Raw genomic sequence first — 54,289 nt, 5'->3', positions numbered from 1 at the left:
GAGCAGATCGAGACCTACGACGCCGAGCACCAGGCCTCCGGCACCGGCCACTCCGAGTACACCGGCGACATCACGATCGACACCACCGCCCAGAGCGGCGGCGGCTACACCCTCAAGGACTCGGTCCGCGGCCACGTCACCAAGGACGCCAACAACGTCGCGGCGAGCGCGCTCAAGGCCGGCTCCGGCACCGCGTTCACCAGCACCACCAACGTCTGGGGCGACGGGAAGAAGTTCTCCACCGACCGCTCCACCGCCGCCGTCGACGCCCACGCCAACACCGCCTGGACGTACGACTACTACAAGAACACCTTCGGCCGGAACGGCATCAAGAACGACGGCAAGGGCGCCACCGTCTTCGTCCACGTCGGCACCAACTGGGACAACGCCCAGTGGTCCGACAGCTGCTTCTGCATGATGACCGGCGACGGCGACGGCAGCACCGACCCCGAGCAGGTCGACCTCGACACCATGGGCCACGAGATGACCCACGGCGTCACCAGCGCCACCGCCAACCTGCGCTACAGCGGCGAGTCCGGCGGCCTCAACGAGTCCACCAGCGACATCTTCGGCACCATGGTGGAGTGGTACGCCAACAACAAGGTCGACACCCCCGACTACCTGTTCAGCGACCAGTCCACCCCGCCGTGGCTGCGCCGCTTCGACAAGCCCTCGCTCGACGGCCGGTCGGCGGACTGCTGGAGCAGCTCGGTCGGCAAGCTCGACGTGCACAACTCCTCGGGCGTCGGCAACCACTGGTTCTACCTGGCCAGCGAGGGCAGCGGCAGCAAGACCATCAACGGCTACACCTACAACAGCCCCACCTGCAACAACTCCACGGTGGCCGGCATCGGCAACCAGAAGGTCGCCAAGATCTGGTACCGCGCGCTGACCGTCTACATGACCTCCACCACCACCTACAAGGGCGCCCGCACCGCTTCCCTGAGCGCGGCCAAGGACCTGTACGGCCTCAACAGCACCGAGTACAAGGCCGTCGCGGCGGCCTGGAGCGGCGTCAACGTCAACTGACGCGCACGGTCCGGCGCGGCGGCCCAGGCGACCTGGGCCGCCGCGCCCCCGGACCTCGCGCCCCCGGACCCCGCTCAGCCGGACGGGGCGGGGGCGGTGCCGGTCAGCAGGGCCTCGCGGACGAGTTGGACGGGGTGCCAGGCGTGGCGCTCCGTCCCGTGGAAGATCTGCTGGCGGCAGGACGCGCCGGTGGCGACGATCACGGTGTCCTCGGGTTCGGCGTTGACGGCGGGGAAGAGCCGGTCGTTCCCCACCGTCATGGACACCTCGTAGTGCTCGCTCTCGAAACCGAAGGAGCCCGCCATCCCGCAGCAGCCGGCGTCCAGTTCGACCACCTCGACGCCGGGGATCCGGTTCAGCAGGGCGATGGTGGCGGCCGTACCGACCTCGGCCTTCTGGTGGCAGTGGCCGTGGTAGAGCAGTCGGCGACCGGCCGGCCAGGCCTCGGGGCTCAGGCGGAGGCGTCCGGCGTCGATCGCCTCGGTGAGCAGTTCCTCCACCTGCCGGACCCGGCCCGCGAGATCCTTGACCACCGGGTCGTCCGGGTGCAGGGCCAGGTGTTCGTCCCGCAGCGTCATCAGGCAGGACGGCTCGCAGCCGGTGACCGGTGAGTCCGGGGCCGCCGTCGCGGCGATGGCCCGGGCGAAGTCGGCCGACTGCCGCTTGGCGTCGTCCAGCAGTCCCTTGGACAGGCTCGCGCGACCGCAGCAGCCCTGCGCCGCCAGCCGGACCCGCCAGCCGGCCAGTTCCAGCAGTTCGACGGCGGCGCGGCCGATGGCCGGCTCGGTGAAGGTGGTGAAGGAGTCGGCCAGGAAGGTCACCTCACCGAGGGGGGCCGACGGGGCCGCGCCCTCGTGCTGCCGGAACCACCGCAGCAGGTTGTCCCGCGCGAAGGCCGGCAGCGGCCTGGCAGCGGTGATCCCCAACCTCCGTTCCAGCAGTCGGCGGACGAGCCGGCTGCGCCCCGGGAGGTTGGAGAGCGGCGCGGTGGCCGAGCCGAGCCGGTTGAGCAGGCGGATGGCGCCGAACACCCGGGATCTGAGCGGCACCCCGTGCAGGTCGTGGTGGTGGGAGAGGGTTTCGGCCTTGAGCGTGGCCATGTCGACGCCGAGCGGGCACTCGCTCTTGCACGCCTTGCACATCAGGCAGAGGTCGAGGATCCCGTGCAGGCGCTCGTCTCCCAGCGCCTGCCGGGGGTCCGGCTCGGAGAGCGCCTTCACCAGGGCGTTGGCGCGGCCGCGGGTGGAGTGCTCCTCCTCCCGGGTGGCCATGTAGGAGGGGCACATCGTGCCGGTGGCGCTCTTGCGGCACAGCCCGATGTTCATGCACCGGTCGGCCGCCCCGCGCATGCCGCCGAGGACCTCGAAGGCGAGCCGGGTGCGCAGTTCGGGCGCGGGCGGCAGGGCCCGGTCCCGCAGGTGGTCCGTCATCGCGGGGGCGTCGACGATCTTGCCGGGATTGAAGAGGTTCCGGGGGTCGAAGAGCCGCTTCGTACCGCGCATCGCCTCGTAGAGGTCCCGCCCGAAGAGCAGCGGATTGAACTCGCTGCGGGCCAGGCCGTCGCCGTGCTCGCTGGAGTTGACACCGCCGTACTCGGTGACCAGGTCCCGGATCTCCTCCGCGACCGCCCGCATGGTCGTCACCTGGGCGGGGTCGGTCAGGTCCACGAAGGGGCGGATGTGCAGGCAGCCGACCGAGCAGTGCCCGTAGAAGCCGGCCGACAGGCCGTGCCGGTCCAGCACCTCCTGGAAGCGGCGGGTGTAGTCGACGAGGTGGACCGGGTCGACGGCGGTGTCCTCGACGAAGGCGAGCGGACGGCGGGTGCCCTCGCCGGCGGCCATCAGCAGGCCCAGGCCGGCCGAGCGGACCTTGAGCAGGGCCTCCTGCTGCTTCGCGGTCACCGCGTGCAGGGTGTGGTAGCCGTGGCCGTGCCGGGCCCACCGGGCGGTGAGCCGCTGGAGCCGGCCGCGCAGTTCGCCCTCGTCGTCCCCGCTGAAGCTGACGAACAGCAGCGCCCCGGGATCGCCGGCCAGGATGCCGCCGAGCGGGGCGTACTCGATCTTCCGCCGGGAGAGTTCGAGGATCGTCCGGTCCATCAGCTCCACCGCGGCGGGTTCGCAGGCGAGGGCGTCCGCGGTCGCGTCGACGGCCCCGGCGACGGAGGTGAAGTGGCCGACGGCGATGACCGTGTGCGCGGGCCTGGGCACCAGGTCGACCAGGGCCCTGGTGGCGATGACGAGGGTGCCCTCCGAGCCGACGACGAACTTCGCGAGGTCGAAGGGGGCGTCCTCCGCGCCCTCGGCGCCCTCGCGGACGAGCCGTTCCAGGCGGTACCCGCCGGAGCGGCGCCAGAACTCCGGTGTTCCCTCGGCGATGGCCCGGGCGTTGGCCCGGACGATCCGCGGGAGTTCGCGGTAGACGGCACCTTCGAGGGTCGGCAGGGCGGCCCGCCGGCGGTGCTCCGCCGCGTCGACCGGGGCGAGGTGGGCCCGACTGGCGTCGGAGAGCACGACGTCGAGCTCCCGGACGTGGTCGATGGTCATCCCGTGGCGCAGCGACCCGCTGCCGCCCGAGTTGTTGCCGATCATGCCACCGATGGTGGCCCGGTTGGCGGTGGAGGTGTCGGGGCCGAACACCAGGCCCGACGGCGCCGCCGCGCGGTTCAGTTGGGCCTGGACGACGCCGGGTTCCACCAGGGCGGTACGGGCCTCGGGGTCCAGTTCCACGATGCGGTTCAGATGGCGGGACAGGTCCAGGACCAGCCCGGGCCCCACGGTCTGCCCCGCCAGGCTGGTGCCCGCGCCGCGCGGCACCAGCGGTACGCCGTGTTCGGCCGCCGCGGCGACCGCGGCCTGGACGTCGTCGGCGTGCCGGGGCAGGACCACGCCGACCGGGGTGATCGCGTACATGCTCGCGTCCCGGGAGTACAGGTGCCGGGTGTAGTCGTCGAAGCGGACCTCGCCGTCGAGGTCGCGGCGGAGCCGGTGCTCCAGCGCGCGGGTGTCGCCGTGGCGGGTGCCGCTCTCGGGTCGGGCGGCGCGCTCGGGGCCGCGGCCGGCCGTCGAGGCGTCGGAACTGCTCGCTGTCATGTCCGGTTGACTCCTGTGTCTGGGGGTGCCGGGGCGTTCACGGGCGGCGGAGCACGTCGAGCGCCGCACCGAGGCCGGCCGGGTCGATCGGCACCCCGGCGAGTTCCAGGCCCAGCTGCACCCCGGCGAGGGTGCCGATGAGGGTCAGGTCGTTGAGGTGGCCGAGGTGGCCGATCCGGAAGACCCGGCCGGCGAGCCTGCCCAGACCGGCGCCGAGCGACATGTCGAAGCGCTCCAGGACGAGTTCGCGGAACCGGTCGGCGTCGTGGCCCTCGGGCAGCAGGACCGCGGTGAGCGAGCCGGAGTACTCGCGTTCGTCCGCGCACAGGACCTCCAGGCCCCAGCCGTGGACGGCGGCCCGGGTGGCGGCGGCGTGCCGGGCGTGCCGGGCGTGGACGTTGTCGTGGCCCTCGGCGTCGAGGATCCGCAGGGCCTCGTCCAGGCCGTAGAGCAGGTTGATGGCGGGGGTGTAGGGGAAGGCGCCGTTCCGGTTCGCCTCGATGACCGGCGCCCAGCTCCAGAACGACTTGGGCAGCCCGGCGGTGCGCGAAGCGACCAGCGCCTTGCGGCTGACCGCGTTGAACCCCAGCCCGGGCGGCAGCATCAGGCCCTTCTGCGAGCCGGACACCGTGACGTCGACGCCCCACTCGTCGTGGCGGTAGTCGAGGCAGCCGAGCGAGGACACCGCGTCGACCAGCAGCAGCGCCGGGTGGCCCGCCCCGTCCAGGGCCCGGCGCAGTTCCGCGATCCGGCTGGTCACGCCGGTGGAGGTCTCGTTGTGGACGACGCACACCGCCTTGATCGTCCGGTCGGCGTCCTCGGCGAGTCGCTGCGCGAGCACCTCGGGATCGGCACCGTGGCGCCAGTCCCCGGGGACCAGGTCCACCTGGAGGCCGAGGTCCTGGGCCATCTCCCGCCAGAGCGCGGCGAACTGTCCGGTCTCGAAGCAGAGCACCCGGTCGCCGGGGCTGAGGGTGTTGACCAGGGCGGCCTCCCAGGCGCCGGTCCCCGAGGCGGGGTAGATCACGACCGGGCCCGAGGTGCCGAACACCGGCCCGATCGACTTGAGCAGACGCAGCGTCAGTGTCGCGAACTCGGGCCCCCGGTGGTCGGTCGTGGGCGCCGCGATCGCCCGCAGCACGGGGTCGGGGACGTTGGTGGGGCCCGGGATCTGGAGGAAGTGGCGGCCGGTACGGAAGGACATACGCGTCGAACCCCCTTAAGGGTTGTGCCGTCTGACGGCACGTCGTATCGTGGAGCGGCATAGTGGAGCGTAGGCGCCACCTTCGAAGGGGGTCAAGGATGCAGAACGTGCTCAACGCGCTGCGGGTACTGGAGGAGGTCGCCGCGCGCCAGCCGATCGGCGTCGCGGAGCTGGCGCGGGCCATGGACCTACCGAAGAGCTCCGTGCAGCGGGCGCTGCTCACCCTGCACACGGCGGGGTGGCTGCGCCAGGCCGGCGGGGCACCCACGCGGTGGCTGGTCACCGCCAAGGCGCTGCAGGTCGGCCGGCAGGCCACCGGCGAACTGGGCCTGCGCGACGCCGCCGTGCCGGTGATGGAGGAACTGCGCCGGCAGACCGGCGAAACGGTCCACCTGGCCGTGCCGGAGGGCGGCCGGGTGATCCTGGTGGAGCGGCTGGAGACCAGCCAGCCGGTGCGGATCGTCCTTCCGCTCGGGCAGGACCTGCCCGCCCACGCCTCCGCCAACGGCAAGGCGGTGCTCGCCGCGAGCCCCGCCGAGGCGCTGGAGAGCTATCTCGCCGAGGGGCTGGCCCGGTACACCGACACGACGATCGTCGAACCACGGCGGCTGCTGGACGAGTTGGCGGAGGTCCGGCGCCGGGGCTACGCGACCAACAGCGGCGAGTGGCGCTCCGACGTCTCGGCGGTCGCCGCGGCGGTCATCGGGGGCCTCGGGCTGCCGGTAGCGAGCATCAGCGTCAACGTCCCCGCCAGCCGGGCCACCGACGAGTCGCGGGCGGAGCACGGAGCCCTGGTCAACGCGGCGGCGAAGCGGCTCGGCGTCGTGCTCGGAGCGCGCGGGTGACGGCGAACTCGGCTTCCCCGAAGCCTTTCTGACGATGCGTCAGGATCGCCACTCCCGATCCTGAGCCCGCACCCCGCCCCCTTGACGGCGGTATCGGCACATCCCATGCTTGGCGCCTGATGGAACTCGGGTTCCATGATGCGAAAACGTGCGTGCGCCGATCGTCCGTACCCGGGTGGATCGAGCGTTCTCGCCGTCGCGGTCATCGCCGACTGGAGAAAGCGAGACCCACCCGTGTATCGCCAAGTCCCAGACCCGCTCGGACACCCCGCTCTCGCCGCCCTGCTCGCGGCGACCCCCCTCCTCGTCCTCCTGGTCCTGCTCGGCCTGGTGCGACTGAAATCGCACTGGGCCGCCCTCGCCGGGCTCGCCACCGCCTTCCTGATCGCCACCGCCGGCTACGGTATGCCGCTCGGCCAGGCCGCCGACGGCGCACTGGAGGGAGCCGCCTTCGGACTGTTCCCGATCGTGTGGATCATCCTCGGCGCGGTGTGGATCAACCGCCTCCAACGCGCCTCCGGACACTTCGACGTCATCGGAAGGACCTTCTCGTCCCTCTCCGGCGACATCCGGATCCAGGCCGTGCTGATCGCCTTCTGCTTCGGGGCGATGATCGAGTCCCTCTCGGGATTCGGCACCCCCATCGCGGTCACCTCGCTCATCCTGCTCGGCCTGGGACTGGACCCCCTGAAGGCCGCCGCCGTCGCGGCCTTCGCCAACACGGCGCCGGCGGCCTTCGGTTCGGTGGGCAATCCGATCCAGACCCTGGCCAAGGTCACCTCCCTCCCCGGGGCCGACCTCGGCGCCATGGTCGGCCGCCAGTCCGCCGTCATCGCGGCCCTGGTGCCGTTCGTCCTGCTGCTCCTCCTCGACGGGCGCCGGGGGCTCCGGGAGGTGTGGCCGGTGGCCCTGGCCGCCGGAACCGGCTTCGCCGTCGGCCAGTTCCTCTGCTCGAACTACCTCACCTACCAACTCACCGACCTGGTGGCCTCGCTCACCTCGCTCGCCTCGGTCATCGTGCTGCTCAGGATCCGGGCGCGACGGAACGGCCCCGCCGCCGAAACGCGGCCCCGCGTGGAGCGCGCCCCCCGCCGGGACACCCTGCTGGCCTTCCTCCCGTACGCGATCATCACCGCGCTGTTCGCCCTGGTGTCCTACGGCGGGCCCGTCGCCGGCTTCGTGAAGGACCAGGACGTCTCCTTCCCCTGGCCCGGGCTCCACGTGACCAGCCCGAGCGGCCGACCCGTGGCGGTCACCACCTTCGACTTCGGCTGGCTCGGCGCGGCCGGGACCCTGCTCCTCGCCACCGGCGTCCTGACCGCGCTCATCCTGCGGGTGCCGGTACGGCGGGCACTGCGCTGTTACCTGGACGCGCTGCACCAGATCCGCTGGGCGGCCCTGACCATCGCCTGCGTCCTCGCCCTCTCCTACCTGATGAACCTCTCCGGGATGGCCGTCTCCATCGGCACCTGGCTGGCGGGCCTCGGCGGTGCCTTCGCCCTGTTCTCCGGCTTCACCGGCTGGTTCGGCGTGGCCCTCACCGGATCCGACACCTCCTCCAACGCGCTCTTCGGTGCGATGCAGGTCTCCGCCGCCCAGCACATCGGACTGTCCCCCCTCCTGGCCGCCGCGACCACCAGCACCGGCGGCGTCCAGGGCAAGGCCGTCGCGATGCAGAACCTGGTCATCGCCGCCAGCGCGGTCGGGACGTACGGGCGGGAGGGGGAGGTCCTCCGCAAGATCATCGGCTGGAGCCTGGCCGTCCTGGCCGTCCTCTGCCTCCTCGCCTGGCTCCAGTCCACCCCGGTCCTCGGCTGGATGGTGCCGTGAACGAGTCGCCGCCGCGCCGACCGGGCCGGTCGGCGCGGTGGCCCGGCTCGGCGGATCGGCCCAGGCCAGGGGTCAGCCCAGGCCAGGGGTCAGCCCAGGCCAGGGGTCAGCCCAGCCAGGGGTCAGCCCAGGCGGCGGATCGGCTCGCCGGCCAGGTAGGCCGCGATGTCCTCGACCGCCTCGCCGTAGTAGCGGCGGTAGTTGTCGCGCGACACGTACCCCAGGTGCGGGGTGGCCAGCAGCCGGGGCGCGGTGCGCAGCGGGTGCTCGGCGGGCAGCGGCTCGACGTCGAAGACGTCCACGGCGGCGCCCGCGATCCGGCCCCCGGTGAGCGCGGCCAGCAGCGCGTCCTGGTCGACGATCGCCGCCCGGGAGGTGTTCACCAGGTACGCCTCGGGCTTCATCAGCGCGAGTTCGGCCTCGCCGAGCAGCCCCCGGGTGCGCTCGCCCAGGGCGAGGTGGATCGAGACGAAGTCGGCGCCGCTCAACAGCTCCTCCTTGCCGGCGGCCCGGCGCACGCCGACCTCGGCGGCCCGCTCGTCCGTGAGGTTCTGGCTCCAGGCCAGCACGTCCATGCCGAAGGCCAGTCCGACCCGGGCGACCAGGCCGCCGATCCTCCCCAGGCCCAGCAGCCCGAGCACCCGCCCGTGCAGGTCGGCGCCGACGGTGCTCTGCCAGGGACCGCCCTCGCGCAGCGCCGTGCTCTCCGGCACGATGCCGCGGGCCAGGCCGAGCAGCAGCGCCCAGGTCAGCTCGACCGGCGGGGTGGAGGAGCTGGCCGTCCCGCAGACCGTCACGCCGTGCGCCTCGGCGGCCGCGTAGTCGATCACCGAGTTCCGCATGCCCGAGGCGACCAGCAGCCTGAGCCTCGGCAGCCGGGCGAACAGCGAGGCCGGGAACGGCACCCGCTCGCGCAGGGTCACGACGAAGTCGAAGTCGGCCAGCACCGCGGCGAGTTCGTCCTCCGACCCGAAGTGCTCGGAGAAGGCGGTCACCGCCACCCGCTCGGAGACCGGCGACCAGTCGACGATGCTGGTGGCGACGCCCTGGAAGTCGTCGAGGACGGCGCAGCGAAGGGTCCGAAGTGTCATGCCCGCACTCTCCCAGACGCCGACCGGCGCCCGGCGTGCCAGGCCCGGTCCGAGCCGCGGGTCTGCGAGCTTGGCCCCGGGGGTGGACCACCGGCACCGGAGCACGGGGAGGCGCGCGATGGCCAAGCCCCGTCACGCCACGGCGGGCTGCCCGGTCGGCCTGGCCCTCGTCCCGGCGGCGAGCGCCAGGCCGAGCAGGCAGCCCGCCACCAGACCGGCGCCGTGGTTGTTCCGCAGCGCGCACAGGAACAGACCGGCCGCGGGGATGAGCAGCAGGTACCAGGTGCCCTTGAAGGTGAGGCCCAGGGTGTTCCCGCGCAGCAGGCAGGTGACGGCCAGGGCGCCGAGCAGGCCGCAGACGGCCACGGAGTCGCCGCCGCCGCGCGGCGACCAGCCGGCCAGGCTCACCACGTGGGCGAGGACGCCGCTGACGAGGAAGACGGCCAGGGTCCGCCACCACCCGAGGACCGACTCGGCGACGGCGCCGACCACGAGCAGGGCCGGCAGGTTCATCGCGATCTGCGTGATCCCGGAGGACTGCACCAGCAGGGCCGTCCCGGCCCGCCACCACTGCCCGTCGGACAGCGCTCCCGGCTGCCGCATCAGATCCTCGACCAGGGCGGGCACCGCGTACTGGAGCACGGCCATCACCGCCATCACCGCGAACAGTGTGAGGGTGGCGCGGGGCCGCCGCGCCAGGGCGGCCCGGACCACGGCGAGCACCTCGCCCGGCCCGGCGCCCGCCGGGGCTCCTGCTCCCGGGCCGGCTGCGGAGCCGACTCCCTGACCGACGTTGGAGCCGGCCAGTACCAGCGCCTGAAGTCCCACGCTGACCACCACGGCGGCGCTCGCGTACAACCCGATCTCGTGCGGCGACATCGCCGACCCCCATTCACCCGACCCTGGGCGCTCCCGCCCCGTCGACGCGCCCCATCATCCCGGTCGGGCGGGGCCCCGGACCAGGGAGGGTGATCATGGACTCGGCATGACGGTTGTCACAGTCCCGCCAGGTCCGCCGTCATCTCCGCCCCCGTGGATTCCCCGGGGATTCACACATTCCCGAATCGCTGGCGGTCGGGGCAGTGCAGTGGCGATCATGACGGCATGACCTCCGACACCACCCCCGCCGCCGTCACCGCTGCCGCCTCCGGCAGTTGGACGCTCGGCGACCGCACCGTCCACCGGATCGGCCTCGGCACGATGCGCCTGCCGCAGACCGGCCGGGCGCTCGTCCCCGACGCCGTACCGCGCGACCGCGAGCAGGCCGTCCGGGTGCTGCGGCGCGCCGTCGAACTGGGCGTCAACCACCTCGACACCGCCGCCTTCTACTTCTCCCCACTGCGCTCCGCCAACGAGCTGATCAACCGGGCGCTCGCGCCGTACGCCGACGACCTGGTGATCGCCACCAAGGTCGGCCCGGGCCGCGGGCTCGACGGCGAGTGGGTGGAGCACGCCCGCACCCCGGAGCGGCTGCGCGGCCAGGTCGAGGAGAACCTGCGCCAACTCGGCCGCGACCACCTCGACCTGGTGAACCTGCGGATCGTCGGCACCGACTCGATCGCCGAACGCTTCGGCGCCCTCGCCGAGTTGCGGCAGGCCGGGCTGATCCGCCACCTCGGCCTCTCCAACATCCACCCGCACCAGCTCGCCGAGGCACAGGCCGTGGCGCCCGTCGTGTGCGTGCAGAACCCGTACGGCATCGGCGCCTCGCCCGAACAGGACGCCGTGCTGCGGCTCTGCGGCGAGCAGGGCATCGCCTTCGTCCCGTTCTACGCGATCGCCGGAGCCGGGCGGGAGTCCGGCACGGGCGGAGCCGAACCCGCCCAGGTCCGGGCGGTGGCGCAGGCGCGCGGGGTCGGCCCGGCCCAGGTCCGCCTCGCCTGGACGCTCCACCAGGGCCCGCACGTCCTGGCCATCCCCGGCACCGGCGACCTGGCGCACCTGGAGGACAACATCGCCGCCGGGGCGCTGCGCCTCTCCCCGGAGGAGTTGGCACTGCTCCAGGAGGCGCACACGGGCTGATCCGGAACCGGGCAGGGCCGCGACGGCGTCGATCCGGGACGAACCCAGGATCACCGGCGAGCACGAGAGCACGCACGCCGACACGAACGAAGGAGTCCCGGAGCATGGCCGAGTCCGCCACCCGCTACCTCTACCTGACCCGCCACGGCGAGGCCGCGCCCGACGGCAGCGGGCTCACGGCCGACGGACGCCGACAGGCCGTCCTGCTCGGACGGCGGCTGGCGGACCGCCCCATCACAGCCGTGCACCACGGACCGCTGCCCCGGGCCGCGCAGAGCGCCCGGCTGATCGCCGAGCAGTTGGGCGGCGGGCGGCCGGGCGACGAGCCGTTGGGCGGCGGGCAGTTGGGCGGCGGCTGGCAGGCCGGCGCGGTCCCGACGGTCTGCGAGGAGGCCGGCGACTACGTGCCGTACGTCCCGGAGCGGCACGAACTGCCCGCCGACAGCGCCGACTACCTGCTGGACTTCCTCGCGCAGTCCACGGCGGAGGAGCGCGCCCGCGGCCCGGAGCTGGCGCGCCGGGCCGTCCAGCGGTTCACCGGTCCGGTGGCGGGCGGCGAGGACCGGCACGAACTGGTCGTCACCCACGCGTTCCTGATCGGCTGGCTGGTCCGGCACGCCCTCAGCGCCCCTGCCTGGCGCTGGCTCGGCCTCAACTCCTGCAACGCGGCGCTGACCGTCATCCGCTACACACCCGGCCGCCCCTCCTACGTGCTGCTCCACAACGACATGCGCCACCTGCCCGACGAGCTGTGCTGGACCGGCTTCCCGTCCGAGGCCCGGTGCTGAGGCCCGGCTTTGAGACGCGGTACTGAGGCCCGGTACTGAGGCCAGGCGCTGAGGCCCGTCGACAGGAATATGCAGACCGGTCTATTGTTTTCCGCATGGGAGTCAAGGGTGAGGAAACCCGGGCCCGGCTGATCGCCGGCACCCGGACGCTGATCGAGGCACAGGGCTACTTCGGGACCGGCCTCAACCAGATCGTGGCCGCGACGGGCGCACCGCGCGGCTCGCTCTACTTCCACTTCCCCGAGGGCAAGGACCAACTGGTCGCCGCCTCCCTAGTCCAGGCCGGACAGGAGGTCGAGGACCTGCTCGCCGCGCTGGCCGCCGAGGGCGCCGACAGCGGAGCGCTCACCGAGCGGCTCACCGAGGTCTTCGCCGAGCGACTGGCGGGCTCCGACTACACCAAGGGCTGCCCGATCGCGACCGTCGCCCTGGAGGTCGCCGGCACCAACGAGCCGCTGCGCGCCGTCTGCGCGGAGGTGTACGAGAGCTGGCAGCGCGTGCTGGCCGGCCGGCTGGAGGCCGAGGGCTTCCAGCCGGCCGAGGCCGCGACGGCGGCCGGGCAGGCACTGGCGCTGATGGAGGGCGCGGTCCTGCTCGCGTCGGTCCGGCGCAGCCGCGAGCCGCTGGACCACGCGCTGCACGCCGTCCGCCACCTGCTCGGCGCCAAGCCGGCCGCCCGCACCGCGTAGGGCGTCGCGGGGCGGAGCCGCCGCCGGCCGGTGCGCGGCTCCGCCCTTCCGACCCTCCCGATTCCTTGTGCCCGAATCTCCCGTGCCCGAAGTTTCCTCGCGCCCGAAAAATATGCAGACCGGTCTACAGATTCCAGCGTCAGGAGTTGCCCCATGCCGCCCCTCCCGCCATCGCCCCGCACCCTCGTCCTCGGCGCCACCGGCTTCCTCGGCCGCTGGCTCGTCCTCGAACTCCTCACCCGCGGCGAGCCCGTGGCCGCCGCCGTGCGCGGCCTCGGCCGCGACACCGAACTACGCCGCTGGCTGCGCACCCACGACGCCGACGACACCGCGCTGACCACCGTCGCCGCCGACCTCACCCGCCCCGGCCTCGGCCTCTCCCCCGAGGACGACGCCCGGCTCACCGAGGTCCGCGACGTCCACAACCTCGCCGCCCGCTACCAGTTCGGCCTCACCCGCGACCAGGCCGAACCCGCCAACGTCCACGGCGCACTGCACGCCCTCCACTGGTCCGCCACCCGGCCCCGGCTGCGCCGCCTGGTCCACCTCTCCGGCTACCGCGTCGGCCGCGACCCGCAGCCGCAGTACCCGCCCAGTCCCCGCGCCACCACCGCCGCCTACGCGCGCCTCGGCGCGTACGAGGCCTCCAAGCTGCTCGGCGACGCCGCCGTCCGGGTCACCGCACCCCGACTCGGCGTCCCGCTGACCACCGTCAACCCCAGCAGCGTCATCGGCCACTCGCGGACCGGCGAGGCCGGCCAGTACCTCGGCCTGGCCCAGCTCGTCCGCCAGTTGCACCGCGGCCGCCTGCCGCTGCTGCCCGGCACCCGCCGCACCTTCCTGCCCGTGGTCACCGTCGACCACCTGGCCCGCTTCCTCGCCGCCGTCCCCGCGCACGACAGCGCCACCACCCCCGCACCCGACGGCTCCGCCCTGATGGCCCACACCGTCCTCGACCCCGCCACCCCCGCGCTCCCGGACCTGATCACGCTCATCGCCGCCCACCTCGGCGTCCGCCCGCCCCGCGGCCTGGTCCCCGTCGCCATCGTCCGCCGCCTCCCCCGCGCCCTCACCGGCGCCGACCCGGAGACCCTCGGCTTCCTCTCCGAGGACCGCTACGACACCACCTCCGCCGACCGCCTCGCCACCGCCGCCGGCCTCGTCCACCCGCCCCTCGCCCCGGCCCTCCGGCGCTGGGCCGACCGGCTGGTCGCCGAGGACTTCGGCGCCCCGCCCCGGTGAACCACGGCGCGCCGTGCGGGTCCATGACGAGCGCGAAGCGGCCCGGCTGGCCGGTCGGCCGGCCAGCCGGTGGCGAACTGCCGCTGTCAGCCTTGGGGTGAGACTCCATCCGGAAGGCGCCCGTGAGCAGGATCCACCGTCAGCCCTCGTGCACCGGCAGGGTCCGGAGGAAGTCGTCGAGGAGCTCGTTGAAGGCGTCCGGGCGTTCCATGTTGGGGTAGTGGCCGGTGCCGTCAACCGTCGCCGTACGGCCGTCGGCGACGCTGCGGACGAGGCGTTCGGCCATGCCGAGGTGGTCGTCGGAGTCGATGCCGCCGTTGATGGCCAGCACCGGGACGCCGATCTTCGCCGCCCGCGCCCAGGTGTCGGTGACGGGCACCTGGTGGTCGGGTTCGGTGGGGGTGTGCTTGGCGAGGGTTCGCCGGGTCATGTCCTTCAACGTGCGCACGATGTCCGGGTCGACGTCGTCGAGGGTGCGGTGCGGGCCGGCCGCGAGCCGGGTGAACGCCGTGATCCAGCCTTCGAGGTCGCCCGCGGCCATGGCGCGGGCCTCCTCGGCCTCGATCTCGCCGAGCCACGGGTCCTTGAACTCGGGTTCGCTGGTGCCGACGCCGCTGACGACCAACGCCTCGACCACGTCCGGGTGTTCGAGCGCGGTGTCGACGGCGATGGCGCCGCCCATCGACAGCCCGACGAGGATCGCGGGGCCGGTGCCGAGGTGGCGCAGCAGGGCCGCGAGGTCGTCGGTGTGCCGGAACGGGCCGGTCGCGTTGGAGGATCCGCCGTGGCCGCGGGCGTCCGGCGCGATCACCCGGTAGTCGGCCGCGAAGGCGGCGATCTGGTCGCTCCACATGCGGTGGTCGAGCAGGCCGCCGTGCACCAGCACCAGGGGTCGGCCCGACCCGGTGTCACGGTAGGCGAGGTGGCTGCGGCCGTCGTCGAACGAGAACACGTCAGATGCGTCAGTCATGACAACCAAGTTGTCATCCCCCGCGAGGATTGGCAACCCAGGTGCCATGATGACGGGGTGACCGATACCGATGCCCCGCTCCCGCCCGACGTCCTCGCCCACCGGCTCATGGACGTGTTCGACCTGGTCGGCCCGCTGTACCGGCGGGTGCTCCGCAAGGTGGAACTCGCGGCTCCCATCGAGGGGCTGTCCGTCGGCGTGCGCGCCGTGCTGCTCCTGCTCGCGGAGCACGGGCCCATGACCGTCCCTCAGATGGGCCGCGCACAAGCGCTGAGCAGGCAGTTCGTGCAACGCATGGTCAACGACGCGGTAGCCCTGGACCTGGTCGAGATCACCCCGAACCCCGCCCACCAGCGGTCCTCGCTGATCCGGCTGACCGACCACGGCAGGGCCGCCGTCTCCGCCGCGAGCGCCCGCGAGCACGCCCTGCTCCGCCAGGTCGGCGGCGAGCTGACCGACGCCGACCTGACCGCCTGCGTACACGTCCTCACGCAGATGCTCGAACTCTTCGACAACGTCGACGTGAACTGACCCCCGTACCGCGTAGGCGCGGCCCGGACCGCAGGAGAGCGGCCTACCCGAAGACCAGGCTCGTCCAGCGGACGCCGGACCGGCCGTGCAGGTCGCCGCGTTCGGCGCGGTGGAGCAGTCGCAGGCCCCGGGCGGCGGCGAGCGCGACGGTCTCCTCGGGCGGGACGTCGAACATCCGGCGGCCCGGCGGGACGGGGCCGTGGCGCAGGGTCAGGGCGAGGCGCCCGCCCGGGGCCAGCAGCCGACCGAGGGCGGCCATCGCCAACGGCCGCTCGGCGGGGGCGAGATGCATCCAGACGGCGGTCAGCAGGACCAGGTCGAAGCGTTCGGCGCCGGCGCTCAGCCGCGGCAGCTCGGGCAGCGCGTCGGCGACCCAGCGCACGCCGGAGCCCACGTGCAACCGCTCGGCGACGGAACGGAGTTCGGCGGTCGGCTCGACGGCCACCACCGGATGGCCGAGGGCGGCGAGGGCGGCCGCGTCGCGCCCGGTGCCGGCCCCCACGTCGAGGACGGCGGCGGGCGGGGGCGGGTAGCTGTGCAGCAGGTCCGCGTGGACCTCGGCGAAGGTCACGCTCTCGTACTGGACGGCGAGTTCCTCCGCCGCCTCGGCGTAACCGGCGGTGCTCGAAAGCCCGTCCATCCCTTTCACGTCCTCCACCCCGTCCACCCCTTTCACGTCCTCCACCCCGCCCACCCCTTTCACGTCCTCCACCCCGCCCAACTCGTCCACCCCGATCATGCCTTCCGGTCCCGGACGACCACCGCGTCACCGGCCGCCGCCGCGTGGGCGAAGAAGTCCCGCAGCTCCCGCAGGTCGGCGACCACCCGGGACGCCCAGGTCTCGGACCACGGCGTCGGGTACCCGAGGCGCGCGACCGTCCGGGCCAGCACGGTGTCCTGCTGGCGCACGAGTTCGCCGAGCGCCGAGTCGCGCAGGAAGGTGAAGGCGTCCGCGACCTGCGCGGGGCTCAGCACCAGCGGATCGGTCTGCGCGGCGTCGGGTTCACGGCGCTCGCCGCCGTACACGGGCAGGCGGGCGGCCGGGTCGGGGTGCAGGCCGTTCTCGGTGAGGGCCAGTTCCATCAGCCGGGCGGTGCTCCGCACGCCCAGGAGGAGCCCGGCGGAGGCCAGCTGGTCGTAGCGGACGTCCTGCCGGTCGGGGACGAGCTCGCCGAGTTCCGCCGGCGAGCAGGTGTCGACCTCCTGGCCGGGCAGGCGGCGCCAGAAATGATCCACGCTCACCCGGACAGCGTAACGAAAGCGCGGCTCACGCCTCGCCGGGGTGCCAGAGGGGCCACTCCCAGGGGCGATCCGCCCAGTGGACGCGGACCGGATCGCGCGGGTCGAGGTCCGGGAAGAGCTGGCGGATCCGGGGCTCGAACTCCTCGGGGGCGAGCGGCTCCCAGCCGTGGCCCTCGAAGTGGACCAGGCGGTAGCGGCTGTCGGTCCGGAAGTCGGCCACCTCGACCAGGTGCTTGGACGTGCTGTTGGTCTCCATGCCCCCCAGCATGTGGCGCGGCGGCAATCGGCGCCCCTCCAGACCCCTCTTCCGGGTCATGTCCCGGCGTCGGCGCGCTCGTTGAGCACGGGGAAGGCATGACGGGGGATTCGGTGGGGGGTTCGGCGCTGGAAGGACGACAAGATGACTGGGCAGCCCACCGGAGGACAGTGGCAGTGGCCGCAGGACGCGTGGCAGCCACCCCCGGTACCCACCGGGTTCGCGCCGGCCCCCGTTCCGGCGCCCGCACCGGCGTCGCGGCGGTCGCGGAAGGTGTGGGCCGCCGCGACCGTCGGGACCGTCGCCGTCCTCGCCGCCGTCCTGGCGATGTGCGGGCCGGGGGCGGGAGACGAGCTGGACGTGGTGGCCCTGCCGCACGCCTCCCCCTCCGCGTCCGACCCGGCGGCTCCGGACCCGCCCGCGTTCTCCCCGCTCCCCACCACGCCCGCGCCGTCCCCGCTGCCGCCGCCCACGCCACAGGGCGCCGGACCGGCCCTGGCCACGGCCACGGCGGCGGCCGCGCCGAACGAGGACGAGCCGGCCGACGCGCAGCACGCGGCGACCGCGCACCCGAAGCCCGGCCGCACCGCGCACCCCTCGCCGTCGGCCCACGGCGCCTCCCCCGCCGGCGCCACCCCGGCGGCTCCGGCCTCCGGCACGGCGCTGCCCACCCTCGGCGCGGGCGGCATCTGCGACCAGGCCGAACGCGTCGGCCGCTGGCCCGCGGGCTCGGAGCAGGCCCGCCTCTGCCACAGCATCTACGGCTGAAAAAACGCCTGCGGCGGCCGCACCCGCACCCGCACGACGAGGGCGCCCCGCCGGACCGATCCGGCGGGGCGCCCCAGGCGGTGGAACCGCGCTACCCGGCCGCCTCCAGGATTCCCTTGTCCAGGCGCGGCGCCAGGACGCGGGCCAGGGTGTCGGTGATGTGGCCGGTGTCGCGGTACAGCACCACGCCTTCCAGCACCGCCGGGCAGTCCGGTCCGCTGCCGGGGCACAGCAGCGGGCCCAGGTCCAGGGTGCGGACGCCGTAGCGGGCGGCGAGGCCGCCGTCGAGCATCGGGTCCGACTCGAAGGCGGTGTCGCGCGGGAAGAAGCAGGCGTCCGAGCGGCCGTCGGATGCGGCGAGGCAGGTCGGGATGTCCTTGCCGGGCATCGGGGTGTCGCCGAGGTAGGCGAGCGGGGCGCCGACGGCGGCGAGGCGGTCCAGGGTGCGGGTCCAGCCCTGGGTGCGTTCCTCCTGGCTGCCGTAGCGGTTGAGGCCGGCCATCAGGACGAGGCGCGGCCTGGGCCCGGAGGTGAGCCGGGTGAGGGTGTTCTCGCGCCAGCGGTCGCACTCCTCGAAGGTGCGGCCGAGGACGTTGTTGCGCACGGTGAGGGTGGCGAGCGGGCAGCCGGGCTTGACCAGGACCTCCAGGGCCCAGTGCCGCTGCTCGGCCATCGCGAGTGCGGAGGATATCCACTGGCCGGCGTGCGAGTCGCCGAGCAGCACGATCCGGTCGGGGCTGTCCTCGGCGCCGAACAGGCAGCGCGGGCTGCTGTCCGCGTTCAGCGGGATCTCGCAGCCCTTGCCGGGCGGGAAGTCCTCCCGGGCGCGGGCCAGCGAGGGGGTCAGGCCGAGCACCCGCGCGCCGGGGGCGAGCAGGGTGGGGCCGGTCGGGGCCCCGGCCGGGGCGGCGGAGGGGGTGTCGGCGGTGCCGCCGAGGGCGCGGACCGTGCCGCCACCCAGGGTGAGGGCGGCGATCAGCGGGATGACGAGGGCACTTGCGCCGACCGCGAGGCCCCGGCGCGGCGCCGGGCTGCTGCCGTAGCGCAGCGGCTGCTCGACGAGCCGCATGGTGAGCCAGGCGGGCAGCGCGCTGGCTGCGGCGAGGGCGGCCAGGGTGGTCCAGGGCAGGGCGCCGTAGCGGGCCTGGGCGATGGTCAGCACCGGCCAGTGCCAGAGGTACCAGGCGTACGACAGGCGTCCGGCGGCGCGCAGCGGGCGGCTGTCGAGGAGGCGCCCGGCGTCGGTGGCGCCGAGCGCGCGGTGGGCGGGGCCGGCGAGCAGGACGGCGGCGGCGCCGAGGACGGGCACCAGCGCGGCGGTGCCGGGGAAGGGGGTGTTCCGGTCGTAGAGCAGGATCGACGCGAGGACGGAGGCGGCGCCGGCCCAGCCGAGCAGTCGCAGCGACCAGGCCGTCCCGCGCCGCTGCGTGCGGCCGGCCAGCGCGCCGGCGAGCAGCGCCGCGCACGCGCCGGCCGCGAACTCCCAGAGCCGGCTGCCGGTGGAGAAGTAGGCGAGCGGCGCCGAGGTCGCCGTCCACCGGACGCACAGCAGCAACGAGACCGCGCCGATGGCCGTGGTGGCCAGGGTGATCGCGACGGTGCGGCGGCGGCCGTGCAGGAAGCGGGCGAGGCCGAGCAGCAGAACGCCCCACAGCAGGTAGAACTGGTTCTCCACGCCGAGCGACCAGAAGTGCTGGAGCGGGCTCGGGGCGTGTTCGGCGGCCAGGTAGTCGGTCTGCTGGCCGACGAAGCGCCAGTTGACGAACTGTCCGGCGGAGGCCATCAGGTCGCGGGCGAGGTCGGTGCCGCGCAGCGGGTCGAGCAGCGCGCCACCGGCGACGGCGGTGGCGACCAGGACGGTGGCGGCGGCGGGCAGGATGCGGCGGGCGCGGCGGGCGGCGAAGTCCCACAGGCCGATCGGGCGGCCGAGCAGCAGTCCGGTGATGAGGAAGCCGGAGATGACGAAGAAGACGTCGACGCCGACGTAGCCGCCGGCGAAGCCGGGAACGGCGGCGTGGTAGGCGAGGACGGAGAGGACGGCGACGCCGCGCAGGCCCTCGATGTCGGGGCGGAAGCCGGTGCGCCGCTGGGCCTGCGGCGGTGCGACGGCTTCTGCGGAGGGGCGCCGCTCGGGCGCGGCCTGCCGGTCCATTCGGACGACGCCGGGCAGCAGCTCGGCCGAGGCGGTGGCGGCAGGAGAGGAAGGGGACGACGACGGTGGTGGTACGGCCGTTGACACGGCGGTGCTCCTCGCAGGGGCAGGCAGCGGGTGGTCGGGACCGCCGGGCCGATGGGGCGGCCGGGCGGCGCATCCGCGCCGGTGGGGCGACGCGCTGGGAAACGCGGTGGATCCGAACGAAGTTGATGGGTCGTCAGACATCGACTTTGACGTCAGGAGTTGATGGAGTGGAATCGACGAGCGGAGTTGACGGAGCGTCAGAAGATCAGCGGATCGGCCCAGCCGGAGGCCAGCAGCCCACAGAGCAGCAGCACGGCGGTGACGGCGACGGCCTCCGCGTGGCCGAATCCCAGGTCGGACCGGCGCCGCACGGGCGGGGCGACCTCTCCGACGGCGGCCCCGTTGCCACCGCGCAGGAGCGGCCACAGGGACCGGATCAGCGGGATCATGGTGTACGCGGTGAGCGCGAGCAGCGCGGTGAGCGCCCAGTAGGGCTGCCAGCCGTACAGCACGGCCGCGCGCACGAGTCCGGCGATGCCCGCGAGGACGACGAACCCCAGCCAGCCGACGCCGATCCGGGCGACCGCCTTGGCCAGTGAACTGCCGCCCGACACGGCGCCGGTGGGCACCCAGTCGGCACTGCGGCGGCGCAGCGCGTGCGCGATGGCGACCACGTGGCAGAGTCCGCCGAGGAGTTGGACCCGGGTGACCTCGAAGCGCCAGCGGGTGCGGGACATCGCGGGCAGCAGGACGAGCGAGACCCAGATCGGCGGCAGGAACGGCAGCACCTGCCACGGCTGGATCTCACCGGGGGCGAAGAACAGCATGATCAGGGCCGGCAGCGGGACGGCGAAGACGTTCACCGCGCTGGTGACGTAGCCGAGGATGCCGTTCCAGAAGCAGAGCCGGGCGGAGCGAGGGAGCGGTCCGCGGCGGAAGTCCGGGTCGCGGACGAGCGCCAGGGAGCCGAGGCACCAGCGGTACTGCTGGCTGATGAAGGCCGGGAGGCCGGTGGGCGACATGCCCTTGGCGACCAGGGCGGGCACGTACCGGGTGGTCCACCCGGCGCGGGCGAGCGAGAGGCCGGTGTAGAGGTCCTCGCTGTGGTCGATCTCGGCGAAGCCGCCGACGCGCATGAGTGCGGCGCGGCGGTAGAGGGCGTTGGTGCCGCAGCAGACGGTGCCGTCCTGCGCGTCCCGGGAGGGCTGGATCCAGCGGTAGAAGATCTCCTGGGTGGCTCCCGCGGCGCGTTCGAGCCAGGACATGTCGGCGTCCGTGTCGAAGCACTGCGGGCTCTGCACGATGCCGACCTCGGGGTTGTCGAGGTAGGGCACCAGGTGGTGCAGGAAGTCGGGGCGGGGGCAGAAGTCGGCGTCCAGGACGGCGACGATCTCGCCGTTGCCCTCGGCCAGGCCGTGGTTGAGGTTGCCGGCCTTCTTGAACCGGCCGCGGTCGGGGCGGGCCCGGTACTGGAAGCCGTAGGACTCGGCGAGTTCGCGCACCTCGGGGCGGGCGGCGTCGTCGAGGACGATGACGGTCAGCGCGCCGGCCCACTGGACGGCGGCGGTGTGGCGGTAGGCGTTCTCCAGGACGGCCAGCGGCTCGCCGGCGGTCGGCAGCAGCAGGTCGACGCTCGGGTGGCGGGCGGGCTGCCAGGCGCGCATCAGCAGGTCGTGCGAGTCGCGGGTGTAGCGGCGGGCGCGCTGGCCGTCGGTGAGCGAGAGCAGCCAGGTGGCCGCGTTGAGCACGGTGAGCACCAGGAAGGGCCAGAGCAGCGGCCGGCTGAGGGCGAACAGGCCGAGGGTGGCGGTGGCTCCCGCGTAGGAGAGGGTGGCGCAGAGCAGCACCCAGCGGCGCTGCGGGCCGAAGTACCAGTAGAGCTCCTCGTCGTCGGGCGGGCTGGGCAGGCGGAGGTCGGGGTCCGCGGGGATCCGGCGCGGGCCGGCCTCGGGCGCGGGCATGGCGGTGCCATGGAGTACGGGCATGCGGAAGTGGCCCCCCTGGGCATGGGACGGAACGTGGCCGTTCGCCCTCAGCCTCTCACATTGGCCTAGACCAATCATGAACGAGGTATGACATCTCCGCATCGCCCCTGGTCAGTGACTTGACATGGCATCACGTACCGACGAACCGTCAAGCGATCATGGATTCGACCCCGAGCACCGCCGGCCCGCACCCCGTCGGTCAGGCCTCCTCCAGCGACCCGTTCAGCGCCTTCGTCAGCTCCTTCGTCAGCTTCTCGAACCGCAGATCAGGGCGCAGCGGGACACCGAAACGCTCGTCGCCGTACGGGAACGGGGTGAAGACCCCGGTCCGGCGGAAGCCGCGCCGCTCGTACCACGCGATCAGGTCGGCGCGCTGCTCGATCACGGTCATCTCCAGCTCGCCCACGCCCCACTCCTCGCCGGCCAGCCGCTCGGCCTCGGCGAGCACGGCCCGGCCGAGGCCGCCGCCCTGGAGCCCGGGGCGCACCGAGAACATGCCGAAGTACGCGCGGTCCCCGCGGTGCTCCAGCTGGCAGCAGGCGACCAACTGGCCGTCCCGCTCGGCGACCAGCAGCACCCCGTCGGAGCGGCCGATGACCTCGGCGACGCCCTCGGCGTCGGTGCGCTGGCCCTCCAGCAGGTCCGCCTCGGTGGTCCAGCCGGCCCGGCTGGCGTCGCCGCGGTAGGCGGACTCGACCAGCTCGACCAGCGCCGGTACGTCGGCGAGGGTGGCGGGGCGGAAGGCGGGCTGCCCGGTGGGCCGGGCGTGGCTGGGGATGGTCTCGGACATGGCGGGTCCTCATTCTGCGTGCGGTGGAACCGCCCGCCGCTCGTGCCTGCGGCGTGGCGCGGGCCGTCCCTGGTGACCGGCCTGCGGGCATCGTGCCACAGCCCGCGAACCGGCCCCGAGACCCGGGACCTGCGGCGACGGCCCCCACAGGCCCGGCCGACGGGGCGCGGGCCCGGCCGCCGTCCACCCCGGGCACAGTTCCGCCGGCTCCGCCGTCGCGGCCTACGCGCCGCGCCCCGGCGTCAGCGGATGACGGGCAGGACCGCCGTGGTGCCGCGACCGGCCGCCCCCTCGATGAAGGCCACCGGGTCGGCGACCTCGGCGAGCAGGGTGCGGGTGAAGTGCAGGGCGCCGTCGGACGGCGGCGGGCCACCGATCGCCGCGATCAGGTCGAGCAGGTGGACGGTCGCCTCCATCAGCGCCACCTCGCCGAGCGCGCCGACCGTCACCGAGCCGAGCAGCGGGTGGGCCACCGCGGCGGTGGGCGACAGGTCGGCGATGCCGGCCAGGGCCGCCGGGCCCTCGGCCCCGAACCGGGCGACCAGCTCGGCCGGTTCGGCCGCCGCGGCGGTCTGCTTCGCCGCCTCGGCGACCTGCTCGGCGGCGGTGTGCGCGATCCCGCCCGGCCGGTTGTAGGCCCGCAGGATGCCGACCCCGGTGGCCACCTCGGCTGGGCCGTCCACCAGGGCCCCGCGCAGCCCGGCGAACATCTCCGGCACCGGCGCCACGTGCGCGTACAGATCCCGGACGGTCCAGCCGGGCAACCGGGTGGCGAGCCCCCACGACGCCTCGTCCAGGGCCGCGCCGCGTTCCGCCCAGGAGGCCCAGGCCTCGGTCAGCAGGGCGGGAACATCGTCGGTCTGACGCGTCATCGGTCCTCCTCGGAGCACATGGCAACTGAGTTGTCATCCTACCGGCCGCCGGCCGAGGACGTCCGGAAAGTCGAGGACTGGCCGGTCGGCCCGGCGGATCAGATCCGGGCGCCGAGCATCCGCAGCACCAACTCGCCGTAGCGACCACCGAGTTCATCCGGCGTCTCGGTGGAGCGGTCGGTGAACCAGCGGGAGACGTCGATGCCCAGCGAGGTGACCGCGCGGGCCGCCGTCCGAACCTCGGACACCTGGAAGACACCGGCCCTCACGCCCGCCTCGATCAGCGCGCTGACCTCGCGCTCGATGTCCAGCCGCAGCGCCGCGACCACCGCGTAGGCGTCCTCGGGCAGCGCGTGCAGTTCGTAGTTGACCACCCGGCCGACCGTACGGGCCCGGGCGTGCCAGGCGGTGAACTCCTCGACCAGCCGGCGCATCCGGTCCACCGGGCCGCCCTCGCCGGACGCCGCCGCCCGGACCAGCTCCAGCGTGGCCGCGTGCCCGGCCTGGCTGATCTCCGCCAGCAGCGCGGCCTTGGACTGGTAGTGGATGTACAGCGCCGCCGGGCTCATCCCGGCGGCGGTGGCGATGTCCCGGGTGGTGGTGGCGTGGAAACCGCGCTCCGCGAAGGATTCGACGGCCGCCTGGAGCAGCCGGTACGCCGCCTCGGGGCGGGAGTCGGCGCCGCCGGGCAGGGTGCGCCAGAGGTCGGCGATGGGCGTGCTGGTCATGGCGCCATCCTCCCAGAGAACTCGTACACACATTCCCGCCGCCCGGTCGACGGACTGTTGACAGGCTCCCGCACCGACACCATGCTGAGCAAGCGCTTAGTCAGCCGATGGGCCGGCACACCCGCCGACCAGGCACCCCCGCCGAACCGGCGTCTCCGTCCACCCGGCACCCCCGTCGAACGTTCCGTGCGAAAGGCAGGACCCTCCGTGGCGCACTCCTTCAAGGGCCGGGTGGCCGTCGTCACCGGATCGAGCCGGGGCATCGGCCTCGGCATCGCACGCGAGCTGGTCGCCCGCGGCGCCAAGGTCTGCCTGACCGCCCGCAACCCCGAGCCGCTCGCCGAGGCCGTCCACGACCTGGGCGGGCCGGAGAACGCCATCGCCGTCGCCGGGAAGACCGACGACCCGGTCCACCAGGAGGAGGCCGTCGCCCGCACCCTGGAGGCCTTCGGCCGGCTCGACCACCTGGTCAACAACACCGGCATCAACCCCCTCTACGGCCCGGTCCTCGACACCGACGAGGCCGCCGCCGCCAAGATCCTCGCCGTCAACGTGCTGGCCCCGCTGGCCTGGACCCGCCGCGCGCACGCCGCCTGGATGGGCGAGCACGGCGGCTCGGTGGTCAACGTGGCCTCCGTCGCGGGCATCCGCTCCTCGCTCGGGATCGGCATGTACGGGGTCAGCAAGGCCGCACTGATCCGGCTCACCACCGAACTCGCCGCCGAGCTGGGCGGCCAGGGCATCCGGGTCAACGCCGTCGCCCCCGCCGTGGTCAAGACCAGGTTCGCCGAGGCCCTGTACGAGGGCCGGGAGGATCAGGTCGCCGCCGCCTACCCGCTCGGCCGGCTCGGCGTGCCCGAGGACGTCGCGGGCGCGGTCGCCTTCCTGCTCTCCGCGGACGCCGCCTGGATCACCGGCCAGACCCTGGTCGTCGACGGCGGCGTCACCCTCGGCGGCGGCCTGTGAGCGGCGCGGCGGACGCGGAGGCAGAGGGCCAGGAGGCCCCGGCAACGGACACAGCGGACACGGACGCTCCGGCGACGGACTTCGCCGGCCAGGGCGTGGTCGTGACCGGCGGCGGGCGCGGCATCGGCGCCGCCCTGGCCCGGGCCTTCGCCGCGGCCGGCGCCCGGGTGGTGGTCAACGACCTGGACGCCGGCGCCGCCCGCGCCGTCGCCGGGGACTGCGGCGGCACCGCCGCCCCCGGGGACGCCGCCTCCCCAGAGGGGCTGGCCGCCCTGGTCGGGCAGGCCCGGGCCGCGCTCGGCGAGATCGACGTGTGGTGCGCCAACGCGGGCGTCGCCCCGGTCGGCGGGGCCGACGCGCCCGCCGCGGCCTGGGCGAGCGCCTGGGAGGTCAACGTCCTCGCCCACGTCCGGGCCGCCGACCTGCTGCTCCCCCGCTGGCTGGAGCGCGGCGGCGGTCGCTTCCTCGCCACGGTCTCCGCCGCCGGGCTGCTCACCATGTTGGGATCGGCCCCGTACGCGGTCACGAAGCACGGCGCGCTCGCCTTCGCCGAATGGCTCTCCGCGACGTACCGCCACCGCGGCGTCCGGGTGCACGCGCTCTGCCCGCAGGGCGTGCGCACCGACATGCTCGCCTCGACCGGCGCGGTCGGCGAGGCCCTGCTCGCGCCCACCGCGCTGGACCCGGAGGACGTCGCCGAGGCGGCGCTGGCCGGGCTGCGCGAGGGCCGCTTCCTGATCCTGCCGCACCCCGAGGTCGCCGAGTACTACCGGGTCCGGGCCACCGAACCGGACCGCTGGATCAACGGGATGAACCGGCTCCAGCAGGGGCTGGAGAGGAGCGAGGCGCTGTGAGGGCCTGGCAGGTGGAGCGGCTCGGCGAGCCGGGCGAGGTGATGCGGCTGGCCGAGGAGGTGCCGCGGCCGGTGGCCGGGCCGGGGCAGCTGCTGGTCCGGGTGCGGGCCGCGGCGGTCAACTTCCCGGACGCGCTGATGGTGCGCGGCCAGTACCAGGTCCGCCCGCCGCTGCCGTTCACGCCCGGCGTGGAGCTGTGCGGCGAGGTGGCGGACGGCGCGCGGCGGGGCGAGCGGCTGATCGGCAACCCGGTGCTGCCGCACGGCGCCTTCGCCGAGTACGCGCTGCTGGACGCGGCCGCCGCCTTCCCCGCTCCCGGGGCGCTGGACGACGCCGAGGCGGCCGCGCTGCACATCGGCTACCAGACCGCGTGGTTCGCCCTGCACCGCCGGGCCCGACTGGCGACCGGCGAGACGCTGCTGGTGCACGCGGCGGCGGGCGGCGTGGGCAGCGCGGCGGTCCAGCTGGGCCGGGCCGCCGGGGCCCGGGTGGTCGCCGTGGTCGGCGGCCCCGCCAAGGCGCAGGCGGCCCGGGCGCTCGGCGCCGACCTGGTGGTGGACCGGACGGCCGGGGACTTCGTCGCCGCCGTCAAGGAGTTCACCGGCGGGCGCGGCGCGGACGTGGTCTTCGACCCGGTCGGCGGGGACGCCTACACCGGCTCCGCCAAGTGCGTCGCCTTCGAGGGCCGGATCGTGGTGGTCGGCTTCGCCGCCGGCCGGATTCCGGCGCCGGCGCTCAACCACGCGCTGGTGAAGAACTACGCCATCCTCGGCCTGCACTGGGGCCTCTACAACACCCACGACCCGCAGGCCGTCCGCGCCGCCCACGACGAACTGACCCGCCTCGCCGCCCAAGGGGTGGTCCGCCCCCTGGTGAGCGCCCGGGTGCCGCTCACCGGGGCCGCCGACGCCGTCCAGCTCGTCGCCGACGGGCGCAGCACCGGCCGGATCGCCGTCCTCGGAGACTGACGGCAGGCTCGACGGGAGCGCGGTGCGGTGGTCGGCGGATGTTGCCCTACCGCGCGTACTCCATCTCCGGGAAGCGCGCCGAGGGCCCGTCCAGCAGGTGGTCGTCGTGTCCGCGCAGCCAGCGGTCGAGGAAGGACGCGACGTAGGAGCGGGTGGCGAGCACCGCCCGGTCGGGGCGGATGTCGCCGACGTCGGCGCTCAGCCGCTCCGGGGTGATCGCGCCCTGCCGGGCGAGCTGGGGCAGCAGGGACTGCGCGTCGGTGTAGGAGCCGTGCCGGGAGCCGTTCAGCGTGACGTCGGCGTGCCAGCCGGTGCTGTGCTGCCAGAGGGCGTCCCAGCCGGGCTGCCGGTGGTGGTCCCCGGAGTCCTCGTTGCGGGTGCCCATCAGCAGGAACGGGCGGTCCAGGCCGTCCTGGGCGACGCTGGGCAGGTACACCCCGGTGTGACCGTCGGGGCCGGGGAAGTGCAGTTGGCCGTCCAGGTTGACGCCGGCCGCGATGCGCGGGTCGTCGTGCATGGCCTGGAGGGCGGTGAAGCCGCCCGCCGAGTGGCCGACCATGCCGATCCGGTCGAGGTCCAGCGAGGCGGCGAGACCGGCCGGCAGCCGTGGGTCCAGGCGCAGACCGCCGAGTTCGTCCAGTACGAAGCGGGTGTCGTCGACCCTGGTCCGCATCGACTTGCGCAGCACCGCGCCGATGTCCAGGCCGGGCTGTCCGACCAGCGCGGGGAACACGGAGGTGGCCAGCTCCCCGTCGGGGAAGGCGACTTCGGAGGCCTCGTAGGTGTGGTCCAGCGTGACCACGACGTAGCCGCGCGAGGCCAGGTCCTCGACCAGCCCGGTGCCCCAGGTGCGCGGGTCGCCGAGGCCGGCCGAGTACAGCACCACCGGACGCGGGCCGCCGGGCAGGGCGGGGGCGTCGGTCCGGGCGTGGGTGCGGATGCCCGCCCAGTCGGTGCGGCCGGGCGTGGCGCCGTAGTTCGCCTGGCCGATGCTGCCCTCGGTGCCGAAGTGTTCGCCGGCGGCGGGCGCCATGTACCGGGCGCGGTCGGCGCCGGTGGCCGGGCGGGCGGTCGGGTACCAGAGGCTGATCATCAGCTCGCGGCGCTGCCCAGGCTTCCAGGGGTCCTCCCGCCCGGCGTCGGTCAGGTGCAGCGTGGTGGTGCCGATCGGGTACGGCCCGGTGGGCTCCGGCAGCCAGGCCCGGGCCTGCCGCTCGCCGCCGCCGTCCGCCCCGGGCGCCGGTGCTGCCGCCACCACCCCGGGGGCGCCGACCACTCCGAGCACCGCCGTCGCCGCCAGCAGTACCGCCGCCGCGGCCCGTCCCCGCCCGCCCATGATGTCTCTCCTCGTCCCCGTCGACCTGCCGGCCTTCTGATCTGCCGACCTGCTGATCAGGACAGTACGGGCGGGGGCGGGCCGCAGCCGTCATACCCAGGAGCCAACCCGCCCCTGAGTACTCCGGTATGACACCCCTACGGGTGCCGCCGCAGCTCCCGCCGGGCCAGCGAGCGCTTGTGCACCTCGTCCGGGCCGTCGGCCAGCCGCAGGGTGCGGTTGCCGGCCCAGAGCTGCGCGAGCGGGGTGTCCTGGCTGACGCCCGCGGCGCCGTGCGCCTGGACGGCCTTGTCGAGGATCCACTCGACGGTGCGCGGGGTGGCGATCTTGATCGCCTGGATCTCGGTGTGCGCGCCCCGGTTGCCGACGGTGTCCATCAGCCAGGCGGTCTTGAGCACCAGCAACCTCAACTGCTCGATCCTGACCCGGGATTCGGCGATCCAGTCCTGCACCACGCCCTGCTCGGCGAGCGGCCGGCCGAAGGCGACCCGCCCGTTCACCCGGCGGCACATCAGCTCCAGGGCGCGCTCGGCGATGCCGATCGCGCGCATGCAGTGGTGGATCCGGCCGGGGCCGAGCCGGGCCTGGGCGATGGCGAAGCCCGCGCCCTCCTCCCCGATCAGGTTCCCGACCGGGACGCGGACGTCCTCGAACAACACCTCGGCGTGGCCGCCGTGGTCCGCGTCGTCGTAGCCGAAGACCGTCATGCCGCGCCTGACGGTGACGCCGGGGGTGTCGCGCGGGACGAGCACCATGCTCTGCCGGCGGTGCGGTTCGGCGGCCGGGTCGGTCTTGCCCATCACGATGAGGATCCGGCACTGCGGGTTCATCGCCCCGGTGATGTACCACTTGCGGCCGTTGACGACGTACTCGTCGCCGTCGCGCTCGATCCGGGTGGCGATGTTGGTGGCGTCCGAGGAGGCGACCTCGGGCTCGGTCATCGCGAAGGCGGAGCGGATCTCGGCGTCCAGCAGCGGGCGCAGCCAGCGCTCGCGCTGCTCGGCGGTGCCGAACTGGGCGAGCAGTTCCATGTTGCCGGTGTCGGGGGCCGCGCAGTTGAGCGCGGGCGGAGCCAAGTGCGGGCTGCGGCCGGTGATTTCGGCGAGCGGCGCGTACTGGAGGTTGGTCAGGCCGGCGCCGCCCTCCCCGGGGAGGAAGAGGTTCCACAGGCCCTGTTTGCGCGCCTCGGCCTGGAGTTCGGCGACCACGGGCGGGATGCTCCAGGCCTCGCGGGCCGGGTCGGCGAGCTGCTGCGCGAGGGCCGCCTCCGCCGGGTGCACGTGCTGGTCCATGAAGGCCAGCAGCTGCTCGCGGAGTTCGTCGGTGCGGGCGTCGTAGGCGAAGTCCATCGGTCAGTGCTCCTTGAGGGTGCTCAGGCCGTACCGGGCGAGGATCGGGGCCATCTCGCCGGCCCGCTCGAAGCCCGCGCCGAGGGTGCGGCCCTGCTGGTAGCGGTAGTGGATGCCCTCGGCGACGACGGCGAGCTTGAAGGAGGCGAAGGCGACGTACCAGTCCAGGTCGGCGGCCTGGCGGCCGGTCAACTCTGCGTAGTACGCGACCAGTTCGTCCGGCTTCGGGAAGCCGGGGGCGGTCGCGGCGGAGGGGATGATGCCGCCGCCGACGCCGGCGACCTCGGTGTACATCACCAGCAGGCCGACATCGGTGAGCGGGTCGCCGAGGGTGGACATCTCCCAGTCCAGCACGGCGGTGATCGCGTCACCGTCGCCGACCAGCACGTTGTCCAGCCGGTAGTCGCCGTGCACCAGGGCGGGCGCCGGGGAGATCGGCCGCCGCTCGGCGAGCAGGGCGTGCAACCGCTCCACGTCGGGCAGTTCGCGGCTGCGGGAGTTCGCCAACTGGGTGGACCAGCGCCTCAGTTGGCGCTCCAGGTAGCCGTCGGGGCGGCCGAAGTCCACGAGGCCGACGTCGGCCGGGTCGATCCGGTGCAGGGCGGCGAGGGTGTCGACCAGCCGTCGGCCGAGGGCGTGGACCCGCTGCTCGCCGAGGGCGGCGAACGGGGCACGGGCCCGGTGCGCGAGGCCGGGGACGAACTCCATCAGGTACCAGGGGGCGCCGAGCACCTCCGTGCCGGGATCGAGCAGCAGGGTGCGGGGGACGGGCACGTCGGTGTCGCGCAGGGCGGTCATGACGCGGTACTCGCGGCCCATGTCGTGCGCGGTGGCCAGGACGTGTCCGAGCGGCGGGCGGCGCAGCACCCAGCGGTCGGTGCCGTCGGTGAGGACGTAGGTGAGGTTGGAGCGGCCGCCCTCGATGAGGTCGGCCCGCAGCGGGCCCTGGACGAGCCCGGGCAGCTCGCGGTCCAGGTAGGCGCGGAGGCGGGCGAGGTCCAGCCCGGGCGGCTCGGCGGGGGTCTCGGGCATCGGGCAGCTCCTCGGGGTGTGGCCTCGTTGACTAAGCGCTTGCTTAGCATTCAGCCGGACGCCGCCCGCTGTCAATGCCACCCCGCACGCCACGAGCCCTGGAAAGCGCCCTGGGGCCTCTGGGACCACGAGCGCCACGAACACATCCGCGCGCCCGGCTCCTCGAACCGGATCAGGCGCTTCTGCACCATCGCCGCCGAGGCATTCCAGCGGCACCTGGCCTCCGCCACCCCATAACCCAGCGCCCCGCGCCGCAACTGCTCCGCCGGACCGCCACAATGGCGCCATGAGGATGATCCACACCCTGGCCGGCGCCCTGCTGCTCCTGCTCATCGTCGGCAGCATCCTGCGCACGCTGGTCGTCCCGCGCGGGCTGTACTCGGCGCTGGTGCAGCGCCTCTGGCGGGTGCTGCGGACCGTGCTCCGGCTCTACGCGACTCCGTTCCGCGGCTACTACGCGCAGGACCGGGCCCTGACCTGGCTGGCACCGCTGATCCTGCTCGGCATGCTCGGGGTGTGGCTCAGCGGCATGCTGCTCGCCTACACCCTGCTGCTGCACGGCACGTCCGAGCTCAGCTGGTCGGTGGCCATCCGGGAGGCCGGATCCAGCCTCTTCACCCTCGGCTACGCCAGCGGCGAGCGCCTGCAACTCTCGGCGATCGACTTCATGGCCGCCGCCAGCGGGCCGCTGGTGATCGCCCTCCAGATCGCCTACCTGCCCACCCTCTACGCCGCCTACCAGCGGCGGGAGACCGAGGTGACGCTCCTCCAGTCCCGGGCCGGCGAGCCCGCCTGGGGCCCGGAGCTGCTGGCCCGGCAGTCCCTCGTCGACACCGAGACCGCGCTCCCCCAGCTCTACCGGGACTGGGAACGGCTGGCCGCCGACATCGGCGAGAGCCACTCCAACTACCCGGTGCTGCTGTCCTTCCGCTCCCCGCAGCCGAACCGCAGCTGGGTGGTCGGCCTGATCGCGGTGCTCGACGCGGCCGCCCTCCACCTGGCGCTCTGCCCGCGCTCGGCCCCGCCCGAGGCCCGCCTGGTGCTGCGCGCGGGCTTCACCGCGCTGCGCGACATCGGCCGCTCCGTGCGGATCGACTTCGACCCGGACCCGGACCCGGACGTCCCGATCCGCCTGACCTACACCGAGTACATCGGCGCCGTCGCCATGATCACGTCCGCCGGTTTCCCCCGCGAGCGCCCGGTCGACGAGGCCTGGCAGCACTTCCACGGCTGGCGCGTCAACTACGAGGCGCTGGCCTACGAACTCGCCCGCCGCGGCGACGCCGTCCCCGCCCTGTGGACCGGGCCGCGCGACTTCCACGCCCCCGTCATCCCTCCGGCCCGCCCCACCGACCGCCGCCCGGGCCCGACCAACCCCACCCTGCCGCCGGTCTGACCTCCGTCGACGGGCGTCAGACCGCGACCGGTGCGCCCGTGGCCAGGGAGTGGTCGGCGCCGGCCAGGATTTCGACCACGCGCAGGCCGAACTCCGCGTCGCAGGGGTGCGGTTGGCCGGTGGCGGCCGAGGCCTGGAGGGCGTCCAGGGCGCGGTGCAGGGCGGCGGCCGGGCCCTCGCCGCGCTCGGGCAGGTGGGCGATGCCGTGCTCGCCGCGCAGTTCCAGGCCGGCGCCACCGGCGCCGACCGGCGCGGTCAGGCTCAGCGCCAGGGTGCTGGAGGCGCCGTCGGCGTGCCGCAGCACCAGGTGGACGGTGTCCAACGGGCCGGCCACCGCCGTGACCTGCGTCGCGTCGCCGAGCACCGGCAGCAGCACCGACAGCGCGTGCGGGCCGACGTCCCACAGCGCGCCCTTCTCCTCGCGCCACGGCGAGGCCGCGTACGGGCTGGTGCTGCCGGGGGCGAACACCGAGCCGAGCCAGTCCGAGCGGCCGGTGAACCAGCCGCCCAGCGCCGCCTGCTGCTCGATCCACGGGATCTGCTCCCCGCCGAAGCGGACGGTGAAGAAGACCACGGAGGCGACCCCGTGGGCCCGGACGGCCTCGGCCACGGCCTGCGCGTCCGGCACGGTCAGCGCGATCGGCTTGTCCAGCAGCAGGTGGCAGCCCGCCTCGGCGGCCCGAACCGCGAGGCCCGCCTGCACGGTCGGCGGCAGCGCGATCGAGACCGCGTCCACCTCGGCGAGCAACTGGTCGAGGTCCGCGTACCCGGGGACGCCGTACGCCCCGCCGAGGGCCGTGGCCGCCTCGGGCCGGCGGGCCCAGACGCCGGTGAACTCCAGCCCGGGGTGCTCGGCGAGGACGGGTGCGTGCACCCGCTCCGCCCAGGGGCCGGCGCCCAGCAGTCCGATCCGCACGATGTCTCCGTTCCTCCGTGGTACTTGAAAAGGTTCAGCCCTGTACGCGGGCCAGCGTGAAGCCGTCGTAGCCCTTGCTGCCGACCGTCTGCACCGACGTGGCGGTGACCCTCGGCTCGGCGGCGATCAGGTCGTGCAGGGCCCGGGTGCCGACCACGGCCGGGTCGGTGCTGTCCGCGTCGGCGACGGCGCCGCCGCGCACCACGTTGTCGACGATGATCAGCGAGCCCGGCCTGGTCAGCTGGAGCGCCCGCCGGAAGTACTCGGGGTTGCTGGGCTTGTCCGCGTCGATGAAGACCAGGTCGAAGGGCTCCACGCCCTGCTCCACCAGCGCGGCCAGCGAGTCGGCGGCCCGGCCGAGCCGCACCTCGGCGACCTTCTCCAGCCCTGCGCGCGCGATGTTTCCCCGGGCGACCTCGGCGTGCTTCGGGTCGATCTCCAGGGTGATCAGGGTGCCGTCCGCGGGCAGCGCCCGGGCGAGCCAGATCGCGCTGTACCCGCCGAGCGTGCCGACCTCCAGGATCCGCCGCGCGCCCTGGGTCAGCGCCAGCAGGTGCAGCAGCTTGCCCTGGTTGGGGGCGACGGCGATCTTCGGCAGCCCGGCCGCGTCGGCGGCGGCGGCCGCGGCGGCCAGCGCCGGGTCGTGCCCCACCAGCTGCTCGGAGAAGTACGCGTCCACGGCATCCCACGTCGACTGGGTCATCGGGCCCTCCAGTTGTGCATGATCGGCAGGTACCCGCCGATGCTACTCCGGGGGCCCGACAGCCCCGCCGTGCTCAGTGCAGACGCCTCGTCACTCCGCTTACTCCGCTTACTCCGCGACGGGCGCCTTGGCGACGGGCGCCTTGGCGGCGCTCGCCGCGGCGGCCGCCTCCTCCGCCTCGATCTTGGCGTGGGTCTTGGCGGCCCGGCGCTTCATGAACCAGGCCGAGGCGCCGCCGATCAGCACCGCCGCGGCCAGGCCCGCCCAGGAGAACCGGGACAGCCAGGGCTCGATGCTCTTGCCGACCTTGTAGACCAGCAGTGTCGTGCCGCCGGCCCAGACGATGCCGCCGAGCACGTTGGCGATCAGGAACTTCCAGTACGGCATCTTCAGCGCGCCGGCGAGCGGCCCGGCGAAGATGCGCAGCAGGGCGATGAAGCGGCCGAAGAAGACCGCCCACATCCCCCACTTCTGGAAGGAGCGCTCGGCGGTCGCCAGGTGGGACGGCCCGAAGTGCTTGGGGAACTTCCGTCCGAGCTTCTCGAACAGCGGCTTGCCGCCCTTGCGGCCGATCGAGTAGCCGATCGAGTCGCCGATGATCGCCCCGAGGATCGCGACCACCGCGATCCACTCCGGGCTCACCACACCCTTGACCGCCATCAGGGTGGCCGTGACCAGCGCGATCTCGCCGGGCAGTGGGATGCCCAGCGACTCCAGCCCGATGATCAGGCCGACCAGGGCGTACACCGCGGTCGGTGGGACGCTCTCGATCCAGGCGTCGATGTGCAAGGCCAGTACCTCCGTGGCAGGTCGGAGCCGGCGCGGCCCTCAGCGGTGCCGCACGCCGGTTCCGGCAGTTGTCCGATGGCGGCAACGCGGCCGCTTCCCCATAAGGGCAGCCTAACGTGCCGGGCGGCCTGTCCCCCCGGCCGATCACCCGTGGTTACGACGTGCGGTGGTGCCCCATGGTTCCCGCGTGACCAGCCGTTCTTCAAGATCCGGCAAAGCGAAGTGCGACCACGGACGGCCGCGCGTTCACCCGGCGCACGAGCGGCAGCAGGGCGCGGAGCAGGCCCCGCCCGCCCTCCGGGTACACCTCGCGCACGTCGGTCACCGCCGGGTGCGCGGTGGCCAGCTTGCCGCGCTCGTCCGCGTCCATGCCGAACGGCATCGGCGGGGCCTGGTAGTGCCGGGTCCGCAGCTTGCCCTGGACGGTCCGGGCGCTGAACCAGCGCGGCACCGCGTCCAGCACCATCGACCCGCCGGGGAACCGCTCGGCGCAGGCCGCGATCAGTGCCCGCACCTCCTCCGGCCGCAGGTACATCAGCAGGCCCTCGGCGCAGATCATCACCCCGTGGGCCGGATCCACCTCGTCCATCCAGCCCGGGTCGGTGACCGGGCAGGCGAGGATCCGGCGCCGCTCGTCCGGCGGCAGCAGCCGCTCCCGCAGCGCGGCCGTCTCCGGCAGGTCCACCGACAGCCAGTCCGCCCGGCCGTTGTCGACCCGCCACGCCTGGGTCTCCAGGCCGTCCCCGAGGCCGACCACGGTGCCGCGCGGGTACCGGGTCAGGAAGTCCGCCACCTCACGGTCGAAGCAGGCCGCCCGCAGCGCCTGCAACTGGCTGACCAGCGCGCCCTCCCCGAAGCGCTCCGCGAACGGGAAGTCGATCCGGTCGACCAGCTCGACCGCCTTCGGGTCCTCCAGCACCGTGTCCGGCCGACGCGCCTCCACCGCGCGGTGCCACAGCGTCCACAACGCCGTCTCCGGCACCTCCGCCAACTCCGGCCGCTCCCCGCCGTTCATCGCTCACTCCTTCGGATGTGCTCCGCGCTGGACCTGCTCCGCGCCGGACGTGTTCCGCGCTCGGCGTGCTCCACGCTCGACGTGCTCCACGCTCCGGCCCGAACCCGCCGATTCTGACACCCCGGACGCGGGGACGCTCGGGCCGCCGCGCCGCTCAGCCGATGCTGAACGCGCCGTCCGGCGGGGGCGGGGAGTCGGTGGCGTCGGCGTCCGTGACCGGGGCGGTGCGGCCGACCAGGGCGGCCAGGTCGGCGCCGTCGGTGAGGCGGGCCGGGAAGATGTCGCCGGCCAGCAGCCGGGTGAGCTCGGCGGCCGGGAGCGGCGCCGTCGAACCGGCGAGCAGGATGTTGCCGTACCGGCGGCCGCGCAGCACCGGGGCCTCGGCGACCAGGCAGGTGTACGGGAACACCGCGCCGACCGTCGCGGCCTGGGCCCGGGCGAAGGCCAGCGGCGGGCCGTCGGCCAGGTTGGCGGCGTAGCAGCCGCCGGGGCGCAGGGCGGCGGCGGCCAGCCGCAGGAACTCCACCGAGGTGAGGTGGGCGGGGGTGCGCGAGCCGTGGAAGACGTCCGCGATGACCAGGTCCCGGCTGCCGGGCGGGGTCTCGGCGAGGGCGGCGCGGGCGTCGCCGACGGTCGCGGTGATGTCCGCGCCGGGCCCCTGCCAGGGCAGGTGCTCGGCGACCAGGTCGAGCAGCGGCCCGTCCACCTCGACCACCCGCTGGCGCGAGCCGGGGCGGGTGGCGGCGAGGTAGCGGGGCAGGGTGAGCGCGCCGCCGCCGAGGTGCAGCACGTCCAACGGCTGCCCGGCGGGGGCGAGGGCGTCGGCGAGGTGGCCGAGCCGCCGGGTGTACTCGAACTCCAGGTGGGTCGGGTCGGCGAGGTCGACGTAGGACTGCGGGGTGCCGTCCAGGGTGAGCAGCCAGCCGCCGTCCCGGTCGAGGTCCGGCATGAGCTTGGCGAAGCCGAGGTCGGTGTGGCGCCCGACCGGCACCGGCTCGTCCGTCACCGGCTCGTCCGTCACGCGCTCTCCCCCACGGCCTGGGCGTCCACCGGCCGGACGTCCGCCAGTCGGACGTCGAGGTAGGCGGCGAGCCAGCGGTCCAGTTCGGCGAAGGCCTGGGTGCGGGCGGCCTCGCCCGAGAGCACCAGGTCGTGCATGCCGCCCTCGATCCGGACGATGGTGACGTGCCGGCCCAGTCGCGGGCCCTGGCCGGCGATGTCGTCGGCGCGCAGCACGGCGTCCGCGTGGTGCAGGGCGTTGTGCCACTTGGTGGTCGCGATCGACTTGGTCGACGCCATCAGCAGCACCGGCACGTCGATCCCGAGCCCGTGCCGCAGCTGCCGGTGGCCCTGGTGGATGGCGGCCAGCCAGCCCGCGTACAGCGGGAAGCCCTCGGCGGGCTTGAGGGCGAGGTCGAAGTCCCACTCGCCCCGGTGGTCCTTGTGCAGGCTGTGCGTGTAGTGCGGGTTGAGCGTCGACGGCAGCACGCGGGTGGGCGCCAGTCGGCCGATCGCGGTGACGGCCGGGCCGCCGACGGTCCGCACGGCGGGCGCGGCCGGCATCGACAGGAACGGGCTGTTCAGGAACAGCCCCTCCACCAGGCCGCGCCCCGAGCGCCGCCCCGCCCACAGCGCGCCGATCAGCCCGCCGGTGGAGTGCCCGTTCAGCAGCAGCCTCCGGTGCCCGTCCACCTCGCGGATGATCCGCACCGCCTCGTCGATCTCCTCGTCGTACTCGGCGAGGTCGCGCACGAAGTTCGGCGACTGGTGCGGGCGCAGGGAGCGGCCGTACTTGCGCAGGTCCAGGGCGTAGAAGGAGAACCCGAGCGCGGCGAAGTGGTCGGCGAGGTTGGTCTGGAAGAAGTAGTCGTTGTACCCGTGGATGTACAGCACGGCCCGCTCCGCCCCCGGCACCAGACGGCGCACCAGCGTCGCGCAGACCTCCCCCTCGGCGTCCGGCCGCAGCGTCAGCTCGGCCGTCTCGTAGGGGGCACCCAGGATGTCTTCCCGAAACTCCATCTGCGCCGCACCCGTCCTCATGCTCGACCTGCCGTCCGTCGCAGGTGCTCTTGATCCAGGACCCCGACAATACCGGCCGGTAGCCCGGGGCTGCCTGTCGGGCGGCGCTCTGCGGGGCACCGGTGCGACCCGGCCGTCCGCGCCTCCTGATCGCTCCCCGTGCGCCTGCTGTGCGCCGGTGGTCATGTGGAACGCTACCCGGACAGATCCAACTCCGGTTGTCACGCAGGCGAGTTGAGGAGAACACATGCCGCAGGCCGGCCACACCGATCCGTCGCTGTACCGTTCGGCCGCCGAGGCGATCGCCGCGCCACCGGAGACGCTGGCGTACGTCGCCGGGTTCGACCGGGCCGGGGAGCGGCCGGACGCACTGCTCACCGTGGACACCGATCCGGCCTCGGCGAGCTACGGGAAGGTCCTCAACTTCGCCGAACTTCCGACACTGGGCGACGAGTTGCACCACTTCGGCTGGAACGCCTGCTCCAGCGCACTGGCGCACGCCTGCCACGAGAACCCCGAGCGGCGCTACCTCCTCCTCCCGGGCCTGCGCTCCTCGCGGCTGCACGTGATGGACACCCGGCCCGACCCCGTCCGGCCGCGCCTCGTCAAGACCGTCGAGGCGGCGGAACTCGCCGCCAAGGCCGGCTACTCGCGCCCGCACACCCTGCACTGCGGACCGGACGGGGTGTTCCTGTCCTGCCTGGGCAGCGGGGACGGGAACGACGGGCCCGGCGGGGTGGCGCTGCTGGACCACACCACCTTCGAGGTGCTGCGCGCCTGGGAGACGGAGCGCGGGCCGCAGCACTTCGCGTACGACGTCTGGTGGCACCTGGGGACGAACGTGGGGGTGACCAGCGAGTGGGGCACGCCCTGGATGGTGGAGGGCGGGGTCGTCCCGGAGCTGCTGCTGGGCCGCAAGTACGGGCACGCGCTGCACTTCTGGGAGCTGGACTCGGGGCGGCACCTGCAACGGGTCGACCTCGGCGACCAGTACCAGATGGTGCTGGAGCTGCGCCCGGCGCACGATCCGCAGGCGGAGTGGGGCTTCGCCGGGGTGGTGACCAACGTCGAGGACCTGTCCGCCTCGGTCTGGCTCTGGTACCGGGAGGGCCCGGCGTTCACCGCGCGCAAGGTGATCGAGATCCCCGCCGAGCCCGCCAAGACGGAGGACCTGCCGCCCGCGCTGCAACCGTTCGGCGCGGTGCCGCCGCTGATCACGGACATCAACCTGTCGGTGGACGACCGCTGGCTGTACGTGTCCGCGTGGGGCACCGGCGAACTGTTCCAGTACGACGTGTCGGATCCGTTCCACCCCAGACTCGCCGACTCGGTGCGGCTGGGCGGGGTCGTCGCCCGCACCCCGCACCCGGCCGCGCCGGGACGCCCACTGAGCGGCGCCCCGCAGATGGTCGAGATCAGCCGGGACGGGCGCTGGCTCTACCTCACCAACTCCCTCTACGGCGCCTGGGACGACCAGTTCTACCCGGACGGCATCGAGCCGTGGATCGTCAAGCTGGACGCCGACACCGAGGCGGGCGGGTTGAGCGTCGACGAGCGCTTCTTCCCGCACGGCGCCGACTTCCGGGGTCTACGGGTGCACCAGACCCACCTCGCGGGCGGCGACGCCTCCTCGGACTCCTACTGCTACCGGTAGGACGTCCAGCGGCCCGTACGGCCTACCGGTAGGACGTACCACTACCGGTAGGCCGTACGGCTAGCGGGCGAGCGCCTGGTCGTAGCGGACCTGGGCCAGGGGCAGCCCGGCGGCGAGCAGTTCGGAGCGGACGGAGGCGACCATGCCGGCCGGGCCGCTGACGCAGGCGAGGTGCTCGCGCCAGTCCCCGGTGCCCGCGACGGCGTCGGCGAGCCGGCCTGCGGTGACCGGGGTGAGCGCCAGCCAGGGCTTGTGCAGGCCGAGTTCGGAGAGCGCGGACCAGTCGTAGAGGTCGCCGCGGTCCCGGGCACCGACGAACAGGTGGACGCGGCGGCCGCGCGGGCGCCGGGCGGCCTGCTGCTCGACGATGGCCTTCATCGGGGCCAGGCCGGTGCCGCCGGCGACCAGCAGCAGGTCGCGGGTGTCGTCCTCGGGCAGCAGCCCGCCGCGCGGCGGGCCGAGGCGCAGCCGGTCGCCGACGGCGGTGCGTTCGACGAGGGCCGCGCTGACCCCGTCCGGCCCGGTGCGCCGGACGTGGAACTCCAACTCGTTGTCGGTGCGCGGCGCGCAGCCCATCGAGTACTGCCGCCAGGTGTGCGGGAGCGTCGGGTGCTCGACCGTGCCGTACTGTCCGGCCCGGTACGGGTAGGGCTCGCCGGTGCGCACGCGCAGGACGGCGAGGTCGGGGCGGCGGCGCTCGTGGCCGGTCACCACGGCGTGCCAGTACGGGGGTTCGGTGAGCGCGGAGTCGGCGCCGGCCGTCATCGCCGCGACGGCGAAGCGCAGCATCCGGACCCAGGCCGCTTCCATCTCCTCGGTCCACCGGGCGGCCGCCCGGTGCCGGATCGCCGCGCACAGGGCCTCCTCGAAGGCCTCGTAGTGGACCGGCCGGACGCCCAGTTTGCGGTGGTCGCGCCCGAGTTGGCGCAGGGTCGAGGCCAGTTCGGCCGGGTGGTGGAGGTGGTCCACCAGATGGCGGAGGATCCGCTCCAGGTGGGCCTGCTGGAACTCCATCGAGGCGGGGAAGAGCGGACGCAGGTAGGGGCGGCGGCGGAACATCACCGCGTAGAGGTGGTCGATCAGTTCGGAGAGCGGTTCGAGCAGGCCGAGGTCGCGCCGGATCAGCCGTTGGTCGGCGGCGCCGCCGTACGCGCCGACGCCGACGCCGGCCGGATCTGGACCGAACGGCGAGGCGGGGGTGAGGAGTTGGCGGCGGAGCCGCATCGCGTGGTGGCGGGCGATCAGCCGGTCGTACTCGGCGGTGGTGCCGCTGGTGGTGTTTCCGCTGGTGGTGGTGTCCATGACCCGTCCAGTCAATCGCCGCCCGGTTACCGGCGAGAAGGGCCGATGGCCCCGATCGGACCCGGGACCATCGACCCCTTGACGGGAAGACCCGGCGGGAGGGCCCGGCGGGGAGGCCTCGCGGAAGGGCCCGACAGGGAGGCCGGGCAGGGAGGCCCCGCGTCGCTACCGGGCGGGATCGGCCGGGGTCGCCTCGGCGGGCTCGGGGTGGAACTCGGTGGCCGCCCAACTGGCCAGCAGGCGCAGGGATTCGGCGGAGCTGGAGCCGGGCTCGGCGTGGTAGGTGACGAGCACCTGGTCGACGTCCCCGGCCGGGCGCAGCGTCTCGTACTGGAGGTTGAGCCGGCCGACCACCGGGTGGTGCAGCCGCTTGGTGCCGTGGCCCTTGTCCTGGATGCTGTGGGTGGCCCAGAGGCGGCGGAAGTCGGCGCTCTTGAGGGAGAGTTCACCGATCAGCGAGGCGAGCCTGGGGTCGTCCGGATCCCGTCCGGCGTCCAGCCGCAGCATGCCGACGACGTCGGTCGCCTTGCCGTCCCAGTCCTCGTAGAGCTCGTGGGAGGCCGGTTCGAGGAAGAGCTGCCAGGCCATGTTGCGCCGCTCGGGCGGCATCGCGGCGAAGTCGCCGAGCAGGGCGGTGCCGAGCCGGTTCCAGCCGATGATGTCCAGGCGCCTGCCGAGGACGTACGCGGGCACGCAGTCCATCGCGTCCAGGAGCTGCTGGAGCGCGGGCCGGACCCGCTGCGGGCGGGCGGCGGCCCGGCCGGGGCGACGGCGGGCGGGCCTGGTGAGCCGGCCGAGGTGCTCGCGCTCGGCGGGGCTGAGCCGCAGCACGCGGGCGATGGCGTCCAGGACGGCGGCGGAGACGCTCTCGCCGTGGCCCTGTTCGAGCCGGGTGTAGTAGGCGGTGCTGACTCCGGCGAGCAGGGCCAGCTCCTCGCGGCGCAGGCCGGGCACCCGCCGCCGGGTGGTGCTGTCCGGCAGGCCCACGTCCTCGGGCCGCAGCCGGGCGCGGCGGGATCGGAGGAACTCGCTGAGTTCGGTGCGCTGGTCCATGTCTGCAGTATGCGGGGGATCCGGGCGGCGGGGGCGGGGGGAAGGGTGATACCGCCGTGCGTACGTTCCGTGGTCGTACGTCCGGGGTCCCTAGGCGTGGCGTACGTACGAAAGGCTCTGGTCTGGCTGGTCGCGCCGCACCGACGCAGGCTGGAAGCATGACGAACTCGACGAACGCAACGACGACGAGCACCACCGAGGGCACCACCCGCACGGTCGCCGCCTACGCCGCGGCGCGGCCCGACTCCCCGCTGGAGAAGACCACCGTCACCCGCAGGGCGGTGGGCGAGCACGACATCGTGATCGACATCAAGTTCTGCGGCATCTGCCACTCCGACATCCACCAGGTCGGCGAGGACTGGGGCACCGGCATCTTCCCGATGGTCCCGGGCCACGAGATCGCGGGCGTGGTCACCGAGGTCGGCCCGGGCGTCACCCGTTGGCAGGCCGGCGACCGGGTCGGAGTCGGCTGCATCGTCGACTCCTGCCGGGAGTGCGACAACTGCCGGGCCGGCCTCCAGCAGTACTGCACCGGCCAGGGCGGCACCGTCTTCACCTACAACAGCGTCGGCCACGACGGCCTGCCGACCTACGGCGGCTACTCCTCGAAGCTGGTCGTCGACGAGGCGTACGCGCTGCGCATCCCCGACAACCTGCCGCTGGACGCCGCCGCGCCGCTGCTGTGCGCCGGCATCACGCTGTACTCGCCGCTCGCGCACTGGGGCGCCGGGCCGGGCAGGAAGGTCGCGATCGTGGGCCTCGGCGGGCTCGGCCACATGGGCGTGAAGCTCGCCCACGCCATGGGCGCGGAGGTCACCGTGCTCAGCCAGTCGCTGCGCAAGCGCGAGGACGGGCTGAAGCTCGGCGCCGACCACTACCGGGCCACCTCCGACCCGGCCACCTTCACCGAGCTCGCGGGCACCTTCGACCTGATCGTCAACACGGTCTCCGCCGACCTCGACCTGAGCGCCTACCTCGGCCTGCTGCGCACCGACGGCACCATGGTGCAGGTCGGCGCGCCGGAGAAGCCGGTCACGGTGAACGCGCACGCGCTGCTCTCCGGCCGCCGTTCGCTGGCCGGTTCGATGATCGGCGGGCTGCCGGCCACCCAGGAGATGCTGGACTTCTGCGGCGAGCACGGCATCACCGCGGAGATCGAGCTGATCCGCGCCGAGCAGGTCAACGAGGCCTACCAGCGGGTGCTGGCCGGCGACGTCCGGTTCCGCTTCGTGATCGACGCCGCGACGATCTGACCGTCACGGCCCGACCCCGCACTCCCCCGTGCCCCGACGCCCCGCCCCCTGGTGCTCTCCCATCACCAGGGGGCGGGCGCCGTCGGGGCGCCTCGGGCTAGACCCCGGCCGGGTCGGCCCCGGCCCCGGCCGTGCCCGCTCGGGACGACCGGCGTTCCTGGCGCCGGTCCTCCCGCCGCTGCCGCCCCCGGCGCAGCGGCTGATCGGGCAGCCAGCCGAAGGTGAGGCAGGCGCCCACCAGTCCGAGCAGCATCCCGATCACGAAGCCGCCCAGGTTGGAGGTGAGCCAGCTCGCCAGCGCGGCGAGCACGGCGAGGACGGAGTAGAACAGCCGCTGGGCCGGGTTGAACAGGATCAGCAGGCCGCACAGCACCATCACCGCCGGCACCAGGTAGCCCGCCAGCCCCTGCATCCCGATGTGCAGGACGACGGGCAGCGGGGCACGCAGGGTGAACAGGATCTCGGCGCCGCCGAACAGCACCAGCAGCCCGCCCCAGAACGGCCGCTGGCCCCGCCAGTCGCGTTTGACCGGTCGGGTGGTGGCGGGAGCGGGGGCGGGAGCCGTCCCCACGGCCCCCTCCGCGACGCCCTCGCCGGAACCGGCCGGCTCCGGTACGGACTCCGTCATGGTCAGCAGCCCTGGGAGCTGAAGCTCAGCCGCAGGTTGGGCAGTTTGAACCCGACGGCGGTGCTCGCGTAGTTGTGCTGCTTGAGGTGCGTCAGCACGACGGTGTCGGCCTGCTGCCCGAAGACGCCCGGGTTGCCCTTGCCCGCGTTGCCGGCCTTGGTGTAGGTGCTGGCGTCGCCGCCGATCTCGATGTTGGTGAACTCCGCGTCACCGGACAGCATGTCGGAGTCGGTGGTGAGGTCGGTGGCGGAGACGGGGGTGCCGGCGTCGCCGGCGTGGATCACCAGGTTGACGCCACCGAGGTCCACGCTCTGACACAGGTTGGTGATCTCGGCCTTCTTGATCGCCGAGACCGCGACCAGCACCTGACCGCCGGTGGAGCCCTGGTTGGGGCTGTCGGGGATCATCGAGTCCAGGCTGCCGAACTGGGCGAAGCCCTTGCCGTCGAGCTTGTCCGCGGTGATCGTGAACGGCATGCCGCTGATGGAGAACTGGGCGGCGAGTACGCCCTGGGCGGTGAGGGCCATCAGGACGGCGCCCGCCGCGACGGCCGGAACGGCCATCCAGGCGCTGCGCTTGAGCCGTACCCGCCCTCTCCTGGTGCCGGTCGGCGTCTCCGGGGTCTCGGCCGCGGCGGCGGCGTCCTCGGACATGGCCATGTGTGCTCCCTGTTGGGTGGGTGGGATGTGCAGGCACTGGCACGGTGCCCTGGCGCGGACAGCGTTCCACGGCCCGACCGGGCCGCCCGCCCCTCGGCAGCGGGGCGGGCACGGTCAGGCCGCGCTTTGAGTAACTGGGAAGCTACTGCCCGGTAGTGGCCGGGTCAATACGGGTGCACGAAGGATCTTCACCGATCGGCAACCCGAGCCGGACGGCCGCCTGCGCCGGGCCGAGGAAGGGCGCGAGGCAGAACATGCTCAACACCGGCAGGAGTTCCGGAAGTTGAACCGTCCGACCGGAGTCGATCCGCCGGTAGAGCGCGCTGTAGACCCCGCCCACCACGGCATCCACCAGCTCCACAACCCGCACACCGCCCAGCGGTTGGGGCACCTCGGCGAAGAACGCCCGGAACCGGGTGAGGAGTTGGTCCCGCTCGCGGCGGCCGGCCGGTCCGACCGCCTCGATCTCGATCACCGCCATGGTCGCGAAGGCCGGTGTCCCCGCCAGCAGATGGAGCATCGCGCCGAGCGCCTGCCGGATCCCGGCGCACCAGTCGGACTCCGCCGCGAAGGCCGCCGCCATCCGCCGGAGCACCACCCCGGTGCCGTGCCGGTGCGCGGCCAGGAAGGCGTCCTCCTTGCCGCTGAACAGCTCGTAGAAGACCGGCCTGGTCACCCCGGCCGCGCGGCAGATGTCGCTGACCGTGGCGTGCTGGTAGCCGCGCGCGGCCACCGTCTGGACCAGTCCGTCGAGCAGCCGCTCGCGCTGGGTCGCGGCCACCACGCCCGGGGGCAGCCGGCTCGGGCCGCGCTTGATGGACCGGGCTGGGTCACGACCGGCCCGCGCGCCCGGCAGCAGGATCACGTCGGCACTTCGGAGGTGTTTCCGTTCCATCACCAACTCCTGTTACCTGTATTGACATTGACGCAACATCGGGTTTACAACACTGACAGGTTTCCAACCGGTGGGCGACCCTGTCACCACCGGACGACCTCCAGGGGCTCCGGCGGCCCCGGGCGAGCAGCCCGGGCCACGGGACCACGAGCGGACGCAGGCCCGCGGCGGTGGCAGCCGCCGACGTGCACTCCTGCACTCGCAGCGCACGTCCGCACCTTCACACCGCTGTGCCGTACGAGCGGGCCCGTGGCGCCGGGCCCGCCGCACCACGGCCCCGCGAAGCCCCCGGCACGCCATGCCCACGCACCTCCCCCGCCGTGCACGCCACCACACCCGCACCGCGGGCCACCCCCACCCGTCTCCGCACGGAGAGAGGTCACCCTCATGCGCTTTCGCCGCACGCTCGGTACCGCGGCCCTCGCCGCCCTCGCCTTCACCTGCGCCGCCGTCGCACCCGCCCAGGCCGACGGCTCCGCGGTGCTGACCACCGGCAGCAGCAGCGGCCCGGACGTCGCCGTCGGCGACGTCCTCACCGCCAGTCTGGTCTCGGGCACCACCGCCACCTTCTACAGCAGCGCCAGCGGAACGAGCGGCATCAGCTGTGCCAACTCGGCCTTCTCCGCCACCGTGACGGCCAACCCGGCCGCCCCCGGCAGCGCGGTCGAGCAGCTCAACACCCAGACCTTCGGCTCCTGCTCCTCCAACGTCCTCGGCGTCACCGGCGTCAAGAGCATCACCGTCAACAACCTGCCGTTCACCAACACCGTCGGCGACGGCCCCGGCAACCCGGTCGCCCTCACCCCCGGCGCGGCCGGCGCGATGAAGACCACGGTCGTGCTCAGCACCATCCTCGGCAGCGTCAACTGCGTCTACCAGACCACCACCGGCATCTCCGGCACCACCTCGAACACCGGCAACACCATCGGCTTCACCTCCCAGCCGTTCAACCTGGTCTCCGGCTCGGGCCTGTGCTTCTCGACCGGCTACTTCAGCGCCACCTACGGCCCGGTCACCGACACCTCGGTGGCGGGCAGCCCGCTCATCTTCGTCAACTGACGACCCGAGGGGCCTTCGCCGACTGACGTCCGGTCAGACGTCGTCAACTGACGGCCGACCCGCGGGAACAGACGAGCGGCGTACGGCGACCGCGGTCGCCGTACGCCGCTCCGGCGCGCCCGCACGCCTGCCAGGTGATCCAGAAGCACGCCCCGCCGCCGGCCCGGCTCAGCCCTCGCCACCCGCCGAACCCCCGGGACGGCGAAGTGACCGGCCGGTAGGGTGCTGCCGCACGGACACGGCCGACAGGAACGGGGCGGGCAGATGAGCGGCAGCGGCGACGGCACGGGGTTCTTCGCATCGGTGGCGGACACCGCCGACCAGCTGGCCGCCACCGGCTACCTGGCCTCCACCGCCGTGGCCACCACCGTCTTCCTCGCCGACCGGCTCGGCAAGCCGCTGCTGGTCGAGGGCCCGGCCGGGGTCGGCAAGACCGAACTCGCCAAGGCGGTGGCCGCGATCGGCCGGGCCCGGCTGGTCCGGCTCCAGTGCTACGAGGGCATCGACGAGGCCCGCGCGCTCTACGAGTGGAACCACGCCAAGCAACTGCTGCGGATCACCGCCGGCCGCGACGAGGGCTGGGACCAGGCCCGCACCGACATCTTCGGCGAGGAGTTCCTGCTCACCCGCCCGCTGCTCACCGCCATCCGCGGCGACGAGCCCACCGTGCTGCTGATCGACGAGATGGACAAGGCCGACGTCGAGGTGGAGGCGCTGCTGCTGGAGGTGCTCAGCGACTTCCAGGTCACCGTGCCCGAACTCGGCACCATCGCCGCGAGCCGCCGCCCCTTCGTGCTGCTCACCTCCAACGCCACCCGTGAACTGTCCGAGGCACTGCGTCGACGCTGTCTCTTCCTCCACCTCGACTACCCGGACGCCGAGTTGGAGCGGCAGATCGTCCGGCGCAAGGTGCCCGGCCTGGACGACACGCTGGCCGCCTCGCTGGTCCGGGTGGTCGGCGCGCTGCGCGCGATGGACCTGCGCAAGGCGCCGTCCGTCGCCGAGACCATCGACTGGGCCCGCACCCTGCTGGCCCTCGGCGCGGACACCCTCGACGAGGCGGTCGTCCAGGACACCCTCGGGGTGATCCTCAAGCACCAGGACGACATCCGGAAGGCCGCGCAGAAGCTCACCCTCGCATGACCACCGTCCCGCCCCCGGCCGACACCGCCGCCCGGCTCACCGGCCTGGTCCGCGCGCTGCGCGGGCACGGCCTGCGGATCGGCCCCGCCGAGACGGTCGACGCGGCCGCCGTCCTCGACGTCCTCGGATTCGCCGACCGCGAGCAGATGCGGGCCGGCCTGGCCGCCGCGCTGCTGCGCTCGGACACCCAACGGGCCGTCTTCGACGCCACGTTCGACCTGTTCTTCCCGCTCGGCGCCGGCACCCCCGAGGCCGTCCGCGCCGACCCGCCCGCACTCCCGGACGACCCCCGGCCACCGCGCCCCGGCCGCCCCGACCCGCTGCGCGACGACCTGCGCGAGCGCCTCGCCGCCGCCCTGGCCGCCGACGACCGGGCCGCCCAGGCCCGGCTGGCCGGCGAGGTGGTGGAGGCCTTCGGACGGTACGGCGCCGGTGCCACGCCGGCCTCGGACGGCTGGTCGGCCCACCAGGCGCTCGGCCGGCTCGCCCCCGAGACCCTGCTCGCCCGGATCCTCGCCGCCCTGCGCGAGCAGGCCACCGCCCCGGACCTGTCCGACCGCGTCCTCGCCGACGAGATCCGCCGCCGCATCCAGGACTTCCGCGCCCTGGTCGCCACCGAGGCCCGCCGCCGGGTCGCCGAACTGCGCGGCGCCGAGCGGATCGCCGAACGCGCCGTCGCACCCACCGCGGACCGGATCGACTTCCTCGCCGCCGGCCGGGACCAGCTCGCCGAACTGCGCCGCACCGTCCACCCGTTGGCCCGCAAGCTGGCCACCAGGCTGGCCGCCCGGCGCCGCCGCGCCGCACGCGGACGGATCGACCTGCGCCGCACCCTGCGTCGCTCGCTGTCCACCGGCGGGGTGCCGCTGCGCCCTGCCTACCGGCTGCGCCGCCCGGCCCGGCCGGAACTCGTGCTGCTGTGCGACGTCTCCGGCTCGGTGGCCGGATTCGCCGACTTCACCATGCTGCTGGTGCGGGCGATGAGCGAACAGTTCAGCAAGGTGCGGGTGTTCGCCTTCGTGAACCGCACCGCCGAGGTCACCGCCCTGCTGGCGCGCGGCGACGCCGACCCGGCCCGGCTCGCCGCCCGGATCCTCACCGAGGCCAAGGTGATGGGCCACCACGGCAACAGCGACTACGGCTCCGCCCTGGGCGAGTTCGCCGAACGGCACCTGGACGCGGTCGGCCCGCGCACCAGCGTGCTGATCCTCGGCGACGCCCGCAACAACCACCGCGACCCGAACCTGGACGCGCTGCGCCGGATCGCCGGCCGGGCCCGGCGGGTCCACTGGCTCAACCCCGAGCAGCCCGCCCTCTGGCGGACCGGCGACTCCGCCGCAGCCGCCTACGCGGGCGTCGTGGAGATGCACTCCTGCCGCAACGCCCGCCGCCTCGGCGAACTGATCGCCCGCCTGCTGCCGGTGTAGGGAGCTTCCGAGTCCGCCGCCGTGGCGGCCTAAGCCTGGGCCTTGGCCTGGGCCTGGGCCTGGGCCCGAGCTTCCTCGGCCGCCACCTGGGCGGCCCTGGCTGCCAGCGGGTTGATGTCGGCCCGGCGCGCCCACTGCATGGCCGTCAGCCGCTGGACCACCACGATCGCCGCGACGGCCGCGACCAGGCGCAGCGCCGAGCCGGCGGTCTCCACCCGGATGGTCTCGCGCAGGTCCTCCAGGCTGTCGAGCACCGTCAGGTTCACGTGCTTCATCATCGAGCTGGCGATCCGGTTGACGACCAGCGCGCCGATCCAGGTGGACCACCACAGGACCAGGACCTTCTCCGACACCGCGCGGCGCCGTCCCTCCGCGTCCAGCGGAGCGCTCGCCCGCCAGCAGTCCACCATCAGCTGCCAGGGGAACCAGAGCAGGACGAACGGGGTGACCCAGGCCCCGATGGTCCAGCCGCGTCCGCGCCGGTGCCCGTGCGGCAGCAGCAGGTCGGCGTTCTGGCGGATGCGGTAGAACCAGATGATGAACACCACGGCGGTGACCAGCGCCAACGGAAGGAAGACCCCGTTCAGCCCTTTCACCAGGGAGTCCACGGCATCGAAGTCGTCGAGGTCAGCCGACCCGTCCGCCAACTGGCCCAACAGGGCATCGGACCAGAGGCCGGCCACGACCGCCCCCGCCGCCAGCATCGCGTTCACCCCCAGCAGGACGTAGACCGCGATGGCAAGGCTGTTCGCCGGTCGGAGCGCCGCCGCCCAGCCCGGCGCCGCCTCCGCGCAGCCGAAGCAGCGTCGGCTCTCGGTCCCCGCGGGACGCGCCCCACACGCCACACACACCATCAGATCGTCAACTCCTGGAATCGCCGCGTGCTCGGACTCGCACGCCGGTGCCGCCAACGCCCCGACCGGGGCGGGCGCGCCGACTCTAGGGGATCACCGACGTCCGCTGCCAGCGAGATTTCGCAGCTCAGCGGCGGTATCGCCGGATAAACGACAGATCGCGCGGGAATCGAGCCCCGGGGAGCCGACTCCGGCTCACCGCCCCGACCCGGCGCACCCGTCCCGCTCGATCCGGGTGTGCGGTCGACGGACCTCGGGCGCAGGACTGGTGAAGGGGTGCGAGCGTCCCGGGGAGGTCGAACGCGGCGTCAGGCCGAGGGTACGGGCAGCAGCCGGTAGGCGTCCCCGTGCGTGAGCACGCGACCGGCGGTGGGCGGCGCGAAGTGGGTGCCGAGCAGGAGGGTGTCCGTGTCGGCGAGGGAGCCGAGGAGCTTGCGGCGCGAGGCCTCGGACTGCCGCGGGTCGATGTCGACGCAGGCGCCGATGGCGGGGTGGGCGAGCTGGACCGGGTGGTGGACGCAGTCACCGGTGATCAGCGCCGTCTCGCCCCGGCTGGTCAGTTCGACTGCGACGTGGCCGGGGGTGTGGCCGGGGGTGGGGATCAGGCGCAGGCCCGGGGCGATCTCGACGCCCTCGGCCGGGACGTCGACGAGGTCCAGCATCCCGGCCCGCTCGACCGGGATCACGGAGTCGAGGAACATCTGCCTCCGCGCCTCCTCCAGGTCGTACCCGGCCCAGAACTCCCGCTCGGCGCGGGAGGTGACGTAGCGGGCGTGGGGGAAGGTGGGGACCCACTCGCCGTTCACCTCCCGGGTGTTCCAGCCGACGTGGTCGGCGTGCAGGTGGGTGAGGATCACCAGGTCGACGGAGTCCGGAGCGAAGCCGGCGGCGGTGAGGCGCTCCAGGTAGTCGGTCCGCAGGTGGTGCCAGGCCGGGTTGGCCCGCTCCTTGCCGTTGCCTATGCCGGTGTCGACGAGGACGCGCAGCCCGCCCACGGCGAACGCGAAGCTGTGGCTGTCCAGGTGCAGGACACCCTCGTGGTCGGCGAAGTGGGGGTGCAGCCAGTCGTGGCCGGTCACCACCTCGGGGGTGGCCTCGGGCAGCAGCCACGGCCCGGTCGCGGGCGGCAGGAGGGTCTCGTCGATGCGGTGGACGGTGACGCCTCCCACCGTCCAGGCGGGGATGGGGGCGGGGGCTTCGGACGTGGCGCCGGACATGGGGCTCCTCCCGTAAACGCAATCGGTTTGCGTTAAGCCATCGTAGGACCTACAGTCCGACTAACGCAAACAGTTAGCTTTTGGTGCGGGTGCCATCTCGCTCCAGCCCCGATCAGGAGAGAACGCCCATGTCCTCCGCCGAACCGCCCACCACCGAACACCCCTCCGCCGAACCTCCCGCCGAACCGCCCACCGGTCCGTCCGCCGCCGAACGGCCCGCCACCGACCTCACGCCGCCCGAGGCCGCCCGCTGGGCCGCCCGGGCCGGGCTCCCCCTGCCCGCCGACCGCCACGACCCGGTCGCGGCCACCGCCAACCAGTTGCTCTCCGTCGTCGCGGTCCTGCGGGAGCTGGACTTCGGGGACACCCCGCCCGCGAGCGCCTACCGCGCGGAAAGCGCCCACTACACGGACGAGGAGACGCACGATGCAGCCGTATGAGCTCTCCCTTGCCGCCGCCGCGGAGGAGATCCGGGCCCGGCGACTGTCCCCCGTCGAACTGGTGGACTCGGTCCTCGACCGCATCGAGCTGGTCGAACCGCACCTCGGCGCCTACGTCGCGGTCACCGCGGAGCGGGCGCGCCGGGCGGCCCGCGAGGCCGAGCAGGAAGCGGCGCGCGGCCTGCACCGAGGGCCGCTGCACGGCGTGCCGATGGGGCTCAAGGACCTGATCGACGTCGCCGGGCTGGCCACCACGGCCAGCTCCCGGGTCCGCGCCGACCACCGCGCGCAGGCCGACAGCACGGTCGCCGCCCGCCTGGCCGCGGCCGGCGCGATCCTGGTCGGCAAGACGCACACCCACGAGTTCGCCTACGGCCTGACCACCCCGCAGACCGGCAACGCCTGGGACCGCGGCCGGGTCGCCGGCGGCTCCAGCGGCGGATCCGCCGTCGCCGTCGCCGCGGGCGCCGCGACCTTCGCGCTGGGCACCGACACCGGCGGCTCGATCCGGGTGCCCGCCGCGCTCAACGGGGTCGTCGGCCTCAAGCCGACCTACGGCCTCGTCCCCCGCCACGGCGTCGCGTCCCTGTCCTGGTCGCTGGACCACGTCGGCCCGATCGCCCGGACCGTCGAGGACACGGCCCTCGTCCTGGACGCCCTCGCCGGGCACGACCCGCGCGACCCCGCCTCGCTGGCCACCCCCGCCGTCGGCCATCAGCCGGGCGCGGACACGGACCTGACGGGGCTGCGCGTCGGCGTGCCGCGCAGCTACTACTTCGACCGCGTCGACGTGGAGGTGGAGGCCGCCGTCCGGCGCGCCATCGAGCACCTGGAGGCACTCGGCGCACGGCTCGTCGACGTCGACATCCCGATGACCCGCTACCTCCAGGCGACTCTGTGGGGGCTGGTGGCACCGGAGGCCACCGCCTACCACGAGCGCTCCCTGCGGGCGGTGCCCGAGCTGTACCAGGCGGATGTCCGCGCCCTCCTGGAGGCCGGCGAGCTGATGACCGCCGGAGACTACCTGCGCGCCCAGCGCTCCCGGACGCTCATGCGGCAGGAGTGGGCCCGGATGCTGGAGGAGGTCGACGTGATCGCCGCCCCGACCGTCCCGGTCACCGCGGTACGGACCGACCAGGAGGCCGTCACCTGGCCCGACGGCACGGTCGAGAGCGTCCCCGACGCCTACGTGCGCCTGTCCGCCCCCGCCAACATCACCGGGGTGCCCGCCCTGTCCGTCCCGGTCGGCCGGGACGCGGCGGGCCTGCCGATCGGCATGCAGTTGCTCGGCCGGCCGCTCGGAGAGCGCACGCTGCTGCGGGTCGGCCACGCCTTCGAGCGGACGCAGCCCGCCCGGGCGCTCGCGCCGGCGGTCTGAGAACAGCAGGCGGGCCGGGCCGGACGGCGCCGGCCCGCCGTCCGGCTCCGAGGCGGGCCCCCGGCACCCCGGCACCCCGGCACCCCGGCACCCCGTAAACGCAAGGATTGTGCTTTAAGGTGTTTGTCATGAGTCGCAAACAGATGGTGCGCCCCGGCGGGCGCAGCGCCCGGGTCCAGGCATCGGTGCACACCGCTGTGCGTGAACTCCTCGCCGAGGTGGGCCGCGACGCGCTGACGGTGCCGCTGGTCGCGCAGCGCGCGGGCGTCACCCCGTCGACGGTCTACCGCCGCTGGGGCGACCTCCAGGAGCTGCTGTCCGACGTCGCGGTGGAGCGCCTGCGGCCCGACACGGCGCCGGAGGACCTGGGCGACCTGCGGTCCGACCTGACGGCCTGGGCCGAACAGTTCCTCGACGAGATGGCCTCCCCCTCGGGCCGCGCCTACATCCGCGACGCCCTGCTCGGCGACCCGGACGGCGGCAACGCCGGCCAGTGCTCGGACTACGCGGCCGAACAGGTCGGCGCCGTGCTGAGCCGGGCGGGCGGCCGCGGGGAGGACACGCCCGGCGTCGAGGCGGTCATGGACGGCGTCGTCGCCCCCCTGATGTACCGCATCCTCTTCCGCCCGGCCGGCCTCGACCCCGCGTACGCGCGCCGGCTCGTGGCCGAACTCCTCGACCCGTACGGGGCCGGTCCTTCGGGCGGATGATCGTTCGCCGGGCGAGGACGGGCAGCTCACGTTATCGACGGGCAGCTCAAGTTATAAGCTTCTGCGGGACGTTCACGAGCCCGGCCGCTGGCCGGGACCTCGCCTGGGAGGAAGCGTCGTGGGGAAGAAGATCCCGGTCCGGACCGGATGCCAGAACTGCTCGCGGTGCACCGGCTCGATCGGCGGCAACGCGGCCCGCAAGACGGTGCGGGGCACCGGGGTGGCACTCGGCGCGGTGGTCACCGTCGGCCTGAGCCTCCTCTTCATCCGGAGGTGCCGCGCCTGCGACCACCCCATGGGCAGCCACCACCACCACTGATCGCGCCGCCGGACCTCCGCAACCCGGCTCCGACCCGGCATCCGGGCCGGAGCCGGGCGGGCGTCAGGCGTCCAGGTGCTTGAGGAAGTCGAGCAGCGCCTCGTTGACCTCCGCCGGGCGCTCCTGCTGCGTCCAGTGCCCGGTGTCCGGCAGCCGGACGTGGCGGTGCAGCTTGGGCACCCGGCTCAGCAGGTGGGCCAGCACCTCCGGTGGGACGAGCGCGTTCACCATGTCCTGTTCGCCGGCCACGTACAGCGCCGGCACGTCGATCGTCACGCCGTCGAAGGCGGCCATCAGTTCGGCGTTGCGGTCGATGTTCCGGTACCAGTTGAGCCCGCCCGTGAAGGCGTGCTCGCCGTGCAGGGCGTAGTCGGCCGCGAGGGCGTCGATGTCCGCCTCGGTGAGCCAGGCCGGCAGCTGCGCCGGCTCCGGGATGGTGTCCAGCAGGACCTTGCCCTCGGGGACGACCCATGGCTGCGGCTTCCCCCCACCGCGCGGGCCACCGCCCAGGATGCGGCGGAAGCTGGACTTCACGTCGGCCGCCAGTTCGGCGTCGGCGCGGCCCGGCTCCTGGAAGTAGTTCTGGTAGAAGCCCTCGCCGAAGTTCTCCCGGGACTCCCGCAGCGGCCGCGGCCCGCTGGGCAGCGGCGGCACGCTCAGCCCGGCGACCCCGCGCACCAGGTCCGGCCGCAGCGCGGCGGTGGCCCAGGCGACCGGCGCGCCCCAGTCGTGCCCGACCACGACGGCCCGCTCCTCGCCGAGCACGCGGATCAGCGCCGTGACGTCGCCGACCAGGTGCAGCAGG

Annotated in this window: 52 protein-coding genes and 1 pseudogene (2 of these 53 running past the window's edge); 23 read left to right on the top strand and 30 right to left on the bottom strand. The window is 73.9% G+C overall.

The features are described 5' to 3' along the window. On the top strand, positions 1-1,029 hold the 3' portion of the coding sequence (locus ACIOGZ_RS24300; protein ID WP_363589508.1) for a M4 family metallopeptidase. The gene continues 567 nt to the left of window position 1, outside the view; the window shows 1,029 of its 1,596 coding nt (coding positions 568-1,596); the start codon falls outside the window, past its left edge; its stop codon occupies positions 1,027-1,029. Positions 1,030-1,103: 74 nt separating this feature from the next. Here the strand turns inward: ACIOGZ_RS24300 and ACIOGZ_RS24295 are convergent, their stop codons facing one another. Both ACIOGZ_RS24295 and ACIOGZ_RS24290 read right to left on the bottom strand, forming a co-directional pair. After that, complete coding sequence (locus ACIOGZ_RS24295; RefSeq protein ID WP_400987222.1) at positions 1,104-4,118, bottom strand: FAD-binding and (Fe-S)-binding domain-containing protein; 3,015 nt, start codon at positions 4,116-4,118, stop codon at positions 1,104-1,106. 37 nt (positions 4,119-4,155) lie between these two features. Then, the gene (locus ACIOGZ_RS24290) at positions 4,156-5,322 is read right to left on the bottom strand and encodes a pyridoxal-phosphate-dependent aminotransferase family protein (RefSeq protein WP_400987221.1); all 1,167 of its coding nucleotides are present in this window, start codon (positions 5,320-5,322) and stop codon (positions 4,156-4,158) included. Between the two features lie 98 nt (positions 5,323-5,420). On the opposite strand from ACIOGZ_RS24290, the gene ACIOGZ_RS24285 reads away from it, so the two are divergent. Both ACIOGZ_RS24285 and ACIOGZ_RS24280 read left to right on the top strand, forming a co-directional pair. Next, positions 5,421-6,167 (top strand): IclR family transcriptional regulator, encoded by a 747-nt coding sequence (locus ACIOGZ_RS24285; protein ID WP_363584854.1) that lies wholly within the window; start codon positions 5,421-5,423, stop codon positions 6,165-6,167. A gap of 234 nt (positions 6,168-6,401) precedes the next feature. Continuing rightward, a complete protein-coding gene (locus ACIOGZ_RS24280) occupies positions 6,402-7,997 on the top strand; it encodes an L-lactate permease (RefSeq protein ID WP_400843448.1) in 1,596 nt (531 codons plus the stop codon). A gap of 122 nt (positions 7,998-8,119) precedes the next feature. On the opposite strand, the gene ACIOGZ_RS24275 is transcribed toward ACIOGZ_RS24280, so the two are convergent. Together ACIOGZ_RS24275 and ACIOGZ_RS24270 are read right to left on the bottom strand one after the other, a co-directional pair. Beyond that, on the bottom strand, positions 8,120-9,088 hold the full coding sequence (locus ACIOGZ_RS24275; RefSeq protein ID WP_400987220.1) for a D-2-hydroxyacid dehydrogenase family protein: 969 nt from the start codon (positions 9,086-9,088) through the stop codon (positions 8,120-8,122). A 132-nt stretch (positions 9,089-9,220) separates the two neighbouring features. After that, the gene (locus ACIOGZ_RS24270) at positions 9,221-9,967 is read right to left on the bottom strand and encodes a rhomboid family intramembrane serine protease (RefSeq protein ID WP_400987218.1); all 747 of its coding nucleotides are present in this window, start codon (positions 9,965-9,967) and stop codon (positions 9,221-9,223) included. A 225-nt stretch (positions 9,968-10,192) separates the two neighbouring features. Between ACIOGZ_RS24270 and ACIOGZ_RS24265 the strand changes: the two genes are divergently transcribed. The 4 genes from ACIOGZ_RS24265 to ACIOGZ_RS24250 all read left to right on the top strand — a co-directional run bounded on the left by ACIOGZ_RS24265 (position 10,193) and on the right by ACIOGZ_RS24250 (position 13,829). Next, the gene (locus ACIOGZ_RS24265; protein ID WP_400987216.1) at positions 10,193-11,110 is read left to right on the top strand and encodes an aldo/keto reductase; all 918 of its coding nucleotides are present in this window, start codon (positions 10,193-10,195) and stop codon (positions 11,108-11,110) included. A 104-nt stretch (positions 11,111-11,214) separates the two neighbouring features. After that, the gene (locus ACIOGZ_RS24260; protein ID WP_400987214.1) at positions 11,215-11,898 is read left to right on the top strand and encodes a histidine phosphatase family protein; all 684 of its coding nucleotides are present in this window, start codon (positions 11,215-11,217) and stop codon (positions 11,896-11,898) included. Between the two features lie 95 nt (positions 11,899-11,993). Beyond that, a complete protein-coding gene (locus tag ACIOGZ_RS24255; protein WP_363584842.1) occupies positions 11,994-12,587 on the top strand; it encodes a TetR/AcrR family transcriptional regulator in 594 nt (197 codons plus the stop codon). A gap of 153 nt (positions 12,588-12,740) precedes the next feature. Further along, positions 12,741-13,829, top strand: coding sequence for an SDR family oxidoreductase (locus ACIOGZ_RS24250; protein ID WP_400987212.1), 1,089 nt, complete (start codon positions 12,741-12,743; stop codon positions 13,827-13,829). A 139-nt stretch (positions 13,830-13,968) separates the two neighbouring features. On the opposite strand, the gene ACIOGZ_RS24245 is transcribed toward ACIOGZ_RS24250, so the two are convergent. Next, positions 13,969-14,799 (bottom strand): alpha/beta fold hydrolase, encoded by an 831-nt coding sequence (locus tag ACIOGZ_RS24245; protein WP_400987210.1) that lies wholly within the window; start codon positions 14,797-14,799, stop codon positions 13,969-13,971. Positions 14,800-14,856: 57 nt separating this feature from the next. Here ACIOGZ_RS24245 and ACIOGZ_RS24240 point away from each other — a divergent pair, with 57 nt between their 5' ends. Next, on the top strand, positions 14,857-15,330 hold the full coding sequence (locus ACIOGZ_RS24240) for a MarR family winged helix-turn-helix transcriptional regulator (protein ID WP_363584836.1): 474 nt from the start codon (positions 14,857-14,859) through the stop codon (positions 15,328-15,330). A 43-nt stretch (positions 15,331-15,373) separates the two neighbouring features. Here the strand turns inward: ACIOGZ_RS24240 and ACIOGZ_RS24235 are convergent, their stop codons facing one another. From ACIOGZ_RS24235 to ACIOGZ_RS24225, 3 genes are read right to left on the bottom strand one after another with little or no spacing between them, the layout of a single operon-like run. Beyond that, positions 15,374-16,069, bottom strand: a complete 696-nt coding sequence (locus ACIOGZ_RS24235; protein ID WP_400987209.1) for a class I SAM-dependent methyltransferase — start codon at positions 16,067-16,069, stop codon at positions 15,374-15,376. Next, a complete protein-coding gene (locus ACIOGZ_RS24230) occupies positions 16,066-16,572 on the bottom strand; it encodes a hypothetical protein (RefSeq protein ID WP_400987207.1) in 507 nt (168 codons plus the stop codon). Before ACIOGZ_RS24230 ends, ACIOGZ_RS24235 begins: the two co-directional genes overlap by 4 nt. Positions 16,573-16,597: 25 nt before the next feature. Then, positions 16,598-16,828: a hypothetical protein gene (locus tag ACIOGZ_RS24225; protein WP_363584831.1), complete on the bottom strand. Its 231-nt coding sequence runs from the start codon at positions 16,826-16,828 to the stop codon at positions 16,598-16,600. A gap of 144 nt (positions 16,829-16,972) precedes the next feature. On the opposite strand from ACIOGZ_RS24225, the gene ACIOGZ_RS24220 reads away from it, so the two are divergent. Then, positions 16,973-17,596 (top strand): hypothetical protein, encoded by a 624-nt coding sequence (locus ACIOGZ_RS24220; RefSeq protein WP_400987204.1) that lies wholly within the window; start codon positions 16,973-16,975, stop codon positions 17,594-17,596. Positions 17,597-17,687: 91 nt separating this feature from the next. Here the strand turns inward: ACIOGZ_RS24220 and ACIOGZ_RS24215 are convergent, their stop codons facing one another. From ACIOGZ_RS24215 to ACIOGZ_RS24195, 5 genes are all read right to left on the bottom strand, one after another. Further along, positions 17,688-19,835 carry an acyltransferase family protein gene (locus ACIOGZ_RS24215; RefSeq protein ID WP_400987202.1) on the bottom strand — a complete coding sequence of 716 codons (2,148 nt, stop codon included), beginning with the start codon at positions 19,833-19,835 and terminating at the stop codon, positions 17,688-17,690. A 197-nt stretch (positions 19,836-20,032) separates the two neighbouring features. Beyond that, complete coding sequence (locus tag ACIOGZ_RS24210; protein WP_363584825.1) at positions 20,033-21,760, bottom strand: cellulose synthase catalytic subunit; 1,728 nt, start codon at positions 21,758-21,760, stop codon at positions 20,033-20,035. A 199-nt stretch (positions 21,761-21,959) separates the two neighbouring features. Next, positions 21,960-22,550: a GNAT family N-acetyltransferase gene (locus tag ACIOGZ_RS24205; protein ID WP_363584823.1), complete on the bottom strand. Its 591-nt coding sequence runs from the start codon at positions 22,548-22,550 to the stop codon at positions 21,960-21,962. A gap of 242 nt (positions 22,551-22,792) precedes the next feature. Further along, the gene (locus ACIOGZ_RS24200; protein WP_400802691.1) at positions 22,793-23,422 is read right to left on the bottom strand and encodes a maleylpyruvate isomerase N-terminal domain-containing protein; all 630 of its coding nucleotides are present in this window, start codon (positions 23,420-23,422) and stop codon (positions 22,793-22,795) included. A gap of 98 nt (positions 23,423-23,520) precedes the next feature. Continuing rightward, entirely contained in the window at positions 23,521-24,150 is a 630-nt protein-coding gene (locus ACIOGZ_RS24195; RefSeq protein WP_363584819.1) for a TetR/AcrR family transcriptional regulator, read from the bottom strand. 207 nt (positions 24,151-24,357) lie between these two features. Between ACIOGZ_RS24195 and ACIOGZ_RS24190 the strand changes: the two genes are divergently transcribed. The 3 genes from ACIOGZ_RS24190 to ACIOGZ_RS24180 all read left to right on the top strand — a co-directional run bounded on the left by ACIOGZ_RS24190 (position 24,358) and on the right by ACIOGZ_RS24180 (position 26,938). Next, a complete protein-coding gene (locus ACIOGZ_RS24190; RefSeq protein ID WP_400802694.1) occupies positions 24,358-25,116 on the top strand; it encodes an SDR family oxidoreductase in 759 nt (252 codons plus the stop codon). 95 nt (positions 25,117-25,211) lie between these two features. Continuing rightward, positions 25,212-25,970 (top strand): SDR family oxidoreductase, encoded by a 759-nt coding sequence (locus ACIOGZ_RS24185; protein ID WP_363584868.1) that lies wholly within the window; start codon positions 25,212-25,214, stop codon positions 25,968-25,970. After that, positions 25,967-26,938: an NADPH:quinone oxidoreductase family protein gene (locus ACIOGZ_RS24180; RefSeq protein WP_400329400.1), complete on the top strand. Its 972-nt coding sequence runs from the start codon at positions 25,967-25,969 to the stop codon at positions 26,936-26,938. Before ACIOGZ_RS24185 ends, ACIOGZ_RS24180 begins: the two co-directional genes overlap by 4 nt. 46 nt (positions 26,939-26,984) lie before the next feature. Here ACIOGZ_RS24180 and ACIOGZ_RS24175 read toward each other — a convergent pair whose 3' ends face one another. The 3 genes from ACIOGZ_RS24175 to ACIOGZ_RS24165 form a co-directional block, all read right to left on the bottom strand. Further along, positions 26,985-28,274 (bottom strand): alpha/beta hydrolase family protein, encoded by a 1,290-nt coding sequence (locus tag ACIOGZ_RS24175; protein WP_400802698.1) that lies wholly within the window; start codon positions 28,272-28,274, stop codon positions 26,985-26,987. Between the two features lie 137 nt (positions 28,275-28,411). Further along, the gene (locus ACIOGZ_RS24170; RefSeq protein WP_363584811.1) at positions 28,412-29,623 is read right to left on the bottom strand and encodes an acyl-CoA dehydrogenase family protein; all 1,212 of its coding nucleotides are present in this window, start codon (positions 29,621-29,623) and stop codon (positions 28,412-28,414) included. A 3-nt stretch (positions 29,624-29,626) separates the two neighbouring features. Then, positions 29,627-30,655, bottom strand: coding sequence for a phosphotransferase family protein (locus tag ACIOGZ_RS24165; protein ID WP_400802701.1), 1,029 nt, complete (start codon positions 30,653-30,655; stop codon positions 29,627-29,629). Between the two features lie 39 nt (positions 30,656-30,694). Between ACIOGZ_RS24165 and ACIOGZ_RS24160 the strand changes: the two genes are divergently transcribed. Then, positions 30,695-30,892 carry a hypothetical protein gene (locus tag ACIOGZ_RS24160; protein ID WP_363629867.1) on the top strand — a complete coding sequence of 66 codons (198 nt, stop codon included), beginning with the start codon at positions 30,695-30,697 and terminating at the stop codon, positions 30,890-30,892. A gap of 49 nt (positions 30,893-30,941) precedes the next feature. After that, on the top strand, positions 30,942-32,051 hold the full coding sequence (locus ACIOGZ_RS24155) for a hypothetical protein (protein WP_400802704.1): 1,110 nt from the start codon (positions 30,942-30,944) through the stop codon (positions 32,049-32,051). 16 nt (positions 32,052-32,067) lie between these two features. Here the strand turns inward: ACIOGZ_RS24155 and ACIOGZ_RS24150 are convergent, their stop codons facing one another. From ACIOGZ_RS24150 to ACIOGZ_RS24125, 6 genes are all read right to left on the bottom strand, one after another. Next, a complete protein-coding gene (locus tag ACIOGZ_RS24150) occupies positions 32,068-32,967 on the bottom strand; it encodes a Gfo/Idh/MocA family oxidoreductase (protein ID WP_363629863.1) in 900 nt (299 codons plus the stop codon). A 34-nt stretch (positions 32,968-33,001) separates the two neighbouring features. Further along, on the bottom strand, positions 33,002-33,670 hold the full coding sequence (locus tag ACIOGZ_RS24145) for an O-methyltransferase (RefSeq protein WP_363625476.1): 669 nt from the start codon (positions 33,668-33,670) through the stop codon (positions 33,002-33,004). A 108-nt stretch (positions 33,671-33,778) separates the two neighbouring features. Beyond that, a complete protein-coding gene (locus tag ACIOGZ_RS24140) occupies positions 33,779-34,459 on the bottom strand; it encodes a DedA family protein (protein WP_400802708.1) in 681 nt (226 codons plus the stop codon). Between the two features lie 202 nt (positions 34,460-34,661). Continuing rightward, on the bottom strand, positions 34,662-35,474 hold the full coding sequence (locus ACIOGZ_RS24135) for a class I SAM-dependent methyltransferase (protein ID WP_400802710.1): 813 nt from the start codon (positions 35,472-35,474) through the stop codon (positions 34,662-34,664). A 154-nt stretch (positions 35,475-35,628) separates the two neighbouring features. Continuing rightward, positions 35,629-36,423: a fused MFS/spermidine synthase gene (locus tag ACIOGZ_RS24130; RefSeq protein ID WP_363584866.1), complete on the bottom strand. Its 795-nt coding sequence runs from the start codon at positions 36,421-36,423 to the stop codon at positions 35,629-35,631. Positions 36,424-36,491: 68 nt separating this feature from the next. After that, the gene (locus ACIOGZ_RS24125; RefSeq protein ID WP_363629859.1) at positions 36,492-37,493 is read right to left on the bottom strand and encodes an alpha/beta hydrolase; all 1,002 of its coding nucleotides are present in this window, start codon (positions 37,491-37,493) and stop codon (positions 36,492-36,494) included. A gap of 247 nt (positions 37,494-37,740) precedes the next feature. Between ACIOGZ_RS24125 and ACIOGZ_RS24120 the strand changes: the two genes are divergently transcribed. Next, positions 37,741-39,147 carry a selenium-binding protein SBP56-related protein gene (locus tag ACIOGZ_RS24120; protein ID WP_400987199.1) on the top strand — a complete coding sequence of 469 codons (1,407 nt, stop codon included), beginning with the start codon at positions 37,741-37,743 and terminating at the stop codon, positions 39,145-39,147. 60 nt (positions 39,148-39,207) lie between these two features. On the opposite strand, the gene ACIOGZ_RS24115 is transcribed toward ACIOGZ_RS24120, so the two are convergent. Both ACIOGZ_RS24115 and ACIOGZ_RS24110 read right to left on the bottom strand, forming a co-directional pair. After that, the gene (locus ACIOGZ_RS24115) at positions 39,208-40,449 is read right to left on the bottom strand and encodes a globin domain-containing protein (RefSeq protein WP_400987197.1); all 1,242 of its coding nucleotides are present in this window, start codon (positions 40,447-40,449) and stop codon (positions 39,208-39,210) included. A gap of 165 nt (positions 40,450-40,614) precedes the next feature. Beyond that, positions 40,615-41,502: a helix-turn-helix domain-containing protein gene (locus ACIOGZ_RS24110; RefSeq protein WP_400987195.1), complete on the bottom strand. Its 888-nt coding sequence runs from the start codon at positions 41,500-41,502 to the stop codon at positions 40,615-40,617. 158 nt (positions 41,503-41,660) lie between these two features. Here ACIOGZ_RS24110 and ACIOGZ_RS24105 point away from each other — a divergent pair, with 158 nt between their 5' ends. Beyond that, complete coding sequence (locus ACIOGZ_RS24105; RefSeq protein ID WP_363584789.1) at positions 41,661-42,755, top strand: NAD(P)-dependent alcohol dehydrogenase; 1,095 nt, start codon at positions 41,661-41,663, stop codon at positions 42,753-42,755. 97 nt (positions 42,756-42,852) lie between these two features. On the opposite strand, the gene ACIOGZ_RS24100 is transcribed toward ACIOGZ_RS24105, so the two are convergent. The 3 genes from ACIOGZ_RS24100 to ACIOGZ_RS24090 form a co-directional block, all read right to left on the bottom strand. Then, positions 42,853-43,383 (bottom strand): DUF6114 domain-containing protein, encoded by a 531-nt coding sequence (locus tag ACIOGZ_RS24100; RefSeq protein ID WP_244293257.1) that lies wholly within the window; start codon positions 43,381-43,383, stop codon positions 42,853-42,855. A 2-nt stretch (positions 43,384-43,385) separates the two neighbouring features. Further along, the gene (locus ACIOGZ_RS24095) at positions 43,386-44,042 is read right to left on the bottom strand and encodes a DUF6230 family protein (protein ID WP_363584787.1); all 657 of its coding nucleotides are present in this window, start codon (positions 44,040-44,042) and stop codon (positions 43,386-43,388) included. Between the two features lie 142 nt (positions 44,043-44,184). Beyond that, positions 44,185-44,937, bottom strand: coding sequence for a TetR/AcrR family transcriptional regulator (locus tag ACIOGZ_RS24090; RefSeq protein WP_363584785.1), 753 nt, complete (start codon positions 44,935-44,937; stop codon positions 44,185-44,187). 387 nt (positions 44,938-45,324) lie between these two features. Between ACIOGZ_RS24090 and ACIOGZ_RS24085 the strand changes: the two genes are divergently transcribed. The 3 genes from ACIOGZ_RS24085 to ACIOGZ_RS24075 all read left to right on the top strand — a co-directional run bounded on the left by ACIOGZ_RS24085 (position 45,325) and on the right by ACIOGZ_RS24075 (position 48,566). Then, positions 45,325-45,996 carry a Tat pathway signal sequence domain protein gene (locus ACIOGZ_RS24085; RefSeq protein WP_363584783.1) on the top strand — a complete coding sequence of 224 codons (672 nt, stop codon included), beginning with the start codon at positions 45,325-45,327 and terminating at the stop codon, positions 45,994-45,996. A 264-nt stretch (positions 45,997-46,260) separates the two neighbouring features. Beyond that, the gene (locus tag ACIOGZ_RS24080; RefSeq protein WP_400987193.1) at positions 46,261-47,139 is read left to right on the top strand and encodes an AAA family ATPase; all 879 of its coding nucleotides are present in this window, start codon (positions 46,261-46,263) and stop codon (positions 47,137-47,139) included. Beyond that, positions 47,136-48,566: a VWA domain-containing protein gene (locus ACIOGZ_RS24075; RefSeq protein WP_400987191.1), complete on the top strand. Its 1,431-nt coding sequence runs from the start codon at positions 47,136-47,138 to the stop codon at positions 48,564-48,566. Before ACIOGZ_RS24080 ends, ACIOGZ_RS24075 begins: the two co-directional genes overlap by 4 nt. 29 nt (positions 48,567-48,595) lie before the next feature. Here ACIOGZ_RS24075 and ACIOGZ_RS24070 read toward each other — a convergent pair whose 3' ends face one another. Together ACIOGZ_RS24070 and ACIOGZ_RS24065 are read right to left on the bottom strand one after the other, a co-directional pair. Further along, complete coding sequence (locus ACIOGZ_RS24070) at positions 48,596-49,411, bottom strand: DUF4328 domain-containing protein (protein ID WP_400987189.1); 816 nt, start codon at positions 49,409-49,411, stop codon at positions 48,596-48,598. A 317-nt stretch (positions 49,412-49,728) separates the two neighbouring features. Then, entirely contained in the window at positions 49,729-50,637 is a 909-nt protein-coding gene (locus ACIOGZ_RS24065; RefSeq protein WP_363584765.1) for an MBL fold metallo-hydrolase, read from the bottom strand. A gap of 218 nt (positions 50,638-50,855) precedes the next feature. On the opposite strand from ACIOGZ_RS24065, the pseudogene ACIOGZ_RS24060 reads away from it, so the two are divergent. The 4 genes and pseudogenes from ACIOGZ_RS24060 to ACIOGZ_RS24045 form a co-directional block, all read left to right on the top strand. Continuing rightward, positions 50,856-51,077: pseudogene (locus tag ACIOGZ_RS24060) on the top strand (hypothetical protein); the annotation flags it as partial. Further along, complete coding sequence (locus ACIOGZ_RS24055; RefSeq protein ID WP_363629845.1) at positions 51,064-52,455, top strand: amidase; 1,392 nt, start codon at positions 51,064-51,066, stop codon at positions 52,453-52,455. The pseudogene ACIOGZ_RS24060 and the gene ACIOGZ_RS24055, both read left to right, overlap by 14 nt. A gap of 128 nt (positions 52,456-52,583) precedes the next feature. Further along, entirely contained in the window at positions 52,584-53,165 is a 582-nt protein-coding gene (locus tag ACIOGZ_RS24050; protein WP_363625455.1) for a TetR/AcrR family transcriptional regulator, read from the top strand. A gap of 118 nt (positions 53,166-53,283) precedes the next feature. Further along, positions 53,284-53,484 (top strand): hypothetical protein, encoded by a 201-nt coding sequence (locus tag ACIOGZ_RS24045; RefSeq protein WP_063346158.1) that lies wholly within the window; start codon positions 53,284-53,286, stop codon positions 53,482-53,484. Between the two features lie 63 nt (positions 53,485-53,547). Here the strand turns inward: ACIOGZ_RS24045 and ACIOGZ_RS24040 are convergent, their stop codons facing one another. Beyond that, a protein-coding gene (locus tag ACIOGZ_RS24040) for an alpha/beta fold hydrolase (protein WP_400987187.1) crosses the window boundary here: on the bottom strand, positions 53,548-54,289 show its 3' portion. The gene runs 227 nt beyond the window's last position; only the last 742 of its 969 coding nucleotides appear in the window; the start codon falls outside the window, past its right edge; the stop codon is at positions 53,548-53,550.

Origin of the sequence: Kitasatospora sp. NPDC088160 (assembly GCF_044741445.1) — a bacterium.
Classification (GTDB): domain Bacteria; phylum Actinomycetota; class Actinomycetes; order Streptomycetales; family Streptomycetaceae; genus Kitasatospora.
Note: the sequence above shows the minus strand (reverse complement) of the source record. Positions and strands in the feature narration are given on the sequence as shown.

What these genes read in the sequence shown, in the direction of transcription:
- ACIOGZ_RS24295 (WP_400987222.1), bottom strand. Translation starts at nt 4,118, where the DNA reads ATGACAGCGAGCAGTTCCGACGCCTCGACGGCCGGCCGCGGCCCCGAG.
- ACIOGZ_RS24290 (WP_400987221.1), bottom strand. Translation starts at nt 5,322, where the DNA reads ATGTCCTTCCGTACCGGCCGCCACTTCCTCCAGATCCCGGGCCCCACC.
- ACIOGZ_RS24285 (WP_363584854.1), top strand. Translation starts at nt 5,421, where the DNA reads ATGCAGAACGTGCTCAACGCGCTGCGGGTACTGGAGGAGGTCGCCGCG.
- ACIOGZ_RS24275 (WP_400987220.1), bottom strand. Translation starts at nt 9,088, where the DNA reads ATGACACTTCGGACCCTTCGCTGCGCCGTCCTCGACGACTTCCAGGGC.
- ACIOGZ_RS24270 (WP_400987218.1), bottom strand. Translation starts at nt 9,967, where the DNA reads ATGTCGCCGCACGAGATCGGGTTGTACGCGAGCGCCGCCGTGGTGGTC.
- ACIOGZ_RS24265 (WP_400987216.1), top strand. Translation starts at nt 10,193, where the DNA reads ATGACCTCCGACACCACCCCCGCCGCCGTCACCGCTGCCGCCTCCGGC.
- ACIOGZ_RS24260 (WP_400987214.1), top strand. Translation starts at nt 11,215, where the DNA reads ATGGCCGAGTCCGCCACCCGCTACCTCTACCTGACCCGCCACGGCGAG.
- ACIOGZ_RS24255 (WP_363584842.1), top strand. Translation starts at nt 11,994, where the DNA reads ATGGGAGTCAAGGGTGAGGAAACCCGGGCCCGGCTGATCGCCGGCACC.
- ACIOGZ_RS24250 (WP_400987212.1), top strand. Translation starts at nt 12,741, where the DNA reads ATGCCGCCCCTCCCGCCATCGCCCCGCACCCTCGTCCTCGGCGCCACC.
- ACIOGZ_RS24245 (WP_400987210.1), bottom strand. Translation starts at nt 14,799, where the DNA reads ATGACTGACGCATCTGACGTGTTCTCGTTCGACGACGGCCGCAGCCAC.
- ACIOGZ_RS24235 (WP_400987209.1), bottom strand. Translation starts at nt 16,069, where the DNA reads ATGATCGGGGTGGACGAGTTGGGCGGGGTGGAGGACGTGAAAGGGGTG.
- ACIOGZ_RS24225 (WP_363584831.1), bottom strand. Translation starts at nt 16,828, where the DNA reads ATGGAGACCAACAGCACGTCCAAGCACCTGGTCGAGGTGGCCGACTTC.
- ACIOGZ_RS24220 (WP_400987204.1), top strand. Translation starts at nt 16,973, where the DNA reads ATGACTGGGCAGCCCACCGGAGGACAGTGGCAGTGGCCGCAGGACGCG.
- ACIOGZ_RS24210 (WP_363584825.1), bottom strand. Translation starts at nt 21,760, where the DNA reads ATGCCCGTACTCCATGGCACCGCCATGCCCGCGCCCGAGGCCGGCCCG.
- ACIOGZ_RS24205 (WP_363584823.1), bottom strand. Translation starts at nt 22,550, where the DNA reads ATGTCCGAGACCATCCCCAGCCACGCCCGGCCCACCGGGCAGCCCGCC.
- ACIOGZ_RS24200 (WP_400802691.1), bottom strand. Translation starts at nt 23,422, where the DNA reads ATGACGCGTCAGACCGACGATGTTCCCGCCCTGCTGACCGAGGCCTGG.
- ACIOGZ_RS24195 (WP_363584819.1), bottom strand. Translation starts at nt 24,150, where the DNA reads ATGACCAGCACGCCCATCGCCGACCTCTGGCGCACCCTGCCCGGCGGC.
- ACIOGZ_RS24175 (WP_400802698.1), bottom strand. Translation starts at nt 28,274, where the DNA reads ATGGGCGGGCGGGGACGGGCCGCGGCGGCGGTACTGCTGGCGGCGACG.
- ACIOGZ_RS24170 (WP_363584811.1), bottom strand. Translation starts at nt 29,623, where the DNA reads ATGGACTTCGCCTACGACGCCCGCACCGACGAACTCCGCGAGCAGCTG.
- ACIOGZ_RS24165 (WP_400802701.1), bottom strand. Translation starts at nt 30,655, where the DNA reads ATGCCCGAGACCCCCGCCGAGCCGCCCGGGCTGGACCTCGCCCGCCTC.
- ACIOGZ_RS24155 (WP_400802704.1), top strand. Translation starts at nt 30,942, where the DNA reads ATGAGGATGATCCACACCCTGGCCGGCGCCCTGCTGCTCCTGCTCATC.
- ACIOGZ_RS24145 (WP_363625476.1), bottom strand. Translation starts at nt 33,670, where the DNA reads ATGACCCAGTCGACGTGGGATGCCGTGGACGCGTACTTCTCCGAGCAG.
- ACIOGZ_RS24135 (WP_400802710.1), bottom strand. Translation starts at nt 35,474, where the DNA reads ATGAACGGCGGGGAGCGGCCGGAGTTGGCGGAGGTGCCGGAGACGGCG.
- ACIOGZ_RS24130 (WP_363584866.1), bottom strand. Translation starts at nt 36,423, where the DNA reads ATGCCGGACCTCGACCGGGACGGCGGCTGGCTGCTCACCCTGGACGGC.
- ACIOGZ_RS24125 (WP_363629859.1), bottom strand. Translation starts at nt 37,493, where the DNA reads ATGGAGTTTCGGGAAGACATCCTGGGTGCCCCCTACGAGACGGCCGAG.
- ACIOGZ_RS24120 (WP_400987199.1), top strand. Translation starts at nt 37,741, where the DNA reads ATGCCGCAGGCCGGCCACACCGATCCGTCGCTGTACCGTTCGGCCGCC.
- ACIOGZ_RS24115 (WP_400987197.1), bottom strand. Translation starts at nt 40,449, where the DNA reads ATGGACACCACCACCAGCGGAAACACCACCAGCGGCACCACCGCCGAG.
- ACIOGZ_RS24110 (WP_400987195.1), bottom strand. Translation starts at nt 41,502, where the DNA reads ATGGACCAGCGCACCGAACTCAGCGAGTTCCTCCGATCCCGCCGCGCC.
- ACIOGZ_RS24105 (WP_363584789.1), top strand. Translation starts at nt 41,661, where the DNA reads ATGACGAACTCGACGAACGCAACGACGACGAGCACCACCGAGGGCACC.
- ACIOGZ_RS24100 (WP_244293257.1), bottom strand. Translation starts at nt 43,383, where the DNA reads ATGACGGAGTCCGTACCGGAGCCGGCCGGTTCCGGCGAGGGCGTCGCG.
- ACIOGZ_RS24095 (WP_363584787.1), bottom strand. Translation starts at nt 44,042, where the DNA reads ATGGCCATGTCCGAGGACGCCGCCGCCGCGGCCGAGACCCCGGAGACG.
- ACIOGZ_RS24090 (WP_363584785.1), bottom strand. Translation starts at nt 44,937, where the DNA reads ATGGAACGGAAACACCTCCGAAGTGCCGACGTGATCCTGCTGCCGGGC.
- ACIOGZ_RS24085 (WP_363584783.1), top strand. Translation starts at nt 45,325, where the DNA reads ATGCGCTTTCGCCGCACGCTCGGTACCGCGGCCCTCGCCGCCCTCGCC.
- ACIOGZ_RS24080 (WP_400987193.1), top strand. Translation starts at nt 46,261, where the DNA reads ATGAGCGGCAGCGGCGACGGCACGGGGTTCTTCGCATCGGTGGCGGAC.
- ACIOGZ_RS24075 (WP_400987191.1), top strand. Translation starts at nt 47,136, where the DNA reads ATGACCACCGTCCCGCCCCCGGCCGACACCGCCGCCCGGCTCACCGGC.
- ACIOGZ_RS24065 (WP_363584765.1), bottom strand. Translation starts at nt 50,637, where the DNA reads ATGTCCGGCGCCACGTCCGAAGCCCCCGCCCCCATCCCCGCCTGGACG.
- ACIOGZ_RS24055 (WP_363629845.1), top strand. Translation starts at nt 51,064, where the DNA reads ATGCAGCCGTATGAGCTCTCCCTTGCCGCCGCCGCGGAGGAGATCCGG.
- ACIOGZ_RS24050 (WP_363625455.1), top strand. Translation starts at nt 52,584, where the DNA reads ATGAGTCGCAAACAGATGGTGCGCCCCGGCGGGCGCAGCGCCCGGGTC.